Consider the following 57,671-nt stretch of genomic DNA (forward strand, 5'->3'; position numbering starts at 1 on the left):
GGCTCCGTGGAGGCAAAGGGGACCACGAGTTCTCGGGACACAGGTGAGCATGCCCCATCCGGCGGGGTGACGAGAGCGTGAGTCTCGTAGCCGCGCCGTGAACAGGAGCATGTGATGACCAAGCAGAAGTCGTTCAAGACCCGAGTCCGCACTCGGATGGAGAAGACCGGCGAAAGTTACGCCGCCGCGCGTCGCCAGCTGCTCAGCAAGAACGACGAGGCGCCGAGTGAGCCGGCCGCCGAGGTTGCTCCGCCCGAACAGAACGGCGCCGTTCGAGCCCTACAACAGTCCGAGCAGTCGGCGCTGGAGCGCACCGGACGCGGCTGGGACCAGTGGTTCGCGCTCCTCGATGAGTGGAACGCCACTGCACGGGCGCACGCCGAGATCGCTCGGTGGCTCATCGAGGATCACGACGTGCCCGGCTGGTGGGCGCAGAGCATCACCGTCGCGTATGAACAGGCACGAGGCATGCGCGCGCCCGGGCAGCGCAGCAACGGGACCTTTTCCGCGACGGCCAGCAAGACCGTCGGCGTGCCCGTTGAGCGCCTGTTCGACGCCTTCAATGACGCCGTGCTCCGGGAGAAGTGGCTGCCGGGCGCAGCGCTGCACGTCCGTACCGCGACCGCACCGAAGACATTCCGGGCGGATTGGGCCGACGACGGGACCCGGATCGTCGCCGGGTTCACCGCGAAGGGCGACGCCAAGTCCTCCGTCGGCCTCGAACACGAGAAGCTGCCAGACGCCGAGGCGGCGGCCGAGATGAAGGCCTATTGGCGGGACCACTTCGGCGCCCTCAAGCAGCTCCTCGAGGCGTAACGGTTCGGCGTGACCGGGTGGGCACAGCGCCCGCTCAGTCGACGAGGACGGTGCGGGCGCTGTGCACGGTGAAGGTTTCCGCTGCCGTGTAGACGAGGGGTTCGATATCCGTGATCGGCGGGTTCCCGTCGACGTACAGGGTGACCTCCCAGGTCGCGGTCAGATCGACGTGGCCATCGCCTGACCTTGTGTACACGGCGTGTACGGGGTAGTGGCCGGGATTCGTGATCGGATCGGTGCCGTCATATCCATAACCGGGGCCTGTACCGCCAGAGCCGTTGCTCCACGACCACGCATACGACGGCTCGGCTTCGACACTCCCCGGAAGCGGATTCTCGATATCGAAACCGACCGTCCCTGGATCTTCGGTAGAAGCGATCACGGGCAGATTCACTACGGCATTCACCGCCGGGGCGACGTCGATCTCTGGCTCGGTGATCTGCTTATAGTGCTCCTCCAGAATTGAGACGACCTCCGCTTCGACGTTGGCGAGAGGTATCGGTTCTGCGCCTTGCCCCGCGGTCTGGCAGACACGATCCCGGCCCGGCCACGGCTCCCACGGATCGCTTTCGCTCTCCCTCCGATAGACGCGCACGTAGAGGCCGTACTCGCCGTCCTCTTCGCAGATAGCCTCGGCACACATGACATTTCCGGGAAGATCGGACTCGTTTGTCCGACAGCGGACGACGTAGCGCACCATCCACACCACGCCGTCCTCATCGATCGCCTCGCCACCCTGAGGCAGCGGCGTATCCGGGTAGAACGTCCGTGTGTTGCTGTCGTAGATGTATCCGACACCTTGACTATCCACCTCCGGCGTCGGCGGCGAAGGCGGGCACTCGCCACCCCACACGCCACAAGAGTGCGCAGGAACCACCATAACTGTGAAGTAGAGCATCAATACGATTGCACCTGAAAGGGAGATAAACTTCCGGCTCACAAAACCTCTCCCGATACGATGATCCAATCCCCAGCCTCGCTTCGAACCGCCTGGTAGACGCTCTGGACATCTACATATTCGTCAAACTCCTGGACAACCTCGCCTCCGGTCGTACGCAATGCACCTGAGGGCGAATCCATCACAGTCATAAATACCACCGACCCGCCTTCAATCGACGTCAGTTGGACGCTAGAGACTACAACTTCACCCGCGTCGAATACGAGGCCCTCATCATGCTTGCGCTTAGTCAGCTCATAACCATGCAAGCATTCTTGGCAACTGTCGGCGAACATCTCACGGCGTCGCTCCAGTGCGTCCTCTGAAGACCAGCTCTCATTTACGACGTCGATGTACTCTTCGAAGAATTGGGTGATCTCTGCTTCGATTTCCGCCGTTGGGTCGGGCGCCGGACTGGGGCCATCCGTCGCCTCGTCGGTTGCTGTCGCACCGGGGCTGTCGCTCGGTCCAGGGGACGGAGTGGACTCAGACTCGGCTACTGCTTCGCCGGTCGCGCTGGACGCGTCGGTCGGCTGGGCATCAGGCTCGTCATCTGAGCAACCAGCAAGTACGACGACTGCGCACAACAGTACGGCCAAGCATCGGCCAGGCGAGCCGAACCGGCGTGGACCGACTCCCAGCCACGCCCGGACGCGGGTAGACGTGGGCGCCGAACCCTCCGACGCGGACGTGGCATCAAGCCGCGCTCCGCGCCCCACCAAACGGCGCTCAAGATCATTCATGGCGGACAGAATAATCCCACGCACCCCAAGGCGCCAGACGCGCAACCGAATGATGACAAAGACGTTGACAACTTGTCCGATACGTCTGCCGTGCGCCAGTTCCTCCTTGTCACTCGTTCAGGGTGCCAAGGCTGATCCACCTACCCCCTCGCGCCCACATCGGCCGGCAGGCCGCCCACAAGCTTTGCCCACTTGTGAGCCGAGTCACCAATGACGCACGGCACCGTCGAAGCACAACACACACACGACCGAGGTGCACTCGCGTTCTCCCAGCGCACCGAGGTGGAGACGGAGCTCACATGGTCTGTTCATCTGACTCTTGGCGCTCTCTCAGGTTCGGTGTGAAGGATGGCAATCAACGACGAGACGACCCTCGTCATGAGGAGTGAAAATGTACGCGATTCCGACTGCAGCAGAGATCCTGGGCGTGACACCAGCAGCACTGGAGGCGGCCCTCGAGCGCGGCGAGACCATCGCCACGCTATCCAGATCCTGCGATGTCGACGTTGACACGATGACGGAATCCTTGGTCGACGCCGAGGTTCCGGATGTCGAAGCGCTGGCGACGATCGCCGGGTTCACATCCGACGAGATCGCGCAGTTCGCGGCCGAGTTACGCGCCTACCTCGTCGAGTTCGTCAACGAGGGCCAAGACGCCGCCGACAACCTGTTCGACAGCCCGGCACTCGTCGCCGCCTGACCACACGTAGCGCCCTGCGGTGCGAGGCCTCCCTCCCCACGCTCCGCGGGGCGCTCGCATACCTCACTCACTGCAGGAACTGCTGCGCGAACTCCTCCGACGGCGGGATCTCCGTGATCACGTCCACCAGCACACCCGACGGATCGGCCACGATGAAGTGACGCTGGCCGAAGTCCTCACTGCGCAGCGGTAAGACCGGCACCAGTCCGGCACCATCCACCAGCCGCCGATACTCGGCGTCCACATCGTCGACCTCGAAGTTCAGCAGCACCCCTCTGGCGACGTTCCGATAGCCGTCCGGAATGGTCGGATGGCCAGCGTCCAGGATCGCCAGCTCGTACGACGGATCGCCGTCGCGCCGCAGACTGACGTACCAGTCGGCCTCGAAGACCACGGCGAAGCCGAAGTGTTCCACGTAGAAGTGGCGACTCTCTGCCACCTTGTCCGTGCTGATCACGGGATAGAAGCTCGACAGTTTCATTGGTTTCCGCCTCTCAAAAGATACGTACCGTTGGTATGTTTCTTCTTCGAATCATAGATACATACCGTCGGTACGTCAACCGTTATGATCGGTCCATGCCCACGACGCCTCAGCCGACACGTACGACGCGGACCAAGGCACAGCAGCGCGAGGAAACCACCCGTGCCCTCGTCGAACATGCCCGACGCCTCTTCGCCGCCAAGGGATACGCGCACGTCAGCCTCACCGAGATCGTCCAGGCCGCAGGCGTCACCAAGGGCGCGCTCTACCATCATTTCTCCGGCAAGGACGACGTGTTCCGCGCCGTGCTCGAACACGTCCACGGCGAGGTGGCCGAGCGCATCGCCGACGCAGCTCCGGACGCCGACCCCTGGACACAGCTCGTCGCCGGATGCCGAGCTTTCCTCACCGCGAGCACGGAACCGGGGATTCAGCGGATCATGCTGATCGACGCCCCGTCCGTGCTCGGCTGGAGTGACTGGCGTGACCTGGACGCGGCCACCTCCATGCAACAACTCGAGGCCGCGCTGACGCAGCTGGTGGACGACGGCGTCATCGTCGACCAGCCGATCACGCCACTGGCCCACCTGTTGTCCGGGGCGATGAACGAAGCCGCGCTCTGGCTTGCCCGGTCTCCTAACCGCGACCGTGACCTAGAGGACACCATGGCCACGCTCACCCGCCTCCTCCAGTCGCTGCGCGGCTGACCATATCCGGCCAACCTCCCGCCGGAAACGGTCAACGTCTCAACGGTGCGCAGACACGGCAGCATCGCCGACTCTACGATTCCGTCATGCCGACGCACTTGGCGCTCGACGACCACCTTCAGGCACTGGCCGCCAGCGGGACGAGGCTCCGCGACGCCGCCGCCCGCGCTGGAGTGGCCGCCGCCGTGCCGACCTGCCCAGCCTGGGACGTCACCGACCTCGTCGCACATCAAGGCATGGTGCACCGGTGGGCCGCCGCCAATCTCCGCGGTGACGGAGACCATGACGCTGCCGCCTCGGAGTCGGAAGGCAAGGCGGCACCCGACATCTTGGCGTGGTTCACCGCAGGCCTGGACGATCTACTCGCGACGCTACGAGACACCACCGAGGACGCCGAGGCGATGGTGTTCCTGAAGGACGCACCGCCACCTCGCCGATTCTGGGCACGACGACAAGCACACGAGACGACGATCCACAGCATCGATGCCGTCGCAGCCGAGATCGGGCACGCACCGCTCGCGTCCGACGTGCCGCTCGACCCGTCATTCGCAGCCGACGGCATCGACGAGCTCCTCTGCGGTTTCATCCCGCGTCGCAAGAGCAGGCTGCGCTCACCCGAGCCGTTCGCCGTGCTGGTCACCACCATCGACACCGGTCACGCGTGGACCGTGCAGATCAGCGACGAGCCTGTCTTGACCACGGTCGGCGACACAGGAAACGCCCACGCGACGCTCACCGGTACCGCCGCCCAGCTGTACCTCGGCCTGTGGAACCGCGGCGACGAGCTCAAGGCCGACGGCCGAGACGACGTGCTCACCCTATGGCGCGACCAGGTACGCGTCCTCTGGCGCTGATCCGGACCAGCACCGGCTTCGCCTTCGCGGCCCTGCATCGCGCGAGTTCCGTATGGTGCGACGACCCCCGCGTGGTCCGACCTGCGGCGCTCGCGGCGCGAGACGGACGCTACGAGGTGGCGGACGAGCGCCGAGACGAGTGCAGGTAGCCGGTCAGTGCCTTGGCGTCGCGCACCGACTCCTCCAAGAGGTCGCGCATCGCCGCTTCAGCGGTTCCCGGCCGCTGTGCGCGCACGGCCTCCAAGACCGCCCGGTGGCTGGGTGTCGGATCGGGCACGCTCGGCCGGGCATGCACCAGTTCGTCCCGCTCGGCCAGCCCTACCTCGATCACCATCTCCATCCGCTGCAGCAGCTCGTTATGCGTCGCGGTCAGGAGCGCATGGTGAAACGCGAGGTCAGCCTCGATGTGCCCGTCGGCGTCGCCGTTCTGGAACGCCTCGGCCATGGCGTCAAGGGCGGCGTCCAGCCGTTCGAGGTCGTCGACCGTGCGTCGTTCCGCCGCGAACCGGGCAGACGCGGGTTCGACGATCGACCGCACTTCGGCCAGATCGTCGAGGAAGGCCAGGTCGTTCTTGCCCTTGAGCTGCCATCCGATGACGTCGGCGTCGAGCAGGTTCCAGCTACCGCGGTCGCGAACGTAGGTGCCGCGCTTCTGCCGGGCGTCGACCAGGCCCTTCGCGGCGAGGACCTTCAACGCCTCCCGGACCACCGTCCGGCTGACGTCGAACTCCTCCCCGATCGCACCCAGGTCCAGCCCGGAGCCCTCCGCATAGCGGCCGGACAGGATGCGCTGCGCGAGCTCGTGCACCACCTCGCCGTGCAGCCCGCGTCGCTGGTACACAGCCACTCTCGTCCTCCACCTACCCCACGATGCTCAACGGCCGGGGCCACCCTGCCGGCACGATCACCCGGCGCGGCCGGCGACGTCTGCGGATCGAGCTCTCCGACGTTCGCTGTGCAGGCCATTAAACCACGGAAGGTTACCATTAAATCTGATTAATCGCCTTTCACCACTCGGCGAAACTACCGTCCTCGTGGCGCCACACCGGCGAGCGCCACCGGTGTCCGACCTTGTCCGCCTGCCGCACCGCCTCCTCGTCGATCCGGATGCCCAGACCCGGCCCGAGAGGCCGCTCCACGTGACCGTCCACGAACCGGAACACGGACGGATCAAGCAGGTAGTCCAGCAGGTCGTTGCCGACGTTGTAGTGGATGCCCAGACTCTGCTCCTGGATCAGGAAGTTCGGCGTCGCGAAGGCGACCTGCAGGCTCGCCGCCAGCGCGATCGGCCCCAGCGGACAGTGCGGCGCCAGCACCGCGTCGCACGTCTCCGCCAGCGCGGCGATCCGTCGTACTTCAGATATTCCGCCGGCATGGGAGATATCCGGCTGCACCACACTCACGCCGGCCCGCAACGGACCGAGGAACTCGTGCCGGTCGAAGTAGCGCTCACCCACGGCGATCGGCACCGAGCTGGCCGCCACCAACGACGCCAGCCGCTCGTCGAATTCGGGCAGCACCGGCTCCTCGACGAACAACGGATGCAGCGGTTCCATCAGCGGCAACAGCCGTCGCGCGTTGGCTGCGGAGACCCGCCCGTGAAAGTCGACGGCGACGTCCCGCGACGGCCCGAGCGCGTCCCGGGCGGCCTGCAGCCTGGCCAGCGCGTCGTCGATCTCGCCGGCCGTGGCGATGCGGCTCATCACCGCGCTGCCGTTCATCTTCACGGCGGTGAAACCCTGCTCGACCTTTTCCGCCACGGCGTCGCCGATCTCGGCCGGCTCATCCCCACCGACCCAGGTGTACATCCGCACCCGCTCCCGCACCGGACCGCCGAGCAGCGCATGCACCGGCGCACCGTACACCTGCCCGGCGATGTCCCACAGCGCCTGGTCGATTCCGGCGACGGCGCTCGACAGCACCGGTCCGCCGCGGTAGAAGCCGCCTTTGGACATGATCTGCCAGTGCTCCTCGACGCGCAGCGGATCCTGCCCGACAAGGTAATCGGCCAACTCGTGCACGGCGGCGCGCACGGTGTCGGCGCGACCCTCGAGGATCGGCTCACCCCAGCCGACGACGCCCTCGTCCGTGGCGACGCGGCAGAACAGCCATCGGGGCGGCACGGCGAACGTCTCGATGTCGACGATCTTCATCCGGTTCTTCCTCCTCACGGGCGCGCCCGTCGCGGTGTGCCGGCTGTGTGGATCCGACGGTCCGGTCCGTACCGGCGTCGCGGTCCTGCGCGTGATCGTGCGGGCGGTCGAGGTGGCCTTCCTGCTGGTGTGGCAGTACCAGGCTCTCGCACCGCGACGGTTGCCCGCCAACCTAGCATTAAAGTTTTTATATGACTATTTCTTGACACCGACGCCGTGTAACAGCAAGATGTCGGGAACACAGATCCGTAACCCCACGGTTCGGCGGTGCGCAGTTCGCGTCCCGGCTCGCGGGGAGAACGACGGCCCTGGTGCCCGGAGGTCGTGAGTCGTGCACGCGACATCCGCCGAGCACAGACCGACCGGTCGCCATGGCCTCATCGATCCGACGGCGCGCCGACAGCCGGCGCACGAGGGAGGAAAAGATGAGCACGTCCCGCATATCGCGGCGCGGATTCCTCGCCGGTTCGGCGGCACTGGGCGTGACCGGCGTCCTGAGCGGCTGCGTCGGCGGCGGTTCGTCCGACGACGACGGCGGCACCGCGGACACGTCGTCCACCGAGGCACCGTCCGATGCCTCCGGGCCCGTCGTCTTGCAGTCCAGCCTGTCCGATCCCGATCCCAAGGCGGCGTTGGAGAGCGTCCTCAACGGCTACACCGAGGGCGACGTCACGCTCAACACCGTCGCGATCGAGAACTACCGTGCGCAGCTGCCCACGTATCTCTCGTCGTCCGAACCGCCCGACGTCCTCACCTGGTACGCCGGCTCGGTCGCCCGCGACTACGCGTCGAAGGGCCTGCTGCTCGACCTCTCCGAACTGTGGGAGGGCGACGGCGCGTGCGCCGGATTCTCCGACGCGCTGCGCAGCCTCTCCAGCGCTGACGACGGCACGCAGATTTTCGTGCCCACCAACTACTACTGGTGGGGCATCTTCTACCGGAAATCCGCCTTCGACGAATGGGGCGTCGAGCCGGCGGAGACCTGGGACGATTTCCTGGCGCTCTGCGAGGACCTGCAGCAACAGGGGGTCACCCCGCTGTCCATGGGCACCGGCTCGACACCGTGGGTCGCCTCCGGCTGGTTCGATTACCTCAACATGCGCGTCAACGGCCCGGAGTTCCACCGTGCGCTGCTGGCCGGCGAGCACTCCTTCGACAGCGCAGAGGTCCGCGCCGTGCTGGACGAGTACGCCAAGATCGTGCCGTTCATCGATCCGAACGGGCGATCCTACTCATGGCAGGACGCCGTGACGCCGCTGGTACAGAAGGAAGCGGCGATGTACCTCATCGGAGCGTTCATCACGCAGACCGTCCCGGAGGAGGACGTCGACGACATCGACTTCTTCCGGGTGCCGATCATCGACGCGTCGCTCCCGGTGGGTGAGGAGGCCCCGACGGACGGCTACTTCGCCGCCGCCAACTCCACCCGCCCCGAGGGCGCGAAGGCGCTGCTGTCCTACCTGGCGCAACCGGACAGCCAGCAGCAGTTCATCGAGGAGTCGGGCTCGTCCAACCTGCCGACGTCGCCCGACGTCGACACATCCGGATTCTCGCCGCTGGTGCAGAAGGGCATCCAGCATCTGGAGGAGACGGACGAGATCACCCAGTTCTTCAACCGAGACTCCAGCGACGAGCTGCAGACGACGGCGGACACCGCGCTCACCCGGTTCCTCGACAACCCGGACGACGTCGAGCAGATCCTGGCCGACTGGCAGTCCGCCGCCGAGCGAGTCTTCGAGGGGTAAGGCGTGTCCTCCACGGCCACCGTGTCCGGCCAGGCGACGACCGGCCCGCCGCACCGCCGCCGCCCAGCAGCGGCGGTGCGGCGGGTACCACGCATCGTCTGGCTCTTCCTGCTCATTCCCTTGGCGGTCGAGCTGGCCTGGGTGTTCTGGCCGGCGATCAACAGCTTCTCGCTGTCGTTCACCCGGTGGAGCGGCGTCGGCGCGGCTGAGAACGTCGGCCTGGACAACTACCGCAACCTGCTCGACGACCCCATCTTCCGGACCGCGGCGAAGAACACCGTGATCTGGACCATCGGGTTCGGTGGGCTGTCGGTGCTGATCGGGCTGGCGCTGGCAGTGGCGCTGAACCGGCCCCGACGCGGCGTCGGGATCTACCGCAGCGCGATCTACCTGCCGATGGTGTTCTCACTGGTGGTCACCGGGTTGTTCTGGCGTGTGCTGTACCAGCCGGACGGCGCCGTCAACTCGACGCTGGAGGCGATCGGGCTGGACGGGGTCAGCCGGCAGTGGCTGGCCGATCCGGACACAGCGCTGTATGCGGTGCTGGTCGCGGCCGTCTGGCGGCAGGTCGGCTACATCATGGTGCTCTACCTGGCCGGGCTGAAGGGTGTCGACCCGAGTCTGGAGGAGGCCGCGGCCGTGGACGGGGCGACGGCCTGGCAACGCTTCCGGCACGTCGTGTTTCCGCAGCTGCGCGGCGTGAACACGGTGGTCTTCGCGGTCACCGTGATCGACTCGCTGCGCACCTTCGACATCGTCTGGGCGATGACCCGCGGCGGCCCGTACGACAGCAGCCAGCTGCTGAGCACCTACATGTTCCAGCAGGGGTTCACCCTGGTGAACCTCGGCTACGGCTCGGCGATCGCGGTGGTCATCTTCCTGCTGGCGATCGGGTTCATCATCACGTACCTCGTCCGGGCGACCAGGGAGGACTGAGCGAACATGGCCGCATCCACCACAGTCGCCCCGACGACGACGCCGCCACAGGGGCCGTCGTCCCGGCCGCGCCGGCGCGGGTGGGCGTTCCACGCCGTGATGGTGCCGTTCACCCTGCTCTGGATCGCACCGATGGCGTTCGTGCTGACCATCGCGTTCCGCTCGTTCGACGACATCGCCCGACGCGGGCTGGGCGCGCTGCCGACGTCGTTCTCGCTCGACGGGTTCACGACCGCGCTGCAGGATGGCGCGATCGGCCGGGCCTTGGCGAACAGTGCGCTCGTCACCCTGGTCGGTGTCGTCGTCACGCTGTTCCTGGCGTCGCTGGCGGCGTTCGCGCTCAGCCGCTACCGCATACCGTTCCGGCGGACGATCCTGCTGGGCATGCTGGCCGGAAACCTGCTGCCGCCGCAGATCCTGCTGATCCCGGTCGCCAAGATCACCGAGTCGCTCGGCATCTACGACTCACTGTTCGCGCTGATCGTGGTGCAGGTCGGTTTCGGCCTCGGCTTCTACACGTTCGTCCTGTACGGGTTCATGCGCGGAATCCCGAACGAGGTGCTGGAGGCGGCGCGCGTCGACGGCGCCGGGCCGACACGGATCTACGCTCGGATCATCATGCCGCTGTGCCGCCCGGCCCTGGCCGCGCTCGCCGCACTGGCCACCACCTGGATCTTCAACGACCTGATCTGGGCGGTGACCGTCCTGCGCACCGAGGACAAGTTCCCGATCACCGCCGCGCTGCTGAACCTGCAGGGCGGATTCGTCAGCAACTGGAACGTGGTCGCGTCCGGTGCGGTGCTCGCGGCGCTGCCCACGGCGATCGTCTTCTTCGCCTTCCAGAAGCACTTCGTCTCCGGCCTGCTGGTGGGGGCCAACAAGTGACCAACCGACGGACGCAGGTGGGTGCCGACACGTGACTCCTCAATGGACCCTGCCGACGGCTCGGTCCGTATACATCGTGAGCCTGCTGCCGGGCGGGCGCGGGCTGCTGTTCAACCAGTGGGGCCGGACGACGGACCGGCCCGCCCCGCCACCGTCGCTCCCGGATCGGGTGTCGTTCTCGACGCCGCTCGACGTCGCCCCGCTCGAGTACGCGACGTCGGGGACGCGGCACGTCGAGCAGGTGGAGATGGTGATCGAGCGCGACGACGGCCGGCGCGGCGCGTCCTGGACGCTCGACGACGACGGGGGCCACGGTACCCGCGGCGACGCCGTGTCTTTCACCGAATCAGACGGCGTCAGCACCCTGGCCGTCCGGTTCCGCGACGACTCCGGCGACCTTGCTCTGACGCTCGGCATCCGCACCGACACCCGGCACGACGTCGTCGAGAAGTGGGCGCACATCGCCAACCACTCCGCGGACCGGACCGTGACCCTGCCGCGCGTGTTCAGCGGCGCGTGGCCGATCCCCGTCGGCAGCGCCGCCAGGATCGACTACCTGGCCGGGGCGTGGGGCCGCGAGTTCCAGCCCCACCACGTCGACCTGACCGCCGGCACCTTCTCCCTCGGCAGCCGGCAAGGCGTCACCGGGCACACGTTCGCCCCGACGGTCTGCGTGTCCGCGCTCCTGCCCGGCGAGGGACCGTCTTCCCCGTGGGACTCGGCATCATCCGCCACCGTCGCCCTGGCCACCGCAGCCCCGGCCACAGGCTCGCCGGACGCGTTCGGCGTGGCGCTGGCCTGGTGCGGCTCATGGCGACTGGCCGTCCAGGCGCCGTCATACGGCGACCACGTCCGGGTGTCCTGCGGCGTCGACGACGAGGACACCACCGTGACGCTCCTGCCCGGGGAGTCGTTCACCACGCCGTCCACCCTGGGTACGTGGAGTCCCGACGGTCCGGCCGGTGTCACCCGCAACTGGCACGCCTACCAGCGGCTACTCAGCCGGAACCGGGGGCCGGTGCATCGGCCCGTCGTCTACAACTCGTGGTATGCGACCGAGTTCGACGTGCGGCCCGAACACCAGCTCAAGCTCGCCGACGTCGCCGCCGAGATCGGTGCGGAGGTGTTCGTCGTCGACGACGGCTGGTTCACCGGTCGGACATCGGACCGCGCCGGGCTCGGAGACTGGATGCCGGACCCGGAGACGTTCCCGGACGGTCTGGACCCGCTGGTCGACGGCGTCCGTCACCGCGGCATGCGGTTCGGCCTGTGGGTGGAGCCGGAGGCCGTCAACCCGGACAGCGATCTCTACCGTGCTCACCCCGACTGGGTGTATCGGGTCGACGGACGGCAGCTGACGACGGTCCGCAACCAGCTGGTGCTGGACTTCGGCCGTGACGACGTCGTCACCTGGGCCGAGGACACGCTGCGGCGGCTGTTGAGCCGATACCCGGTCACGTACCTGAAGTGGGACATGAACCGCCCGGTCAGCGACGGGGGCCGACCGGGCGACCCGCACGGAGCACAGTGGTCGGTGCAGCACGCGGCCGGCTACCTGCGTGTCATGCGGATGCTGCGCACCGAGTTTCCGCACGTCACCGTCGAGGCGTGTGCCTCCGGCGGTGGCCGGATCGACCACGCGGTGCTGGCCGTCAGCGACGTGGTCTGGACCAGCGACGAGACCGGGCCGCGCGACCGGCTACGGATTCAGGACGGCTTCCTGCGCGCGTACGCACCGCACGTCATGAGCTCCTGGGTCACCGACGAGGCCGGGTTGAGCGACCGCGCCCCGGCATCACTCGGGTACCGGTTCGTCGTCGCGATGGCCGGCGTGCTCGGCGTCGGCAGCGACCTGCTGCGGTGGAGCGCCGACGAGCGGGTCGAGGCCCGGCGGCTGGTGGACCTCTACCGCGAGCTGCGGCCTACCCTGCATGCCGGCGAGGTCGCCGTGCACGGCGCAGTGCACCGGCCCGGGTACGCGGTCGAGTATGGCGACGGCGACCGGACCGTGCTGCTGGTGTACGACGCGGACCGGGACCGCCGCGAGCCCGTGCGGGTACGGCCACGGCTGCTCGACCCGGGCGCGTCGTACCAGGTACGTGTCCTGGACCGGGCCGGATCGGGCGGCGCGGAAACACCCGGAACCGCACTCGGCGAGCCCACCCGCGCCGGAGGCGGCCGCACGGAGAACGCATCGCCCGCGAGCGCACTGACCGACCTCGGACCGCCCGTCACCGGCGCCAGTGCACGTGCGGCCGGGATCGAGGTGCCGTGGGTCGTCGCCCGGGACGCCGATGTCATCGTCCTCGATCGGCTGGGAGCGTCGTCGTGACCGGCGGCCCCCGAATGGACCGGCTTCTTGAGCGTGAGTGTCGGATAGAGGCCTGTCGGCAGGGCTCAAACGCAACTCACGCTCAAGGAGCTAGCTCAGCCCCGGACCCGGACCCGCACCCGCACCCGAAGGAGACCGTCTCTTGACCACACCGACCCCGCTGCCCGCACACCTGCCCGACCGCCTGACCATCTCGCTGTGGGACTTCACCTGGTACACGCGAACCGGGCCGGGCGAGCCGTTCGAGGACCTCGACGCCGCGTTCGCCGCGGCCGTGGCGCGCGGATACAACACCGTGCGCATCTGCGCGATGCCGTTCCTGCTGTTCCGCTCCGGCCTCGACACGTCGGCGACGACGCTCGGCCCGCTCGGCGGAGACTACGCACAACGCACCCGCTGGTACGACGTCAAGGCCACGACCACGATCGACGCCCGGGAGCACCTGCTCGAGTTGTTCCGCGCGGCGAAGCGGCACGACTGCTTCGTCATCGTCTCCAGCTGGGAGTACCAGCAGAGCTCGTCGTTCGCCACCGACCGTGCCTGGTTCGACGCGCTGATGGCCGTCGACCCGGACAAGCGCGCCGAGGTGCTGGCGGACGCGCACGCCGACCTGATCGACCTGCTGACCGGGCATGACCTCGCCGACCGGGTCGCATTCGTCGAGTTGCACAACGAGGTCCAGGGCGGCTACCTCACCGACGGCCTTGTCGGGGACGGGCTCACCGACGACGTCGTCGCCGGCCGGTCCGCCGTCGTCGCGCTGAAGGACCGGCTCACCGCCGGAATCGACGTGTTCAAGCGCCGCCACCCGGGCACGCCGGTGACCGTCAACTACGCCCGGGTACCCGTCGGCGAGCTGCGCGGCGTACCGGACAACATCGACGTCGCCGTCTTCCACCCGTACATCTATGGTGTGCTCGGTGAGATGGTGGAGCGATATCGGCTGCGCGGCGACGGGTCGGACTTCCCGCAGGACGAGGTCCGGGAGGCCTTCCTGCGCCCGGGCGCGCCCGACCTTGCCGACTGGCTGCCGCCGGACGCGGCGGACCACTGGAAGCTGCAGGCGACGATCGTCGGGAAACCCGAGATCTACCTGCACGACTGGTGCGACGTCGACGCCTACGACCGCTGGCTCTACGAGCACTACGGCCCGCACCGGATCTCCATGCGGCGGCAGCTGGTGACCTGGATCGAGGCGGCCGCGGACTTCGCGCTCTCGCGCGGGGTGCCGCTGTTCCTCGGTGAGGGCTGGATCGGCTACACGCCGGCTGGGGGCTGGTTCGAGGAGGGACCCGTCGGCGCCGAGTACTGCCGGCTCGCGGTCGGCACGGCCGCACAGGTCGGGGCGCGCGGAACCGTGGTCTGTTCCAACGCCGCTCCGCACCATACGATGTGGAACGACAAAGAACTCCAAATTTCGTGCAATGACACGTTCCGCACGACGGAGACGGAGCCCGCATGGCGCGAATGATCCGGGCGGTCGGTGTGATCGACGGTCGGCGCGCCTGAGGAGCAGACGTGTGAGGTGGCCGAGGTGGCAAAGGTGGCAGCGATGGCGGAGACGGCGGAGATGGAAGCGGTGCGGTGTCACGGCCCGCGCGACTACCGGCTGGAACGAGTACCGGTGCCGGAGCCGGGCCCAGGTGAGATCCTGCTGCGCAGTGAGGCGGTCGGGATCTGCGGCAGCGACCTGAAGTGTTTCGGCGGTGCTCCGATGTTCTGGGGCGACGAGACGCGCACCGGGTACTGCCAGCCGCCGGTGACGCCGGGGCACGAGTTCGTCGGCCGGGTCGCGGCGCTCGACGACGACGCGCGGGAGCGGCACGGGGTGGACGTCGGCGACCGGGTGGCCGTGGAACAGATCGTGCCGTGCGAAGCCTGCGCGTACTGCAAGGCCGGCCAGTACTGGTTGTGCGCGCCGCACGACATCTTCGGGTTCCGGCAGCGCACACCCGGAGCGATGGGCGAGTACATGGTGGTGCCGGCGGCGGCCCGGGTGCACGCCTTCCCGGCCGACCTTCCGCCCAGCCACGCCGCACTCGCTGAGCCGTTGTCCTGCTCGCTGCACGCGGTCGACCGCGGTGAGGTCGGACCGGACGACGTGGTGGTGGTCGCCGGCGCCGGGCCGATCGGGCTGGGCATGGTGCTCGGCGCCCGTCGTCGGCGGCCGCGCGCGCTGGTGGCGATCGACCTCGATCCGCACCGTCGGACTGTCGCCCAGCAGTGCGGTGCCGACGTGGTGCTGGCGCCGGGCGACGACGTCGAGCCGACCATCCTGGAGCTGACCGACGGGCTCGGATGCGACGTCTACCTCGACGCGACCGGCCACCCGGCCGGGGTGACGCAGGGGCTGCAGCTGCTGCGCAAGCGGGGCCGGTTCATCGAGTACGGCGTCTTCGGGCAGCCGGTCACCACCGACTGGACCGTCATCGGAGACGGCAAGGAGCTCGATATCCGCGGCGCGCACCTGGGGCCGAACCAGTGGCCCACGGCGATCGAGATGCTCAGCGCCGGCGAGGTGCCGGCCGAGGCCATCGTCACGCACGAGTTCCCAATCGACCGGTTCGACGAGGCGTTCGAGACGGCCGGAACTCCGGGCAAGGCGATCAAGGTCAGTGTCCTGCCACCCGGCGGGCAGCGGTGACGCACACGATCGGAGCCGATTGGTGACAGCAGATCGACCCAGAACGCAGCAGCCCACGGCGGTCGAAGGGCGTCTCGCCGGGCGAGTCGCCGTCGTCACCGGAGCCGGATCCGGGATCGGCGCCGCCATCGCGGAGCGGCTGGCCGCCGAGGGTGCGCACGTCATGCTCGTCGACGTCTCCGCCGAGGGGCTGGCGGAGACCGAGAAGCGGATCGCCGCGGCCGCCGGCGGCGCGAGCCCGTTCGCGGGCGACGTCGCGGATCCCGGCACCTGGAGCGCGCTGGCCGAGGCGGTCGAGGGTGGGCACGGCGGGCTGGACATCCTGGTCAACAATGCGGCGACGGTGCGCGTGGCGCCGGCGCATGAACTGGAGCCGGACGAGTGGGACCGGCAGCTCGCGGTCAACCTGCGCCCGCTGTACCTCGCGTTCCGCGCGTTCCACGGCCGGTGGCGTCCAGGTGCGGCCGCCGTCGCCGTCTCGTCGGTGCACGCCGACGCCGGGTTGCCCGGGCACCCCGCGTACGCGGCCTCCAAAGGCGGGCTGCTCTCCCTGACTCGCCAGCTCGCGGTGGAGTACGGCCCGGAGGTGCGGGTGAACGCCGTCGTGCCGGGGCCGATCATGTCCCCCGCGTGGGATCGCGTCGCCGAACCGGATCGGGAGCGCAGCGTTCAGCAGACCGTGCTGGGCCGGTTCGGTGAGCCGTCCGAGGTGGCGTCCGTCGTCGCGTTCCTGGCCTCGGCTGACGCCGCCTACGTGACGGGAACCAGCGTCGTCGTCGACGGCGGCTGGCTGATCAGCAAGGACTCCGCCTGACCTTCGCCGGCTCACCAGGCGGAAGTGAACGACATCGCGGTCGCGGGAGCAGCCTCGATGTCGTTCGCTTCGGCTACGCTGACGGGCGTGTTGAGCATCAGCGTCGAGCAGCGTCGTGCGCGGCTGGTGCGCCGCCACCGCCTCGCCCCGGAGTGCGCTGCGTCGTCCGTCGTCGACGCTGCGGACAGCGTCGTCGTTCTCCATGCGACCGACCCCGCGACCGTCTATCTGTCGGCGCTCGCACGTTGCCCCGACGCGTCGCTCGCCGACATTTCGACGGCGATGTACGACGAGCGGACGCTGGTCAAGATGATCGGCATGCGGCGGACCATGTTCGTCGCGCCGACGCCGCTGGCGCCCGTCGTCCACGCGGCGGCCGGTCTGGAGATCGCCGCCCGGCTCCGGCGGCAGCTGGTGAAACAGTTGCAGACGCTGCCCACCGAGCCCGAGATCGGCGACGACGTCGAGTCGTGGCTGGCCGACGTCGAGACCAGCACCGAGCGCGCCCTTGCGGGCATGGGTGAGGCGTTCGCGAACGAACTGGCCGAGGCCGAGCCCCGGCTACGCACCGCGATCCTGCCCACGACCGAGAAGAAGTGGGACGTCAAGCAGAACATCACCAGCCGGGTGCTGACGCTGATGGGTGCGGACGGTCGTCTCGTGCGGGGGCGGCCCGGCGGCACCTGGCTCTCCCGGATGCACCGCTGGATGTCCACGCGCGAACTCTGGCCGGACGGCATGCCCGAGACGCCGGAGCTGGAGGCCCGCGTGGCGTTGGCGCGGGCGTGGCTGCGGGCGTTCGGGCCGGGCACCGTCGCCGATCTGAAGTGGTGGACCGGGTGGACGCTCGGTTCAACCCGCAAGGTGCTGACGGAGATCGACACCGTCGAGGTGGACCTGGACGGCGATGTGGGCGTCGTCCTCGCCGACGACGTCGAGCCGGAGGAGGCGGTGGAGCCGTCGGCGGCGCTGCTGCCCGCCCTGGACCCGACCCCGATGGGGTGGCAGCAGCGTGATTTCTACCTCGGGCCGCACCGCGAGCCGCTGTTCGACCGTAACGGCAACATCGGCCCGACGGTGTGGTGGGACGGGCGGATCGTCGGCGGATGGGGCATGAAGAACGGCGAGATCGTCTGGCGCATGCTCGAGGACGTGGGCGCCGAGGCCGAGACGGCGGTCGCCAAGGTCGCCGCCGGTCTGCAGGACCGCCTCGAGGCCGCCACCGTCGTCCCCTCGTTCCGCACTCCCCTCGAGACGTCCCTCACCACCTAACCCCGAGCCGGACCCTAAATGATCATGTGAAGTGGGTTTTCTCGTGCTTCAACAGGTCTGCAGACATGGTAGTGCGCGAGAAAACCTACTTCACATGATCATTTAGGCGGGGTGGGAAGGAGGGGTGGGGGCGGTTTAGGCTCGGAGCATGTGTCGCAACATCAAGCCGTTGAACAACCTGGCGCCGCCGGCCACGCCGGACGAGGTCGCCGACGCCGCGCTTCAGTACGTGCGGAAGATCGCCGGAACGCGCAAGCCGTCGCGCGCCAACCAAGAAGCCTTCGACCGCGCCGTCGCTGAGATCACCGCATCCACCCAGAAGCTGCTGGAATCCCTGGTGACGACGGCGCCGCCCAAGGACCGCGAGGAAGAGGCCGCCAAGGCGCGGGCGCGATACCAGGCACGGATCGCCGCCGCCGGCTGACATCGACCTGTGATCATGCTGGTCAGGTGAGTTCGCTCGGGTCGTCGTCTTCGGACTCGACGACGACGGCACGCGGGTAGACGTGTTCGTCCGCGCCGAGCGACGGGCCGAGCAGCGTCGGCGCCCACTCCCCGATCCGCCGGAAGCCGCGCAGCTCCAGCTCGTCGTCGACGGACGCGGGATCGTCCGGCCCCTCCAGCGGCCAAGCATCGATCAGGTCAGTCACGCGCGGGTGGTAGGGCGTGCGCGTCACCAGGACGCAACCGTCACAAATCCACGCGAAATGGCGGGTAGCCTTGCCGGCGCCGGATCGCTCACCGCGGTTTTCGGGGGTCGTCTCGTGTTCGCGCATCAGCCACTCGCTCACGTGTATGCGTGCATTCCTCGCACGGGGTTTCGTTCTGGCGAAACACACGCAAGCACAGTGGCCGATACGGTGGAACAAGCGAACGCGGTAGAGCGCTACCGCGATCGACGCGGCAGACCGCCGACCGTACAGCGCCTCAGAACGACGGTCACCAAGCCAGGATCATCGGACCGTCGTCATCGTTGTCATCGTGGTCTTCCGCTCCGGACTCGTCATCCCATTCTTCCAGCGCTGGATGCGTACCCGGCTTCTGCGCAGCGCCCCACGACGACAGGCCCGCACCAGGCATGTCCAGATCATCCACCACGTCGTCGAGTAACCGCTGCTCATCAGGCTCGTTGAACTCCGACACCCGGGTCCGTCGGTGGCCATATCGCTGCTCCGATACCACGGGGTCGTCGCCTACCGCTTCGCGCTTCACCATCGCCGCTCCTGTTGCACCCACCTAGCTCTACACGAACCTCGGCGGCGATATCTAGAGTATGACGACATCGCGAACACTCAATGTCATACCTGATGTGACGACAATTGCGCTTTCTTGTCTGCCTGACTTCGGATCAACGCAACTTGGCGCCCCGATACACAACGGCGACGCAACGGCAGAACTCTGTCGGAGGTGCCTGCTAACGTCACCACCCTCCCCACCACCGAGAGGAGAGCCGGAATGACCACGACGGTTGGCACGGCCCCAGCGTTCACGCTGCTTGTCGGCACAGTGAAGGGCGCATTCCTCTTCCACACCGATCACGCCCGCACCGAATGGGAGATGTCCGGGCCGCACCTGGGCGGCTGGGAGGTCTATAGCATCCTCGGTGACTCGCGCGGCGGTCGGCGACGCCTGCTCGCCGGGACGAACCATCGGTCCGGCCGGCGGCACGATCCGAGCGGCGTCGGTGACGAGTCCGTGCCCCTCCCAGGCGGAGCAACGATCCAGGTCAGCGACGACCTCGGCGCCACCTGGCAACCGGTAGACGAAGGCCCGGCCTTCGCACCGATGGGCTCGTACCGGTGGGATCAGGGTCGATGGACACCGTCGGACGATTCGGCACGGCGCGAATGGAGACTGAACAGGTTCTGGCAGATCGTCCCAGGACACGTTCCTGAACCGGACACGGTGTTCGCGGGATCCGAGGAGGCCGGGCTGTTCGTCAGCCGGGACGGCGGCGATACCTGGACAGAGGTGTCCGGACTCACCGCCCACCCCACCCGCCCCGAGTGGGGTCCTGGCGCGGGTGGCATGGGGCTGCACACCATCCTCTGCCATCCGACGGACCCGAGCCGGATGTGGGTAGCTGCATCCGCCGTCGGTGTCTTCCACACCGACGACGGCGGGGCGAGCTGGGATCTCCGTACCGCCGGGCTCGGCCGTCAGCCGGTCGAGGCCAAGTCGCACCGGATCGGCGTCTGCCCACACAAGCTGGTGCTTGATCCGGCCGACCCGGACCGGCTCTACATCCAGGACCATGGCGGCGTCTACCGGTCCACCGACGGCGGTGAGAGCTGGCATCGGATCGAGAACGGCCTGGGCACCGACGGCGACGGCCGGTTCGGCTTCCCACTCACGGTCTCGGCGGACGGCGACCTGTATCTCGTCCCATTGACCGACAGCGATCACCGTGTGGTCCGGGACGGACGTGTCGTGGTGTTCCGCTCCACCGATCGGGGCGACAGCTGGCATCCGGTGTCCGGTGATTTCCTCCCGACGGCCGACTACACGAACGTGCTCCGCGACGGGCTCGCGGTGGACTCGCTCGACCCCTACGGCGTCTACCTGGGCACCAGCGCGGGCGAGATCTTCTACAGCCTCGACCGAGGCGAGAGCTGGGCGCAGATACCCGGCCGCTTCCCGCGGATCACCTGCGTCAAGACGTGGGTACGCCGATGACGCCGACGAGTCCCGGGGAGATCGAGGTCAGTGTGCCGGCCATGCTCCGCGACTGCACCGAGGGCCGGACCCGGTTCACCATCGCGGCAACGACGCTCGCCGACGCGATCCAGCAGCTCATGACGACATACCCGTTGCTGCGCTTGCACGTCTACCGGGACGACGGGCAGCTCCGGCCGCACGTGCTGATCTATCTCAACGACCAGAACACGGCCTGGCTGCAAGCCGACGACGTCAAGCTGAAGCCCGGCGACCGGCTGGCCGTGCTGCAGAACGTCTCCGGCGGCTGACGATGACGGCAGACGCTGCTCCGGCGCCGATCACGCTGTTGGTCGGGACCACCAAAGGAGGGTTCGTCGTCACCTCCGACCACGGCCGCACGCGGTGGCGGCGGCGCGGACCGCTCTTCCCGGGTTGGCAGGTCAACGACATGTTCCGCATTCCGGGTACCGGCCGTATGCTCGCGGCGACCTCCCATCTTGCCTATGGCGCGACGGTGCGCGCCAGCGACGACGACGGCGAGACGTGGCGACAGCAGGGGTCGAGCCCACGCTACGCCGCCGACGCGGGCCGCACCGTGCAGGCCGTGTGGCGGTTCGCGTCCGGTGCGCCGTCGAGCGGTGTCGTCTACACCGGAGTCAGCGATGGCGGCCTCTTCGCCAGCCGGGACGCCGGCCGGAGTTGGGCGGAGATCACCGCCCTCTCCGAGCATCCGACCAGGCCACATTGGGCACCGGCGGCGAGCGGGTCCAGCGTGTTGCACAGCATCGTCGTCGACGGGGACCGGATCTGGGTGGCCGTCTCGCACGCCGGTGTCTTCCGCAGCGACGACGGCGGAGAGAGCTGGAGGCCGTGCAACGACGGGCTGCCCGCACCGCCCATGGGCAGCGCGCGGACGGACGTCGGGCATCGCGTGCACAAGCTGGTCGCGCATCCAGGGCCTCCGCACACCCTCTACCTGCAGGGTTTCGAGGGCACGTTCTGCTCTACCGACGGCGCCGAGACGTGGCTCCGGATCGATGACGGCCTGCCGTCCAGCCACGGCTTCCCGATCGCCGTCGACCACACCGGTACCGTCTGGGTCGCACCACTCGCCGGGGCCGATGAACGCTACATGCCGGAGGGACGTCTCGCCGTGTATCGGACGCCCGACGCAGGCGGAACCTGGATGGAGTCGCGCCACGGAATGCCGGACGAGCCGCAATACGTCGGCGTCCTTCGCGACGCGCTCACCACGGATGCGTGTGATCCGGTCGGGGTCTACGTCGGGACCACCTCCGGCGAGGTGTACGCGTCCGCCGACGCCGGCCGGAGCTGGCAGCAGCTACCCGGCAGGATGACCCGGATCACCAGCATCCGGGCGGTCACCACCATCGCCGCGGTCACCAGCAGCCGGGAGGCCACGCAGCCGTAGCGGCCGAGCGGTTCCGCAGCCGCCACACGCCACGCCCGCATGACGTCGACTCGCCGCCTCCACACGCCACGCCACGCCGCTTTGCGCATGACCGCACCGCCTCCTGCTGTGACATTTCCGCAATAGATCCGTTTCACCGCACCATGTACGACTTGTGCAACTTCCGCTAACATCTTCGACACAAAACTGAATTTCGAGCGTGCCCGAGGGGGTAGTTGGGCCGTGGCAGGTGGGCGAGATCAGATTGGGCCGTTGGAACGCCTGATCAGGATTCTCGTGACGTTGGAAGCGGCGGAGCCGAGGGGGCTGACCACCGACGATCTGATCGAGATCGCGGGGTACGGATCTGCACGGGATCCGGAACGCCAGCTGAACCGAGACGTCACGGAACTGAAAAGAATAGGGTGGGACATCCGGAACGAGTCGGGCCACGGCGCGGCCGGCCGGTACCGTTTGCATGCGCGCGACACCCGTCTCCGGGTGGAGATCGAGCCGCAGCATCAGGTGCAGCTGGTACGGGCGGCGCTGGCGGCCGGCGTCGGCGACGAGTTCGTGGACCGACTCGGTGATGACCTCTTCGAATCCGAGCCGCCGGGCGACGAGCCGCTGGTCCGCACGAACGAGCCGCACCGGTTGGGCCACGATGCCCTGGACAAGGCGGCGTACGCGGTCGAGAACGGCTGCCTGATGCGGTTCGTCTACAAGCAGGTGCGCCGGGTGGTCCACCCGTATCTGGTGCATCCGGGGGCCTCCGGCTGGTACCTCGTCGGACACGAGGACGGATCGTCGACGGTGAAACGGTTCGTCACGGGGCGGATGACCGACGTCGTCGTCGACGGCCCGGACACGGCCGTCGTCCCCGAGGACGTCACGTATGACGGGCTGAACCCGATCACCTGGGAGGTGGACCCGCCCACCGCCGTCGTGGTCGAGACCACCGAGGAGTACGTTCCGCAAGCCGAGATGGCGCTCGGCACGCCGGTCGCCAAAGAGACCGACGACGACGGGATGGTCCGCCTGACCATTCCTGTCACGCACCGCGCAGCGTTCCGCGCGCGGCTCTACGAACTGGGCGAACGCGTCCGCATAGTCGAATCGGCAGAGGTCCGCGAAGAGATCATCTCCGAGCTGAGCCGCTTCCTGAAGCGGCAGCCCTTGACGGGCGGCCCGGAGCGGCCACTATCCGTCGACGCCCCACCGTCCGGCCCTCGCCAGCGCGGACGCCGTCCAGCCGGTCGACCGCCAGCCAACCGGGGCGGCCGTGACCACCCGGCCAGCTCCACGCCACCGGATCCGCGAGACCAACGGCGCGGGCCCGGGTCGCAGGTGTCGGTTTCACGGCCGTCCGCGCCCATGACGTCCGGCGCGCCGAACCGTCGCCCGCCCGGTTACGTGCGGCGATTCGACCGGGTCACCAGGGCGCTCAACCTGCTGGCCATGCACGCCAACGGTCTTCCCCTGCGCCAGCTCGCGGCGTCTCTCGATATCGACCCGGACGCGCTGCTGGAAGAACTCCGCGCGTACTACTCCGCCGACATGCCGCTTCGATACTATCCGCCGGTCGTCCGGCCGACCACCATCAGGTTCCACGACGCCGACGGCGCGGAAGTCCTTCCCGACGAGGCCGAATATGTCACGGCGGTGCCACACCCCACGGTCGAGGTGGGCGCGGACTACGTCAGCGTCTCGGATCTGGCGCGGGTCTACCAGGCCGGCCAGAACCTGATGGCGCTCGAACCGGGCAATACGGACCTGGAAGACGCGCTGGATGCGCTCATGGGCACCGCCCTGCGCGGTCTCGGGGCCAAGCGCAGCGAGTGGCAGACGCACCTGGCCGCCCGACTCGGCGACGCGCTGCGCCAGCGGCGCAAGATCCGCATCACCTACGCCCGCGCATGGGAACCGGGCGTGGTCGAGCGGGTGATCATGCCGTTCCGCCTGACGACGACGCGTCGCGGTTGGGAACTCGACGCGGCCATCGACGACGAGCGCACGGGCACGTTCCTGCTCTCGGGTATCCGCGACGTCGAGATCTTGGACGAGGCGTTCGAACGCCCGGCCGACGTGGAGGAGCGCATCGCCGCCAACCGCAAGGAGCAGGCCGTGTACATCGCGGTTCCGCAGGACCGTCGATGGGTGGTGGAGCGGTTCGCCGAGTCGGTCGAGGTGGTCCGCGAGAGCGACGACGAGGTCAGGCTCCGGGCCTACCTGCTGGGTCCGGTGGAGAAGCGGCTGGCGCTCCTGATGGTGGTGGCCGGGCCGCGCGCGTTCGTCTACGAGCCCACCGGTCTGCGTGACGCCGGCACCGACCTGGCGCGACGCCTGCTCCGACATCATCGCGGCCCCTGACCGCGCATCCCGCGGTGCGTGCGTTCGGGGCCACACACTGCGGGACGCAGCGCTCAGCACGGGCGGCCCCGTCGTCACGCAGGGACGGCACCGACCTCAAGCGGGGACGATTCCGGTGACGATGTGGCCGACGAGCGGGGCGTGCAGCGCGCCGTCGCCGGTGACGAACCGCGCGAGCACCTCGCGGGAACGTTCCGTGATGCGCCGGTACGTCGCGTCGTCGATGCGGTCGATCAGCGGGGACCCCTCTACCTCGGTGATCACCAGCCCGTCGATCGTGTCGAAGTGCGCGGTGCCCGTATGGGTCCGCGCCGTCACCGACGTCAGACCGGCCGACTCGAACAGGTCCTGCAGCTCGCGCAGATCACCGCATGACCAGTATGTCTGCACCAGCGACGCTCCCTCGGCGCCGGCCTCATCGGCGATGACGGACACCACCCCGTGATACGCCGGCTGGTCGGATATGGCGGCCGGCACCACGATCCCGACCGTTCCTCCGGGTGCGGTCACCCGGGCCATCTCGGCGAGCGCGCGCCCCCGGTCGGGGAAGAACATCAGCGACATCTGGCACAGGGTGACGTCGAACGTACGCTCCGGGAACGGCAGGTGGGCGACGTCGCCCTGCTGCCACGCCAGGTCCGGGCGGACGCGACGAGCCACGGTGAGCATGGATTCGTTGAGGTCGAGCCCCACAACCGTGCCGTCACCACCGAGCCGATCGGCGACGGCACGGGTGACGACGCCGGTCCCGCACGCGACATCGAGCACCGCGTGCCCCGGCCGGACACCCGCGGCGTCCGTCAGCAGCGGCGCCCACTCGGCGAACAGGCCGGGAACGAACCGCGCCTCGTATACCTCCGCCGTCTCCAGCGGAATCTGGAAAGTCTCGGTGCTGGTCATCAGCGTTCACCTCACTGTGCTGCGCGTCGGTCGGCATGACCGCATCAGGATCGGCCGGCCGCCGGCGCCGGCACATCGGTGCGTGTACCTATTCGGATACGTAACCTCGCCAGCCGGATGCCCCGGTGGCATGCTGGTTTCACGATGACGACCGCTGCCGATCTGCTGGCGGCCGGCAAGGCCGCACTGGTGCGGGGCGACTGGGCACTGGCCCGGCCGCTGCTGGCGGACGCCGTCGAGCGGCACGAGACCGCCGACGGGCTCTACCAGCTGGCCCGGGCGGTGGAGTGGGCGGGCGACTACCAGGACGCGATCGCCCTGTACGAGCGGGCGTTCGTCGCCTACCGGGAACTGGGCGAGAGCCGGATCCCGGCGCTGATCGCCGGCCGCGAACTCAGCTTCCTGCATGCCGCCGTGTACGGGAACGACGCGGTCGCGGCGGGATGGCTGGCGCGTGCCCGGAGTCTGGTCTACGAGGCGGGCGAGTGCGTCGAGTCCGGCTGGGTCGAGCTGGCGGAGGCGCTGGTCACGGAGGACGGCGAGTCGAAGCTCGCACACGCCCAGGCGGCGCTCGACATCGCCGGCCGACTCAACGACGCCGACCTGCGCTTCTGCGCGCTCAGCAACGTCGGCGTCGCGTTGGTGCTGCAAGGCCGGATCGACGACGGGATGCGAGCGCTCGACGAGGCGGCCACGGCCGCCGCCGGCCGCGAGGTCACCGACTACATCACCGCCGGCGAGATCTACTGCCACATGTTGCTCTGCTGCGAGCTGACGCTGGACGTCCGGCGCGCTCAGCAGTGGAGCGCCGTCGCGACCGGGCACGGGACGCGGGAGAACTCGCCATGGGTGTCGGCGATCTGCCGCACACACTACGGTGCGGTGCTGACGGCGGCCGGGCAGTGGGACGAGGCGGAGCGTGAGCTGCGGGCCTCGATCGACCTGTACGACGCGAGCTACCGGGCGTTGCGCTCCGGTGCGATCGTGCGGCTGGCGGACCTGCGGGTACGACAGGGCAGGTACGACGAGGCGGGCCGGCTGCTCGCCGGGTTCGAGTTCGACGCGTTCGCCGTCCGGCCGCTGGCGAGGCTGCACCTGGTGCGTGGTGAGCATGCGATGGCCCGGCGGCTGCTGCGGCGCGTCGTCGGCACGACGGGCGACGCCGCATCCGGCGACGACGCGACACACCCGCTGGAGCTCGCGCTGCTGGCCGAGGTGGAGGCGGCCGCCGGTAACCTCGACGAGGCGCGGGCGGTGTGTAAGCGGCTGAGCAGCGTCGTCGCCGTGGCCCAGGTTCCGCGGATCAGGGCGTTCGCCGAGTACGCCGCGGGCGTGGTCTGCGCGGCCGCCGAGGATCCGGACGCGCTGGCTCATTTCGAGGCGGCGTTGCCGCTGTTCGCCGAGGCGGAGCTGCCACTTGAGGAGGCGCGCACGCGGTTGGCGATCTCGCAGGCGATCGCGGCGACGGAGCCGGAGGTCGCGGCGGCGGAGGCGCGGGCTGCGTTGGAGGTGTTCGAGCGCATGGCGGCGTTCGCCGACGCCGACGCCGCGGCGAACCACCTGCGCGGGCTCGGGGTGCATGGTGGACGCCCGGCCCGCCGCACCGCGGGACCGTTGACCAGGCGCGAGTCCGAGGTGCTGGCGCACGTCGCGGAAGGCCTGACCAACGAGCAGATCGCCGCACGGCTCTACATCAGCAAGCGGACCGTGGAGCACCACGTCGGCAGCGTCTTCGCCAAGCTCGGCGTCGCCACCCGCGCCGAGGCCGCCGCCTACGCACTGCGGGAGGAGCCGAAGCCGGCCACCGCCGTGAGGAACGGCGCCTGACCCGGCCGGCGTCACGCCCGGAGCACGGCATCACCCCGAGAGCGCGGCGTCGCCCAGGAGCAGGGCGTCGCCCGGGCATGGCGCCACCCGGGAGGGCGTCACCCTTGCAGCGCGGTGTACTCGCCCTGCGCGCCGTGTGCCAGCGGAAGCACGCCGCCGGTCGGCACACCCGGCTCGGTTCCGGGGACACGATTGAGGATGGCCGCCATGCCGACGGTCAGATGCCGACATTCCAGGGCCCCCAAGTCGGCCGCGCCGTCCGGCCCCATGATGAGCGTGATCGGTATGTCGTCCACGTCATCGGACCAGCCGTATCGGCGCGCCTTCCCGACGTACTCCGCCGGTACCTCGGCCGACGGGTCGAGATAGAACAGCAGCGTTCCGTCCGGCGGCATCACCGTTTGACCCGGTTCGGCGTACTGCAGCTCGTTCGGGAACCTCTCCCCTGGGTACATGGCAAGCCCGCGCTGGATGCCTTCATGCCCGAGTACCACCGCGACGAAGCGCGCCTCCGTGCCGTCCACCCGGATGGTGAGTTGGTGGTGGACCGTATCGGACCATGCTGTCCACGGCTCGGCGTCCCGGAAGGAATTGGCCAGCCCCATGAGCATGCGCCAGTCGTCTGGGGTGGGGAACTGTTCGGGCTGACGCCGGCCACACATGTGTCCGACCAGCGAGTCGAACACATCCTCGGCCTCCGGCTGGGGCGTCACGCCATCGACATCGGGCAGCCGCCGGTCCGGGAGCTGACGTTCGAGCTCGGCCTGCACGTCACCACGGTGTTCGACATCCGTGATCACCCGCGCCGGCGGCGCCGCGTCCAGCGGCGGAACCGGCTCGGCCAGTGCCGTCGCGAACGCGTCCCGGCATGCCTTGCGACGGGATGGCCCGACGGTGGTCGCCAATGCGAAACCCGTCGCAGCGTCGAGCACCAGGCACAGTACGACGGTCGACGCGTCGGCGAGCCGGACCGATCGGGAGACGTCCCGTGCCAGTACGATCCACGTCCGTTCTGATTCACGCATCGCGGGGCAGTCTTCCAGGAACCGGCCCGGCCACGTCAAGCGGGCTGTGCCCGGTGCCCCACCGCAGACTGTGGTGTGCTGCGCTCACGCAGGCCCGGCCTGACTCCCATCACCGGCGAGCCCTAGGTGCGGGCCGCCGTCGTCGGCCCGTCCACGGGATCGTTGACCAGCTGATGGGCACGCTGATGCGAGACGCCGAGGATCGTCCCGATATCGCGGAGCGAGATCTCCATCGCCGCCAGACCACGTGCCGCCGATTTCGCCTCCGTCGCGGCCTCCGCCTTGGCCCGCGCCGCCGTCCGGCGCAACTCCCGCGCCAGATCGAGGTGCTGCCGCGCCTGGGCCGGAATGACGGGATGCACCACCAGGTCGAGCCTCTCAGCCGACGTCTCCAGCAGCTCAGCCAGAGCCCGGCGGTGTTCGGCGATCGCATGGTCCAGCCGCTTGGCCGTGGTGGTGACCTCGGGCCGCTGCTCACTACGGACGGACCAGAGTGTGTCGTCCTTCGTCGCGACACTGGTATACGCGCGCTGCACGGGGGCAGGCGTCCTCGTCGAGACCGTCGTCGAAACCGTCGACGTCATGGCAGCGCCTCCTTCCCGGCGAGCCTGGCACGACCGTGACCACTCGCGCAGGCCCTGATCCTCGCGTTGATGATCTTTCCCCAGCGTATACACGCGGCGGCCACGTCGATACTGATTTCATGGGCCGCGCTGTTCGCCCATGGGTGATTCCGGTCGTAGTGTCCGCCTCCGTGCACGCCAGGTCGCAACCGACGGCTACCGTGGTCACATGACGCCGAAGCGCGGCCACCTCCGGCTCGTCGAGAATCCGATCGATGACGACGTGGCCCCAACGTCGCGACGCAGCCCCCGTCGCCCGGACACAGTCACCTATCAGGTGCGGGTCGAGCTGCAAGACACGGCTCCCCCGCTGTTGCGTCGCCTCGAGCTCGCCTCGGACCTGTTCCTCAACGACGTGCACGATGTCATCCAAGCGGCGGTGGGCTGGACGGACAGCCACCTGCACCAGTTCGGCTCCGGACCGGAGTACCACAGCCCTCACACCGAGTACTACCTGTGCCCGTTCGAACGGGAAGAAGCGCAGGATGAGGGCGGCGTGCCCGAGGAGGATGTGCGTCTGGACGAGGTGCTGGCCGAGCCCGGCGACACGCTCTTCTACTGCTACGACTTCGGCGACGACTGGGTGCATGTGATCGAGCTGGAGAAGGTGCTGCCGAGGGAAGGGCCGCAACCGGTCGCCTCCTGCCTGGGCGGCGAGCGCCCAGGGCCTGCGGAGGACTGCGGCGGCGTGCCCGGGTACGAGGCGTTCGCCGCCGCGAACGATCCGAAGCATCCGAATCATCGCGACGCCATGGCCGACCTCCGCAGCATGTACGGCGACGATGTCGACCCGGCGTCGCACGCACCCGTGCCGTTCGACGTCCATGAAGTGAACCGTGTCCTGGACTCCCTCGGTATCGCCGACCTGCCGGCGGTCGGTGAGTTGCCGGACGCGTTGCTGCAGCTCTACAACTCGGTCGGGTATGTGCCGGCGCGCCGGCGGTTGCGACGGCTGATCGGCGACGCACGGCTCGACGCTCCCGTGATCATCGACGTCGAGACGGCCGAGGCGATGGTCCGTCCGTATGGCTGGCTCCTGGAGCGCGTCGGCGACGACGGCATCAAGCTCACCGCCGCCGGCTACCTCCCGCCCGCACATGTCGAGGCCGCGATGGCCGAGCTCGGCATGGAAGACGAGTGGGTCGGCAAGTTCAACCGAGAGGACCAAACGCTGCCGGTGCTGCTCCTGCGGGAGACCGCGCAGAAGCTGGGCCTGCTGCGCAAGTATCGGGGCAGGCTGCTGCTCACGGCACGTGCGCGCAAGCTACGCAGCGATCCGGTGGCGCTGTGGTGGCACCTGGCCGCCAACCTGCCGGTGAAGTCTCGGGATCCGTTCACGAACCAGGCCGGCCTGCTCTACCTCGTGGCCGTCGCCGCAGGCGCGGGCGCCACGGGCGCGGGTGGCGCGGGTGCGGGTGGCGGCACGGGCGGCACGGGCGCAACCGCCGCCGCGGGCAGCGTGGGCGCAATCGACGCCGCGGGTAGCGCGAGCGCGGGCCGAGGCGTCGCCGGTACGGGTACAACCGGCGGTATCGAGCGCGGTGGCGGGGAGCTTCTCCAGCGGGAGACTCTCGTCGCGGAGCTCCTCCGCGAAGCCGGTTGGCGCCACGGCGACGGCTCACCGATCGACCACAGGTCCGTCATCCAGAGCACATCAGACACCGAGTACGTCTTGCGCCGGCTGGGTGCGCTGGACAAATCCGACATGTTCGCGCTGCGTGCCGCCCAGCCCACGCCGCAGGGCATAACCTTTGCCCGCGCCGCGCTCCGCAACGGCCATTAGTTCCCCACACCGCCAAACCTCGCCCCATCCCCGCGCCACGATCTCGCTGCCATCCCGGGACCTCACCCCGCCCCACCCCGCGCCACGATCCCGGCCCCATCCCGGCGCCTCACCCCGCCCCACGACCCCACTCCATCCCCGCGCCACGCCCGCTACCTGCATGGTGCGGTGAATGCACGTCGGCAAGCGCATTCCCAGCCATCTCAACGATCACTCAACGCACCATGCACAGCAACTCACCGCACCATGCAAGGCAGCCTGGCCTACGAGGTGCCGAGCACTTCCAGCGTCGGCTCCCCGAGTGCGCCGAGGAGGCGGTCCGAGTTCAGCCACGGACTGAGCTGGACGCCTCGTCCCCTGCACACTCAGCGGTGATCTACGCCGTTCCCCTCGGGTATGCGTGCAACGGCGACGAGGGCGCGCGCTCCACTGCATGGTGCGCTGAATGCACGTCGGCAAGCGCATTCCCAGCCATCTCAACGATCACCCAACGCACCATGCACGGCAACTCACCGCACCATGCTCGACGTCGGCCACGCCCGCGCGCGTCGAGACGCCGCCGGCAGTGTCCTACGGCTCCATGCCGGCGCGACGCAGCTCGTCGAGAAAGCTGGGCCGGCGACGGTTTCGTTCGGCGACGTCGGCCAGGTAGTCGGCGAACTCGTCGGGCGCGCCCTTCGCCTCAGCCGCCACGCGCATCTTCTCCAAGACACGTACCGCGGCACGGTAATTGCGACGATCCGCCGCGGTGAGCGTGGACTCGATGATCCGCCGGTAGTGAGGCAGGGTCGAGGCCGGGTCGCTCTTGACGCGACGTTCACACAGACTGAGCCACGTGTCGTCCCCGATGACGTCCGCGTGCTGCTCGGCGGCGCGCCACGCCGCTTCGTCGTCGCCGTCCTTGTGCAGCACGTACACCCACTCCCACGGCCTCGACCCGGCGAGCAGCGCGCCGGCGGCTTCCTGCTCCTTCTCCCAGACACCAGCCTTGCGTGCCTCGTCGCGCAGCGCCGCGTAGGTCGACGATGACGGTGCCGCCTGGAAATGGTCGCGTCGCGCCTGGACCACCTCGTCGTACGACTTGCGCCGACGAGCGTCGTCGACGACCCGGTCGACCAACCGTCGAACGTACTGCGACGCTGGGTCGGCCTTCATACCGCGCCGCGCGTACTCGACGGCCAGCTCGCGCAGTCCGGCGGCCTCGAGGGCCTCGACAAGGTCGATGTACTGCCGCGCATAGCTCAGGTCGCTGCCGTACTGGGCAATGATCTGATCAGCGTCACCGCTCAGTACCGCCAGCCGACGACGAGCGTGACGAACGGCGAAGTCGTCCGGATCCTTTGCGGCCGCCTCGTCGAGGAGGCGCCGGTATTCCTGCACGCCTACCTCACCGAGCACGGTCCCGTACCGGTCGATGTCGATCTCGAAGAAGTCCTGCTTGCCGCCGAACCGGAACGTGAATAGCCACTTGACCAGCTTCTTCACGTCGTTGGTCGGCAGCGACAAGCGTGCGGCGACCTTCGCGTGCAGGTCGAGCAACCGCTGGATCTGGTCGCCCTGCATGCCCGACGAGTCGTCGCTTCGCACAATCGTGCGCACAGCTTGGTCTATGGCCCTCTGCAGGATGGTCAGGAAGTCCAGGGACGCGCTCTGTTCGGCTTGCTGCTCGAGGAGCCGCACAACCGGCTCGGCCTCGCGGGCGTACTCGTTGGCCGCCCGGTATTCGTAGAAGCTACACGTCGGCGTGAACGTGTCCTCCACCTCGTCGGCCAAGCTTCCGAGATCGTCAGTGGCGGCGATGTGCCGACGCGCCACGAACTCCGCCATCCCGTCGACCTGGACAACCGCGTCGGCCAGCAATCCACGCAACTCGTCCGCTGACAGTCCTTCCAGCCAGGCACGCGCATCGCCACCGCCCGCCGCATCCGAACGCCTCACAGCCATGTGCATAGGCTCGCATTCCGCACCGGGCAGTTCTCACCGGGGCAGCCGCCACGCATGGCGCACCCGCCGGTTGCGACCCATACACCGTTGCGTCGCCCTGCAAGGACGTCACCGATCCGCCGACCGTGATCACCGACCGGCGCGGCGGGACGAATCGGGCGAGCGTCGTGGTTATGGTCTTCGATGTGAACGCAGCGTCCGCAATCGACACACAATGCACTATCGATGACGACTTCCTGGCACGCTGTGCAGAACTGAAGCGAGAGCTGGTTCAGTACGCCAAGCACAACCGCTTCGTCCGCGCGTTTCGAGCGATGACGCGCGAATACGACGAGCCGCAAAGCCTTGAGGACGAGTTCACCGCCGTCAACCTGATAGATCGCTTCGCTCTGCAGTACACACTGCACGACGGCAGCACGGTAGTCGAGCGGTTCGTGGAGCAGTTCAGCGACAAGCTCACCGACGACGAGTGCTCCATGCTGCTGGGCTGGCAGGACGTCGTGGAGGGCGTATTCGAGGTGGAGAAGCATGACGACGGCGGTATCGTCGCGGTCAACCTGGTCGACGACCTCGAATATCGCATCTACTCGAACATGGGCCGCGACGTCTTCGATATGCCGTCCGAGGAGTGGTTTCTGATCGGGCGCGTGGTCCCGATCCGCGACGCGTGGATGCTCAGCGGAATCCTCCACACCCGGCCGGCCGACGACCGCGACATCATGTATCACGCAGCGGCCAAGCTAGCGATGGACTGCCCGTACGCGGTTTTCCGGAACCCGGAGAAGCGTGCCCGCGCTTGGCAGATCCAACGTGACGAGCGTCAGCTGTTCATAGAGTTCTTCGGCTCCGACCTCGTCGTCGTCCCCGCTTCCGAGCTCCATGACCGAATGCAGGAGTTCATGCACTATCGAACGTACGAAGGCCGCGGCGCCGACGGCAAAACGACCGCCGAGCGCGTCGCCGGTCGGCGAGGCGGCGTCCCGACGCCCGTCGAGTGGCCGGTTCCCGACCCCGACGACGCCGAAACGATCGCCGCAATCTATGACCAGGACGAGGGCCCCATGTTCCTCTTGAACTTCGGCCACGTCGAAGCCGTGTTCGCCGAACCCGAGCTCGCGGCAGCTCCAGAGCACCGCGACATGGTTCTCGGTTACTTGACCGATGACACGGTATCGCCGCTGGCATTCCGGCGGCTCGCTGGGCGCGACGTCGAGGCCGCGAATCGTGTCTTCCGCACCGTTCTCGATCGTCCTGACTTCGACTGGTTCCGGGACGGCGAGGCTCTCATGGAGGCATACAAGCCGGACTACTTCGGCGCGGATCCCGCACCATCCGTCACCGTCCTCAGCGACCGGCTAGCAGAGGCCATACTCGCGGCGCGCTCATCTGATTGAGGAGGACATGATAAAACGACTGATCGGTCGATGGCGGATCGTGAAGATGGAGCTGTGGGATCAAGAAGACATCGACCTAGTGGAGCCCGGCTTCATTGAGTTCACCGACGACGGCATGGGTCAGTTCGGATTCATCGCCGTCCGCGGTTGGATGGACTGCCGCCCCAGAGAGCACGGCGACGCCGGTGGCGTCGAGTTCACCTGGCAGGGACACGACGAGGGAGACGAGGTCAGCGGTCGCGGCTGGGCGCGCCTCACCGAGGACGGCTCCGTGGACGGACGCATCTACTTCCACCTCGGCGACGACTCAAGCTTTCGTGCCGTCCTCGCCCCGGGCACCAGTGACGCGGTCGTCAGCGCCAGGCGGCGATGAGATCCTCCGGCGATAAGGTCGCGTCGAGATCCGCCCCGGGCTCGAACCCCAACCGGGATACGCCTACCCGGGCCGTACTCTCGGACCAGCCAGGCAGGTGTTGAGCCAATTCACCTAGCTGAACGACGTCCCGGGCCGTGAAGGGCTTGGTCGCTCGCCACTTGATGGAACCGACAAAGCTGAGCCGACTGCTGCCGCTCCGCTTCTCCGTCCCGATCAGGTCGACCTGCGGATGGTTGTCGCGCCCCCAATACGAACCGACGTAACGCGCTGCGCCGAATCGCTCATCGGGCAAGATGCGCTCGATGGACGCACGCACCAGAGGTTCGACTGCTTCGCCGGAGTATTTCTGCCATCCTGCTTCGACGTCCGCAGCCACGAGATCGCCGCGGCCACGGGCGATGTCATCGACTCGTTCGGCCAGGAAGGACAACCAGAAGCGCAGGTAGGGGTCGGCCACGCGGTACCGGGTACGCCGTCTGACGACGCGGAGCGCCTGCGGATCCTCGGCGGCTATCACCCGTTTCTCCTTCAGGAGGTTGAGGGAGTTCACGAGTGACCGCTCGCTGAGGCCGGTTCTGTTTCGGATATGACCGAATGTCCGCTCTCCGTGGCCTATGGCGCCGAGCACGGAACGCGAGGAAGACGACGGAGGGAACTCCGCGTCGAGCATGCGCTGGCCCGTATACACAAGTGGATGCGCCTCGTCTGCGACCGCTTCGTTCAGGAATGTTGACGTGGTCGAATGCTCCGCCCGAGCTGCGAGCACCTTTGGAAACCCACCGGTCATCAGGTAGGTATCGAAAGCCTCGCGGGCACCGAGGTCCAGCAGCTCCGCCGCCTCGCAGACATTGAGCGGCTCGACCCGCAGTTCGGTGTCTACGCGGCTATACAGCGGCCTGCCATAGCTGGTCAACGCATCCATCATCGCCAGGTCGGAGCCGACGACAATCAGCAGCAGACCGGCCCGTTGGAGCTGATGGTCCCAGGCAGCCTGCAACGTCGCCTCGAAGCTCGGATCGTTTCTGAGGATGCACGGGAGTTCGTCGATCACGATCACCCCCGGCGAGCCGTCATGGCGCCCAGGTGCCGCGATGTACTCCAGCACAGCCAGCGCTGAATCCCATGACGACCAGCTCACGCCAGTTCGCGCGATGCCGGCGATGGGCTCAAGGCTCGAGCGGGCGACGGCGTCCCGAAACGATTCGAGCTCCTGGTGGATGGGCTTGTCGAGAGCCTGGTAGTACACGTGCGGGCGGTCGCGGCGCCTCAGCCACTCGGTCAGCAGGCGCGACTTTCCCACCTGCCTCCGCCCTCGAACGACGACGAACCTCGCCTGGCCCTTCTCGACGCGTGCCAGCTCAGCGTCGAGACGCGAGAACTCGGCGGACCGCCCGACAAACCTCATGAGCAGCTCCTTTGTAACTGTACCTAAATACAGTGTACTTCGGTACAGTTACGCTGCTGCCTGAGTTCAACAGGTCGTCCGTCAGCGCCCCGTCGCACCGTCGATCAGTTCGCGGAGGATGTCGGCGTGCCCGGCGTGGCGGCCCGTCTCCTCGATCATGTGCGTGAGAGCCCAGCGGACGCTCGGCGCGGGACGCCCCGACCGTGGCCGGGGAACGGGTGCGCCGAGGTCAATGCAACCGTCGAGCACCGTGTTCGCGCGCTCGACCGTCTCCCGGTAGCGGGCGACGACGTCGGCGACCCTGTCGTCCGGTGTGGCCTGAAACGTGGCTGGCCAGTCGGTGACGTTCTCCCCGAGGAACGTCGCACGCTCCACGAACGTCAGGTGATTCAGCAGGCCGAGCAGGTTGGTACCGGAGGGAACCCCCGCCGTCCGGACCTGCGGCTCTGGGGCGTCCTCGACCTTCGCGGCCATCGACACCCGCAGGTAGTCGAGGAAGCCACGCAGAACCTCGGCCTCGCTGTTTCCCGTCCGGGGTGGCGGGGTGTCTCGGCGGCGATTGCGGCGGGATGTTGCCGGCATGGAACTCTGACCTTTCAACGAAGGAACGGCACGGTGGGCAGGCTCACGCGGCGCGGCGGATGAGCAGGACGTGATCGGTGACCTCGGCGATGCGCCCGCCGGGCCCGGTGGCGATCCGCCGGGGCGCGTCCGCCCGCTCGATCACCCACGACGCCGGGTCCAGGTCGATGCCGGCCGCGACCTCCTGCGGGGTCGGGTACCGGGCGTCGGGATCCTGGTTCCACGACCACGGCGCGGTGGAGCCGTGGTCGACCACCAGCAGCCGACCGCCCGGGCGGAGCGCGTGTGCGGCAGCGCGTAGGACGGTCGACCGGTCCAGGTCATAGGGGGTGTGAAGGTAATGGGCGGTGATCAGGTCGAACCGGCCGGGCGGGAACGACTCGCGCAAGTCGTGCTGAGCGGCGGCGACGCGGTCGTCGAGTCCGAGCGCGCGAGCGTGTTCGGTGAGCCGCTCGATCGCGACGGCCGAGATGTCGACGGCGGTGACGTGCCATCCCTGGCGGACCAACCACAGTGCATCACCGCCGTTCCCGCATCCGAGGTCCAAGACGTCGCCGGTCGACAGGTCGGCGACGGTCTCGACGAGACGGACGTTCGGCCGCGGGTCCATGGGCGTTGGGCGTGCCGCGTAGACACCGTCCCAGAACGTGACCGCATCGGTAGTGCTCATGAGGCTCCTTCGATCGAGATGGGGCCATTCTCACCAGGCGTCCGCGGACTCGGCACAGAATCTTGCTGCTTCGGCAAATACGCGGCTGACGGGTGGGTGTGGCGGCCGACGTTCGGCGGCGTCATACGTGTCCGGTTGTGTCCGAGGCTTCCGGTATCAAGATGAGCACGCGCGTCGCGTCGTCGGACGGGTTCGCGCGGAAGCCTAGGGATGAGCCGCAGTTGACGGTGCGGGGCAGCGGTCGCGCGACCGGGCGGAATGAGGATCTGAGGGGTTACGGATGGTGAAGCGCCAGCGGCGACGCGCCTGTACTGTCGCCGTCGCCGTTCTTGCCGTGTCGGCGGCGGGGTGTTCGCTCGTCGAGCCAGACGAGTCCGACGTCTCCACAACCGAGCGGGCCACGACGGCCGAGCGCGAACGGTCGTCGTCGACGGACGAGCAGACCGCGCCGAGCGAATCGGGCGACGCACAGGCTGAGCCCGAAACCGAGACTGCACCGGACGATACGGACACCAAACCGGACGGCGACTACGCCGTCGTGGTGTACGTGGTCGACGGCGACACCTTCGACGTCGAGCTGGCCGACGGGACGGTCGAACGTATCCGGCCTCCGCAGGTCGACACCCCAGAGCGCGGTGAATGCGGGTTCGACGAGGCGACGCGCGTCACCGAGGAACTGGTGCTCGGGGAGCCCGTGGAGCTGTTCCGCACAAGCGACGGTCCCGATCGTGACCCCTATGACCGGCTGCTCCGCGCCGTCGAGGTGGACGGAGACGACGTCGGGGCGATCCTGGTGCGCTCGGGTGCCGCCCGCTGGGTACCCCGGTATGCGGATGAGGATCCGCGGCTGGCGGCCATGTACCAGGCGGCCGAAGCGCAGGCGCGCAACGAGCTCATCGGGTTCTGGTCCGGCTGCGGCTGGGCGTGACGGTCGGCGCCTGACGGCGCATGCGCCGCAGCACACGGCATTGTGTCCGACGTCTGCGAGATAAAGGTTTCGGCACGCCGACGACGCCCGTCGGCAGCACCACGGGGAGCGCGCCGGACGGGTGCGCCCTCGTCACCCGTTGTGGCCGTGCCGTAGGTCGCCACACCGTGACCGAAGGAGGACCCGTGCCGCTGCTGATCCCCGAGAGTCCGCGGTTCGACACCAAGAGCGAGCGTCTTGTCTGGGAGCTGCTGCGCGACCAGCTGGGCGCCGACGACGTGCTGGCGGCCGGTCTGCGGATCACCGACGAGGCCAAGGACCATGAAGCGGATCTCGTGGTGATCATGCCCGGCTCGGGCGTGGTGGTCGTCGAGGTCAAAGGCGGCGTCGTCTCGCACGACGGCGACTCCTGGTGGGTGGAGGGAAGCGGCGGCCGTCGTCGTCAGATCCACCCGGTCGAGCAAGCGCTGAAGACCAAGTACGCGTTGCGCCGCTACGTTGAGGCCGACCCGCGCTGGGCCGAGCGAGGCGGCGACCGGCTGCGGTGGGCGCACGCCGTCGTCTTCCCGTACACGGAGATCGACGGCGACTTCTCTCGTCCCGAGTGTCCACGGTGGATGGTGTCCGGCCGGGACGACCTCGGTGACCTGGCGCGTCGGCTGTGGGACATCCCGGTGCAGCAGGAGACACGGCATCGCGTGGCCGACGTCGTCGACGCTGGGACGATCGCGGAGATCCTGCGCGGGAGGAACATGCCGCAGCGCGACGTGGTGTCGCTGGCGCTGGAGCGCGAGGAGATCACCGAGCAGCTCACCCAGGACCAGGCGACGATCCTCGGCGCGATCAAGCTGCTCAACAGGGTGGAGATCCGCGGCGGTGCCGGGAGCGGGAAGACGTGGCTGGCGATGGAGCAGGCGCGACGGCTCGCGCGCGACGGGCAGCGCGTGGTGCTGACGTGTTACTCGCGTGGGCTGGCCGAGTTCATGCGCCGCACCGTCGCCACGTGGCCGCCCGCGCAGCAACCGGCGTACGTCGGGGAGTTCCACACGCTGGGCATGCGGTGGGGTGCGGCGCCGGGGACGGACGACGACTCCGACTACTGGGAGCGTCGCCTGCCTGCGCAGATGGTCGAACTGGGCGCGGGTCTGCCGGAAGAGGAGCGGTTCGACGCCGTCGTCGTCGATGAGGCACAGGACTTCGCCGAATCGTGGTGGCCCGCGCTGCTCGCCGCCCTGCGCGACGACGAGACCGGCGGCGTCTATGCGTTCACCGACGACGGGCAGCGCGTGTTCCAGCGGTTCGGTCGGCCGCCCATTCCGTTGGTGCCGCTGGTGATGGACCACAACATCCGCAATACGCGGCAGATCGGGACCGTGTTCACCCCGCTTACGCCGATGCCGATGCGACTGCTGGGCGCCGACGGTCCGGCGGTGCGGTTCATCTCGTGCGCGGCGTCCGACGCCGTCGAACGGGCCGACGACGAGGTCGACGCGCTGATCGACGACGGCTGGCGCCCCGAAGACATCGCGCTGCTGACCACGGGCAGCCGGCACCCGGAACAGGTCGCGCGGCAGGCCGCCGGGCAGGACGAGTACTGGCGGACGTTCTGGGACGCGGATCAGGTGTTCTACGGCCATGTGCTCGGATTCAAAGGTATGGAGCGACGGTGCGTGGTGCTCGCGCTCAACGAGGACGAGCCGCGCGACCGCTCCCGCGAACGCCTCTACGTCGGGTTGTCCCGAGCGCGCGACCTACTCGTCGTCATCGGCGATCCCGACCACATCCGCCACGTCGGCGGCGATGAGGTCTTTCGGCGCTTGTGCACAGAGTGATGACGCGGCAGAAAGAGCCGGTCAGCGTTCCGCCCGAGCCTTGAACGCAGCCAATAGCTTCGCCTCGCCGTCGGTCATCTTCGGTTCAGCGAGTTCGAACGCAAGCCCGAGTGCGCGCAGCACCAGGAATATCTGCTCGATGCTGGCTGCCCGATGACCGGTTTCGAACCTGGCCAACCATGCCCGAGACACCCCGGCGCTCGCAGCGAGCGCTACTTGGGACATCCCGCGCCGCTTACGTTCGGCACGCACAGCGGCGCCCAGCTGCCGCGCATCCGTGAGGCTCGCCATCGGCGTCTCCTGTCTACGTACGCAGACATTTCGAATTGTCTACGTACATAGACGTTAACAAATGTCCACGCTCATGGACAGCGCCGCCCTGCCCTCGGATTTTGTACACGCGCAGCCGTACCGGAAGCGTTTCACCATCGAGCTCGCGGCCTTTCCATCGACGAACTAGCAGAGCTTCTATCGACGAACTAGCAGAACGAGTCTCGGCTTCCTTGTCGCCAAGCTTCTTGGAGAGCTGGTCAAGTTGGGCAGCGTCCCGCGCATCGAAGGGCTTGCTTGCCTTCGATGCGCGGGACCGTCGAACGCTGGTGGGAACTGGCAGAAGGCGGTCGCGACGCGAGATTTACGACGCGCGATTCCATGCGATCCGAGCCGCTGTTTCGCTCAGGCTGAAGTGGCCTCCCATACGAACCCGTCCGGGTCGGTGAACGGCCCGGCGTTGCTGCCGACAACAATCCGGTGCGACCCGCTGCCGTCTGGGGAGACGCCCGCGACCTTGGCGAGTCCACGGCGTTTGTAGAGCGCCAGCGTGACAGCGCCCGAGTCGAACTGGACGTACTTGCGGCCGTAGCTCTTCGCCACCTTGAAGCCGCGGTCAACGTAGAACCGCTTGCTCGCGGCGACGTCCGCGACGCCCAGCTGGACCACGACGTCGTCGATCTGCCCGGTGGCCGGCCCGGTGTCCTTTTTCGACGAAGACGCGAGGGTCACGATCGTCCCGTCCGGGGCCTGGACGACGCCGCCGTAGCCCCAAAGCGACTTGGCCGCCGGCTTCACCGTCGTCGCTCCGGCGTCGACAGCGGCACTGACCAGGGCGTTGACATCGGCGGGCTGGGACATGACGAGCGATAGCGTGAACCCACGGAAACCGGATGTCGGCGCTTCGGACGCTCGTACCCGCACGTGCTTGCCCAATCCGAGCACCTCGGTGTAGAAGCGCTCGGCGGCGGTGGGGTCGGATACCTCGAGGGTGATGTGGTCGATGGTGGTCATGGCTGTTTCCTTCGCTTGTTGGTTGCTGGTGCCGTGGTTCTGCATTCCCGGTCCGCTCATCGCTGGAGGAATCCAAGGACGTTGCCGTTGGGGTCCTCGACGACGGCGGCCAGTTGCCCCGCGCCGACGTCTTTGACTTCCTGGCGGGTTCGCCAGCCCGCATCGGTGGCGTGACGCAGCGTTGTGGTGACGTCGCCGACGTGGCAGTAGCCGACCGGACCCGTCATGCCGTGGTTGTGGCCGTTGGGGTCGAGGCCGATCTCCTGGTCACCGATCCGGAAGCCGACGTAGTACGGCTCGTCGGCATAGGGCTCGACGCCCAGCGCGGCTGCGTAGAGCGCCTTGGCGGCGGCCAGGTCCCGGACCGGGATGATGATCGTCTTGATGCCGTGGCTCATGGCTGACTCCTCATTGACGTGGGCTTACTGATGAACAGCATCGCGCTGCCAGGGTCAGTCCCACATCCGTGTTGAGCACGGAGAGCACCACGGATCCCGTCCCGTAGCCGTCTCCGTAGGCCTCGCCGTCGCCCCTGCGATGCAGCCGCGGGAGAGAATGGGTCACGTGTCGAAGCAGGCGGCAACGGCGGGGATCTCGGATCGAGAGTCCGAGATTCTGACATTGATCGGAGAGCATCGCAGCAACGCCGAGATCGGCGCCCAGCTGTTCATATCAGTGCGCACGGTCGAGAGCCACGTGTCGTCGCTGCTGCGCAAGCTCGGGGCGCCGGATCGTCGTGCGCTCGCTGGTCTCGCCGGCGAGTTGGTCCGTGCCGAGCGGACCGACCAGACGCTCGCCGGGCTTCCGTCGCCCTTGACTCCGTTCATCGGCCGCGCCAACGAACGCAGCGCGTTGCGCGACGCCGTCAGCGCCCACCGCGAGGTTACCGCCGTCGGTCCCGGTGGTGTCGGCAAGACCCGGCTGGCGCTGGCCGTCGCCGCGGACCTTGCGGGCGACTTCCCCGACGGTGTGTGGTTCGTCGACCTTGTGCCGGTCACCGATCCCGCAATGGTCGATTCCGCCGTTGCGGCCGCGCTCGGCTTGGGCGAGCAACATGGCCGCGGCATCGACGACTCGGTGTTGGCCGCACTGGCGGATCGGCGCGTCCTGCTGGTGCTGGACAACTGTGAACACCTGGCCGACGGGGTGGCGCCGTTCCTCGAGCGCCTGCTGGAGCGCTGTCCGGAGGTGAGCGTGCTGGCCACCAGCCGCGCCCGGCTCATGGTGCCCTTTGAGCGGGTCTATTCGGTTCCGCCGTTGTCCCTCGACGAACCCGGCGACGACGCACGCAACACGGGCGGCGCGGCTGGTTCGCCGGATGCGGTCGCCCTGTTCGTCGACCGGGCCGCGGCCGTCGGGTGGACCGTCGACGACGAAGACCTGGACCAGGTCGCCGACGTGTGCCGGAAGCTGGACGGGGTGGCGCTGGCGATCGAACTCGCTGCTGCCCGCCTGCCCGTGCTCGGGCTTGACGGGCTGGTCTCCGGGCTGTCCGACCACCTCCGGCTGCTGGTCGGCGGGTATCGGGCGGATGATCGGCACCGCTCGGTGCGGGCCATGCTGGATTGGAGTCAGGCGCTGCTCGCCGGCCCTGATTTGACGCTGCTGCGGCGGGTCTCGGTGTTCGTCTCACCGTTCACCGCCTCGGCCGCTGCTACGGTGGCCGGGTTCAGCCCGCTGGAGCCGGGCCATATCGCCGACGGGCTGGCCAGGCTCGCGGAGCAGAGCCTGCTCAGCGTTGCCGCGTCCGCCGGTGGCACCCGGTACCGGGCGCTGGAGACCATCCGCCAGTACGGGACCGAGCAGCTCGCCGGGGCCGGTGAGCTGAACGCCACCCGGGCTCGGCATCTGCGCTGGTGCCTGAGCGCCGCAAGCGAGCTGGCCGAGGACACGTCACCCACCACGGGTGTGTGGCGGGCCAGGTTCGACGCGGTGGCCGACGACCTCCGGGCAGCGCTGAGCTGGGCCGCCGCACAGCCCGGCCAACGCGACGACACGCACCACCTCGCGCTGTCGCTGGCGCACTTGGCCTTCACCCGTAATCTGGTCGGCGAGTCTCAGCAGCGCTACGAGCAGGCGGCGGCACTCACCGACGACGCCGTCCGCGCGGCTGCCGCACTGCGGTGGGCTGCGAACGTCGCCGCATGCAGGATGCGGGGCGACGACGCCTACCGCCTCTGGCAGGCCGCCGCCGACGTCGCCCACCGCGCCGGAGATACGGCTGCCGCCGCCCGGGACCTGGCTACAACGGCCACCACCTACTTCCGCAAGGCCGGGACCTTCGCTCAGCCGCCCCCGCGCGACGAGGCGATCGCGCTAGTCACCCGGGCGGGCGAGCTGGCCGGCGATGACCTCCCGGCGCAAGCCGCAGTGGCGCTTGCCGAATGCACTGCTCAGGGGTACGCGTTCTTCGCTGACCAGACGGAGGCCCAGACCGGTGCGCCCGCGATGACCGCGCTTGCGGAGCGGGCAGTGGAGTTGGCCCACCGGCTGGGCGACCCGGTCGCCGAAGGAGCGGCGTTGCACGCCATGACCGGGGCGCAGCGCCGCGCGGGCGACACATTCGCTGCCGCCGCTACCGCGCGTCGCCGCGTCGAACTGCTGCAGTCCGTGCCCGTCACCCCGGACTCCGCGGACGAGCTGATCGACGCGTTGACGATCGCCACCGCCACCAGCATCGGCGTCGGCGACCTCCCGTCGGCACGACGATGGAGTCGGCAGCTGCGCGATCTGCCGCTGTTGGCCGAGGTCGGGCACATCGCCACGTCGCAGCTCATCATGGCCGACGCGCTCGCCGGGTACGGCAACGACGTCATTGCTTCCAGCGGCCAGTTTCTCGACGGCTGGACGCAGGCCGGCCGGCCGCGGGGCCACACCTTCGGCCCGGTAGCCGCGGCGGTCGCGATGATCCACGGACTGTGCGGCGACGAAGCCGCGCGCGCCGAGTGGCTGGCCGTCGTCGACCAGCTCGGCGTCAGTGATGCGGACCGATCCGGCTACGCGCCCACCTTCGACGCCATCACCCTGCTCCACCATGGACAGGCCACACTCGCCCTGGAACGCCTCGATACGCGATCCGGTGAGGCGAACTTGTGGCGCTTGGGGATACTGCTCCACTGGCACGTCGCCCTGCGCGCCGAAGCGGCCGTACTGGCCGGGCACCCCGACGCCGGCGATCATCTCGCCGCCGCCCGCCCGATAGTTGGAGAGAACCCCGTTGCCAACGCGATCCTCGACCGAGCCGCTGCACTGCTCAACGACGACAGGGAACGCCTCCTCGCCACCGCGATCGCATTCGAGGCCGCCGGCTGCCCCTACCAACAGGCCCGGACGCTCATCCTGGCCGGGCCCGACACCGCGCCGGCCGGCAACGATGCGCTCATCAACCTCGGATTCACCCGAGTAGACGCCGCTGGCTGATCTGTGGGATGACGGGGACCCGGCTCTGCCACGTACCAGGCCTGTCCCCTGGTCCGCCCGTCAGCGAGGCTGACGCAAGCTCTGTACGCGGCGCCGCCCATCCTCAAGTCGGTGGAGACCCCAACAAGGTGGAACACGGCGGCAACGTATTCAAGGTTATGCATCAACCTTGAATATGGGAGGTGACTGATGGGTGCTACGACGAGTCGGCGGTCCCCGATGTCGGCCACAATTGGCCGAGGAATTCGAGGCATGATGCCACCCATCCTCTCCTGTCTAGGTACGTGGACAATCGAGACTGTCTACGTTCGCAGACAGATAGGATCCTGACCAGTAGCTTTAGGCACTCGATGTTGAACCAGCAGGACTTCCACCATCGAACTAGCAGCGTTTCCATCGACGAACTAGCAGAAATGATTCTCAACTGGGCTCAGATGGATCCGGGAACCGATCCGACCAAGACTTTGCGGGAATCACCGGATCCGCTGCGACTACCGTCGTTCCCCGCGAATCACGTCGACAAGGTGCCAAACGTTCGTGCTCGGGTTGCTGTGGGAAGGCGAGCCGTCGCCCGCATGCTTGGCGTCGAGCTTCTTTGCTCGATCGACTGCTTCGGGGTACCGCTCGTCGAGCGCATCGATGGCATCAGTCGTTAGATCCTTGCCACAGCCCATGTGAGCCTTTGCGCGCCGCTGGGCATCGTGCCGATCGATATAGGCAGTCTGGTCCTCGTAGTGCAGGACAAACCACAGCTCGATACAGGGATTCGAAACAGCCACGTTGATGCCATTGTCCTTGGCGAGCCGGACCGCCTCGTCGAAATTAGGATGCTCATCCCGGTCGAACACACACCAGATCTCATCATGAGCACGCCCGCGACCACGCCTTGCATCCCGTGCCTCAGCCTTCTTCGCCGCAGCCGCGCGCTTGACCATGGCGAGAGGCGAACCACCACCCCGGAACTCATCGATCGTCACGTTGACCCAACCGCGAAACCGACGGTGCCAATGCACCAGATACTGCTCCTCGGTTTTCAGGCCCTCGACGAAGACGAGAAGCTCCACCAGCTGCTTCCCTCTGGGTGGTCTCCGGCGCGGCGGACCACCTCTACGTCTTGGTGTCACCGCGCGTCTCCTGCAGATATCAGCCGTGCAGCAGCGGCGAACTCCTCCACTGAGAGGATCGGTCGGGCGCCGTAACGTCCATCCAGATAGCGACGACCAACCGACTCCTCCTTGCGGGGTTTCAAATCCGACAACGGATACAGCCGAGTGCTGCCGTCATCGTCTTTCTCGGTGAACCAGATCTGGTCCCGACCGATCAAGCGGTCGCTGACGGCGTCTCCGAGCAGGGTCGCGTCATGCGAGTTGAAGACCAGCTGTGCTTGGTGTGGGTTGGTGTCGCTCCGCTGGAAGAGCCGCACAAGCTCCGCGACGAGCGACGGGTGCAGGCTCGCATCGAGCTCATCGGCAAGCAGGACCGACCCTTCGGCGAGTGCCTGGACCACAGGGCCCGCTAGCCCAAACCACACGAGGGTCCCAAGCGACTCATCACTCGGATGCAGCGAGACATCGCCTTGGGTCCCGCGATGCCGGAGCTCGACACCCATCTGCTCGATGTCCGGCATTTCCTCAAGGGTCTCTGGATCGCCTTCCTGTCCATTGAGGATCCGCACGGCGCGCTGAATCCGCTCTTTGAGTTCAGGCGGAATCTCATAGGTCCTCGCGCCGGTAATCCCCAGATCAGCCGCCTGCAGCAGGGCTAGCACCTGCTTGCGGTACGACTCGTCGTCAAGCATGCGGGTGGTCAAGGCCTGCCGAGCGTGGCGGCTCTCCGCCTCGGCGATCCGGAGATTGGTGGCGAACCACTCGTACAGTGGCAGAAGCACTGGATGGTTGGCCGAGGCCGCGGTGGAGAGGAACAGCGCATTCGGCCGCAGGAGCTTCAGCACAACCCGTCCGTGCGCGCGCTCGGTCGGCCCGAGTTCGACGTCGTCGCCGGTGCGTCGAAAGACCACGGCTGCGCGGCCCTTCGGGTACCGATATGCCCACTCATCGAGCACCCGCTCGTCGTCGATCGAGAAGCCGTACTCATACCGCACGTCTCGAAGCACGATGTCGATCTCGAACCGCGACGGTTCCACCCGAGATCCTGGGTCCAACATGAATGGCCGGCGGTGGACGCCGCCAGTCGGGCTGGCAGAACGGAAGGAGTGCAAGACATGCCAGCGCATGTCATCCATGGCCTTCAGCACGTTCGACTTGCCCGAGCCGTTGGCTCCGAACACCCCTGCAGCAGGAAGAACATTCACGGGCTGCCCACCCTCGCGCCAGCGGACGGGCCACACGGCCCCAGGCTCCGCCAGCCCGGTGGCGAGCATCGAGAGCTCGAACTCGTCCCGGAACGACCGCACGTTCTCCCCGCGGAAGGCGAGGAGCACTGACCGCTCAGCGGCGGGCGACTGTCGTGTCATACAGCGATGCTCGCAGAAAATCTGCGCGATCGGTAGCTCTTTCTAGCCACAGGCGATGCCATAGACCAGGATCGAAACGCTGCGCCCTTCTTCGCTGCAGGGCTTGTGTCCGACGTGATTGGTAAGAATGCCTCGCCGTGATCATCAGAGGGGATGGGGAGGCATGAGCGACGCAGGGGGCCTGAACGACGACGCACGAGTGGCCGACGAAGGACACGAACCGCCAGCCGACACTACGGCGGATCTGACGAGGACCGTCATGCAGGCGGCCGAAGACGACCCGAATCTCAGCGACGACGCCCGGCTTCTGCTTCTCACCGCAATGACCGGTGATGACGAGCTGAAGACCGAACTCACAGGCCACACGACGAACACGGACGGCGAACCTGCGCCACGCCAGACCGGAACACCGGCGGGTGCGTTTCTCAAATCGATCACGGTAGCGGGATTCCGGGGCGTCGGCCCGGAGGCCCGCCTCGACCTGACCCCGGCTCCCGGTCTGGTCATCGTCGCCGGGAGGAACGGCTCCGGAAAGTCGACCTTCAGCGAGGCGGTCGAGGTGTCGATGACCCGCACGTCGTACCGCTGGGACAACAAGCCGAAGGCGTGGAAGGCCGGCTGGCGCAACCTACACGCATCGGACCCGTGCCGGGTCGAGGTCGAACTGGCCGAGGAAGGCGTCGGCACGACGACGGTTGCGGCGGAGTGGGCGCCGGATACAGAGTTGGACGGCGGCTCGCACTGGGTCCAACGGAACGGCCAGAAGCGCGACACATCCAAGGATCCGCTCGGCTGGTCGGTTCCCATGGAGACGTACCGCCCGCTGCTCTCCTACGACGAGCTCGGCGGGATCCTCGAAGCCGAGCCCAGCAAGCTGTACGACAAACTCTCCGCGGTGCTCGGGCTCGGACAGATCGCCGACGCACAGGAGTGGTTGGACGAGCAGGTCAAGGAGACCGGCGCACCTCGGCGTGAAGCGAACAAGCTGGTCAAGCAGGTGCTGGAGGAGCTGGCGTCGTCCCCGGACAGCCGGGCGGCCGAGGCGCACACGCTGCTCAAGGCCCGAAAGCGCGACCTGGACGCGATCGAGCAGCTCGCCACGGGTGTGAGCAGCAAGCCGCCCGAGGATCTGACGGCGCTTCGAAAGCTCGCTGCCCTGACCGTGCCGTCGCTCGACGACGTTCAGGCCGCCGTCGAAGAGTGTGACAAGGCGCAGCACTCGCTGGCTCAGGCGTCCGGAATGGCCACGGACTCGCTGGTGCGCCGCTCAAGGATGCTCGAGCACGCGCTGGAGCATGTCGTGATGACCGGTGCCGGCTCCTGCCCGGTGTGCGGCGTCGGAACACTCGACGACGAGTGGGCGGCGCGAGCGCAGAAAGAGCTGAGCGAGCTCAAGGAACAGACCGCCGCACTGCGGGAGGCCGAACGCGCGCACAGCACTGCGTTGAGCAAGCTGCGCGGCCTCCTTGGACCCGTGCCGAGCACACTCCAGGCCGAGATCGATGCGGATTTGCCCAGTAGGTCAGCCACAGCAGACGCGTGGCGCGCTGTGCAGGCCGTCGACGTCAGCACGTCCACTGGCCCGCAGGAGCACGTCGACGCCTTCACGACACTCGAGTCGAACGTCACCGAGCTTCGTCGGGAGGCGGATGCGGAACGGCAGCGGCGCGAGGACCTGTGGTCACCGCTGGCCCGCCGGCTGATCGAGGTCGTGAGTGCCCTTCGATCCGCCGACGAGGCGGACCAGCGCGGCGCGGTCGCCAAGGCTGCGGCGACGTGGCTCAAGGAGCACGGCAACGAGCTGCGCAACGAACGGCTGCGTCCGATCTCCGAGCACGCTCAGCAGATCTGGGGCGAGCTGCGGCAAGAGAGCAACGTCGACCTCGGGCCCATCCAGGTGAGCGGCAGCAAGACGCGCCGGCAGGTCCAGCTCTCAGCCGAGGTGGATGGCGAGGAGGCCGGGGCGCTGACCGTCATGAGTCAAGGTGAGCTGCACGCATTGGCGCTAGCGCTCTTCCTACCGAGAGCGACGTTGCCTGCCAGCCCGTTCCAGTTCGTCGTCGTTGACGATCCGGTGCAGGCGATGGACCCGGCCAAGGTCGACGGGCTGGCACGCGTGCTGGAGCGAATCAGCCGCACTCATCAGGTGGTCGTGTTCACGCACGACGACCGGCTTCCGGCCGCGACGCGGTACCTCGGTATCGATGCGCGAATCCTGCGCGTGGATCGAACAGCCGGATCGCGGGTCGAGGTGACCGACGACGAAGATCCGACCAGGCGCTACCTCTCCGATGCCAAGGCTGTCGCATTGGACCCGAACGCCAACGACGAGGTCCGGCGACGTGTCATTCCGGTGCTGTGCCGGCTCGCCGTGGAGAACGCGTGCCGGGATCTGTTCATGGCTCGAAGATTCGGGCGTGGTGATCGACGAGCCGACGTCGAACGGGCATGGGAGGACACGCGTACGTCGCGCCAGGCGCTTGCACTCGCCCTGCGCGATGACGCCCGAGCCGACGTGAACGGGTGGCTCCGACGTGACAGGCGGCTGGACGCCGCCATGCGGGTCATCGGACGCGGTGCACACGACGGTCTGCTCGGTGACGCGGCCGGCGCCGTCGACGATGTCCGCCTGCTGGTGGCCAGGCTCCGGGCGAATGCGCCATGAGCGCGGCGACAAGCGCCGTCCGGCTGCTCGACCTCGCGGATCAGATCCTGGCCGGAGACCTGACGACACCACGCGCACGCGCCGCCCGGTCGGCCGCCGTCCTCGGCCGCTCTGCGGTGGAGCAGATCGTTCGCGAGGTGTGCGACCGCCATGGTCTGGATGTCGGGCGGACCTCAATGCGAGTTCAGCTGGCCTGCCTGCGAGCCGTGGCCCCTGGGACTGCCAGGGACGCGGCGGTTGCATGGTCGGGCCTGAGTCGTGCGTGCCACCAGCACGCCTACGAGATCGCGCCGCATGACAACGAGATTCGCCACCTGCTCACCCGCGCACGCAGAGCGTCTGATCACCAAATTGGCTGAACTGTTCGACGTACGCCCTATGGTGCGCCTACCGAGATCGTTCACCGAAGAAGCCGCGCACGGTAGGGCTCATGAAACGGACACACGCTACGATGAGCGGCCAGATGCCGCTTTGGGGGATCAAATGGCATCTCTGTCCTGGGGGAACGGCTACGCCGACGGCTCGGCGGTCGGCGCAGCTGGTGGCACGCGTAGGGGTGGATTGAGATGAACTATTCGTTGGTGGAACGCGCCCGGAATCTGTTCGAATTCCTCAAGCAGACACAGCGACTCAAGGTATCGACGCCGAACTCGACAGACACATACCAGCGAGATGGCGCAGTACTGTGGCTTGGCGCTTTGCCCAGCCATCAGGTCATCTCCTCTGGGCACAAGGCCGAAGAACTCAAGCCCGACGATCCGATCCTGACGATCGATCGGGTGCCACGAATGGCGCCTCCTCAGATCGATCCTGAGCTTGAACGGTGGCTGGACTCCGAGTTAGACGATCCCGAGCACCCGCCGGGCTTGCGTCGTTCAGTCCTCGACAGTACCGAGTTGCGAAGCAGTGACACGTCCGGCGTTCCCACGGGCGAGCAGCCGGTACACGAGGTGCATCTCGCCGACCGTCCCGAGATCCACAGCCGGTACGAAACGTGGCTGGCTTCGTGGCGGATCTGGGCCGAGGAAGAACTGCGAGTGCGGCCGGTACGAGCGGCATACAACGAGCTGTTCGACGCCTATATCACGTCAACCGGCAGCCCCGAGGAATTCGAGCTCGTGCTGGGCGTGGGATGCCTGACCTGGACGCCGGACGATCATTCCGCCGTGAAGCGACACCTGCTGACGTGTCCCGCACGCATCGAATTCGACGACGACTCCGGTCGGCTATCGGTACTTCGCGGCGAGGCCCGTGAGTCGATGAAGGTCGAACTCGACATGCTCGACCCGGGACTCATACGAACGCATGAGACCGTGAACGAGGTCCGCGCGGCGGCGCGTGAAATCGACGCGCACCCGCTAGAACGAGGTGAAGTATCCATCCTCATCCGGCGACTGGTGCACTCGCTCGACCCTGACGGTGAATACCACGACGACGACGCGCCCGGGAGAACAGGCAATACGGCGAACGCGTCATTCGCGCCCGCGGTGATCCTGCGAAAGCGGTCGCAGCGGGGCATGGTCGAGATCTTCGACAGCATCATCGCTCAGCTCAACGAGGCTGAGGACGTGCCGGCAGGTATCGTGCCGCTGGTCGACGCCGACTACGTCCCGCCGACCGAGCCGAGCACGGAACCTGGGGCCAAGGTCCTCGTCGACAACGAGACGTTCCTCCCCATGCCGGTCAATGAAAAGCAACTACAGATCATCGAGCGGGTCGATCACCGTTCCCAAGTCTTGGTCCAGGGGCCGCCCGGCACCGGCAAGACACACACGGCGGCGGCTTTGATCTGACACCTACTGGCGCAGGGAAAGCGTGTACTGGTCACGGCTCAGACCGACCGCGCGCTCTATGAAGTGCGGGACAAACTACCTGAAGACATCAAGCCCTTGTCGGTCAGCGTGGTGGGCGAATCGCGCGAGGACATGGCCGACCTCAAGGTCGCGGTGCAGTACATCGCCAACGCCGCGCATGAATACGACGCGCGCGACAACGAGCGTGCTATTCGAACGTGCCTCGAGTACATCGACAAACTTCGACGCCAGCGAGCAGAGGTCCACGCCGAACTCGTCGCCGTCCGCGAACGCGAAGTTCGTCAACATGAGCGAGGCCCCTACCGGGGCACGCTGGCTGCCATCGCGCAGGAAGTCATCTCTCGTTCAGATTCGTACAAGTGGATCCGGCGCCACGTGACGGTCGCTCCGGAGAGTGAGCCACCACTCACCTCGGGCCAGGTCTGCGAATGGCACGGCTATCTTCTCGACGAGCAGCTCACCGCGGATGAGCCCGAATCCGCCATGCGATTGATCGAGCTGGGTCAGATCCCCGATCCCGACGGATTCGCGAACCTCGTCGAGCAGGAGAGGCAGGCCGTCGAAGACGGTAAACGGCATGAGGAACTCCGCTCCCACGAAGCCTTCGAGGCCGTCCTTCAGCTGGGCGAAACCCAGCGACTCGAGCTTCAGCGTCGGCTACACCGCTTGGCGGATGAAGCCGACAGCCTCGCCGGCCGCCGCGAGCATTGGATGGACGACGCTCTCAGCGACGTGCGGTCTGGTCGAGCCGCCTCCTGGCGAGCCCGCGGCGAGAAGATCCGCGAGCTGATCGAGCAAGGTAAGGGTCCAGTCGAACGGCTCGGGGCGCTCACCAAGGTGGAGCTTCCGACCGCTGACATGGGATCTCTCGTCACCCTCGCCAAAGGTCTGCGCGACCATCTTGAGAACGGCGGCAAGATCAAAGTCATGCCGGACGGCAGACCGAAGATCGGCGCACTCACGCCGAAACCAGTGAAGTTCTCCGCACCGCTGTTCGAAACGGTCCGGGTCAACGGCGTACCACCCGTCACGGTTGACCCCCTCGACGCTGTTCTCACCTGGGCCGAGGCGTTCACTATCCTGTCTGCACTCGACAGCGCATGGCCGAACACCGTCGAGATACCTGACGAGGACACCCTGCATGAGCGGCTGCAGTGGCACGATACCGAGCTTCAACAGCTGCGCCGCATCCTCGGACTCGCCGAGCAGTTGCAGGCGGAGGAGCAACACCTTGCCGAACTCTCGCTGCCGGCCCCTGATTGGAACAATCTGAACGCGGTCCGCACATATGCGCGCCTCGTTGACGCGGCCACGGCTCAAGACCGGTGGGTCGCCGCCAAGGAGCCTCTGCTCCAGCTCGAAGAGCGCATATCGGAGGCGGCGCGTTGGGATGACGCCGCACCATGCGTCAGCCGGCTGCGTGACGCAGTAGCGAACAGAGATCACAACGAGTACGCGTCCGCTCACGCCCGCATCGGGCGGCTTCGGCTGGTGCGGGCCACTGTACAGCGGCGTGACGAGCTCGCGGCCGTGCTCGACGGAGGAGCGCCAGGGCTTCGGAAAGCCATCGCCGAGAACCCCGGCGACGCCGGCTGGTCACATCGGCTGACCAACTTCACCGAGGCGTGGTCCTGGGCGTCCACCGCGGCGTGGATCGTCGCTCAGGAGGCTAAGGACGTCAACGCGCTACAGGCACAGTTGAACGAGATCGAGCAGGAAATTCACCGGCAGGTCGAGCAGCTGGCCGCCCGGCGGGCGTGGGACCACGCGGCGTCTCCGGAACGGCTCGGCGGTACTGCTCGCGCCGACCTCACTCAGTACGCCGACTTGGTGAGACGCGGAGGCAAGCTCACGGGCAAGTTCGCTGCGCAGCGGAAGTCGGAGATCCGGCGCTCCATGGATCGGTGCCGCCCGTCGGTGCCGGCATGGATCATGCCGATCCACCGGATCGCTGACCAGCTCCGGATACAACCGGACATGTTCGATGTGGTGATCGTCGACGAAGCATCGCAAGCTGGCTTAGAAGCGACGTTCTTGCAGTATCTCGCGCCTAAGATCGTCGTCATTGGCGATGACAAGCAGGTCTCGCCCGCCGGCGTGGGCATCGATCAGCAGCAATACCGCGACCTGGCTGCCCAGTACCTGACTCACGATAGGTACCGCGACTCGTGGCAGGATCCGCTTCGGAGCCTCTTCGACGAAGCCAAGATGCGGTACGGCGGAATGATCACCTTGACCGAGCACCGTCGCTGTGTGCCGGAGATCATCGGATTTTCGAACCGGGTCGCCTATGAGCCGGACAACATCCGCCTGATTCCCGTCCGGCAGTACGGCGCCGACCGTCTCCAACCGATCGTGCCGAGGTATCTCCCTGACGGCTACGTCCGCGGTACGACCCATAAGGTCAATCCGGTCGAGATGGACGCCATCGTCGAGCAGGTCGAGAGGTGCTTGGCCGACTCGGCCTACGACAACAAGACGTTCGGAGTGATCTCTCTTCTCGGCACGGCACAGGCCAAAGCCATACAGACGAAACTGATGGAGCGGATCCCCAGCCACGAGTGGGGCGCCCGAGACCTGCGGGTCGGCGATGCGGCTGCGTTTCAGGGCTCGGAGCGTGACGTCATTTTCCTGTCCATGGTCGAGGCCGCGGAACCCGGCCGACGGGTCGTACCGCTCACGCGTGACATCTATGTGCAGCGTTTCAATGTCGCCGCTTCGCGGGCCAAAGACCAACTGTGGGTATTCCACTCCCTTGACAAAGATACGCTGACCAATCCGGAGGACATGCGCTTCCAGCTGCTGGACTATTGCTACAAGGTCGTACAGCGTGTAGATCTCGATAATGAGACGGGCAGCTCCGAGCTCGTGCCGGAGGATCGGGTAGTCCCGCCCTTCGACTCGCTATTCGAACAGCGTGTGTACAACCGGGTAGTGGACCAGGGCTACACAGTGATTCCACAATACGAAGCCTCCGGTTACCGGATCGACATGGTGGTGGTCGGTGGCAGTACCCGGCTCGCGATCGAATGCGACGGAGATCACTGGCACGGTCCCGAAGCATACGAGAGTGACCTCGCCCGCCAACGGGATCTGGAACGTTGCGGCTGGCAGTTCTTCCGCGTACGGGAGTCGGCCTTCTACGTCGACCCGGCCGCCGCCCTGCACGACCTCTGGGAGCTCCTCCGCAGCCTCGATATCCGCTCTGCCGCGGAGCGGACGGCCACGGCGCAGAATGTGGGACAAGCTTCCGAGGCTGAGAGTTCGTCGGCGCCCCAGGCGGAAGTCGATGTTGCGGAGACTTCGGAGCCACCAGTAGAGGCGGAGGCAACCGAGGCGCACGAGGCCACCACGTCCGCCCAGGAACCGTCGGCTCCTCCTTTACCGCCAGGCGTCATAGCCGTAGGGCCGCGGTCGCTCGCGAGACTCGAGCAAGAGATGCAGCTGGTGGAGCAGTGGCTTAGCCGCGCCAAGGAGGCGAATGCCGCAGCTGACTCCTCCGGGCGGACAGCAATGATCCGGGACCGAAGGCAACGCGAAGAACGTATGGCGGCACGGCTTGCTTATCTGAGGGATGTGCTGGCCAAGGCACATGTAGCCGCCAGCTCACAACTTCCGGATGAGTCATGGCCGGGGTCGATTGTTCGATATCGCGACATCGAGTCCGGCGAGACGTTCGAGGCAGTCGTCAGTGACGTCGACCTTGGCGACGCCGAACACGAGTGGGTACGGCCGAACTCACCGTTGGGCAAGCTCCTCGTGCGCGTGCAGCCAGGGCAACGACTCTCCCATAGCAAACCCAACGGCGACCCGGCCGTCATCGAGATCCTGGCTGTCTTCGACTAACGCGAGCACGGCGACGAAGCCACCCAGCAGATCACTTTTGGACGACGCGCTCCGCTCGCGCGCTATGCCCTGTGACGAACGCGCATGTCCAATATGCGAGTCGCCACACCGCGGACCTGCCCGAGGATGTCGTCGGGACCACCGGAAAGGTCCAGGGTCGTCACCACGAGACGACGACCCAGGTGCACGACGTCGTGCACCGCGTCGTCGGCCTCACCGGCCGCATAGATGAGAAGCCCTGCCGGGAGGTCTGCGGCGACGACGTAACTCAACAGCTGATACAGATCGGCATGGCTGACCCTGGCTTCGCCAACGCGTCTGTACTTGAGATCTCCGACGAACTGGCATCGCCCGCCTTCCCACCACGAGATGTCCGGCTGCAGCGTCACCGTGCGCGCCGAGTCCAACCGCAGCCGACGATCACCCTGCGGAAAGGCGCGTTTGCTCTGTTCAAGGGCCTCCCGAAGGGCCACGACGACAAAGTCCTCGAACACCCGGTTCATGTCCATCAGGAACCCATTGGCTCGGATGGCGCCGTGATGATGCTCCAAGGTCGTAGCCCGGAGGATCAGCTTGGCCAGCTCTACGGCCGGCCGATAGTGCTCGTTGAGGCGGTTCCAGGTGATCTCGGGCAGACGTCTCCCGTCATAGCGCATCAGGCTCACCTGACCCAGCGCCCCGTCGAGAGAATGCAGTGCGCTTCGTGCCCACGATGACCGGAGACGGATTTGGCTCAGGTTGCGGACTGCGGCCTTGATCAGGCGGTTGACCTCGATGTCTTCGGTGAAGTCGTCGTAGGAGACTTCGATCGGCGGCGCGACGCCGTACCGACGGTTGATCTGGTCGTCGATACGGATACGTCCGCGTACGGTCTGCAGGGCGTCTTCCTCCGTCCGGTATCCCTGCAGCAGACCGGGCCTGAACGCTCGTCTTACGTGATGGACGAACCCCGGGAGCACGGCCTCGAGGAGGAGGTCAGACCTTTCGTAGTCGAAACCGGACGACTGCCAGCGCTTCGGATCCAGCACGTACGAGATCAGGAACAGCACGTTCTGGATAGGTAGCTTCGGCCGGATTTGGACAGCCAGCGAGCCGATCTCCACGGCTCCGATAGTCGAGCCAGGTGTGATGTCGTAGCGGTCGGTGCTGCCCACGGTGGGCGTCACGTCGGCCTTGATCAGGTCCCGCACAGCATCACGTTCCGCCACCGACAGCGGGACTTCCTTTAGCGTCCGATACTCAGTCAGCTGAATCTGGCGCACCGGAGTCCTCGACTTCCAGTCCCGGATCAGCCGATGCGCCGGCTCGCATCCGCCCGAATGTGAACTCCTCCCATCGCTCAGGCTCGCTGAAGAAGTGCTCCTGTACGTACGGCTCGATGGAATGGCGCCAGATCAATTCGACCCACTCGTCGTCGAGATCGTCGCGGAGGAAGTGGCTCGGCCCGATGGCGAGGTCACGATCCCCCATTCTCTGGTTGGCGTCGTCGACCATATCGGCGACCCATTCGAGGTGCGGCTTGCGGTCGCGGAGCCAGCGCCGGAGCAGGCCGTCGATCGGCGGTTCGTCGGGGAGAAACGGGATGAAGTGAAAGCGTCGCCTGAGGGCGGCGTCGAGCAGGGCGATGGTCCGGTCAGCCGTGTTCATTGTGCCGATGATCCACAGATTCTCCGGGAGAGAGAAGGGCTCGTCGGAGTACTGCAGAGATATCCCGCGTTTGCGGTACTCGAGGAGGAAGTAGAGCTCGCCGAACACCTTAGCGACGTTGCCGCGATTGATCTCATCGATGATAAGAATGAAGGTCTCTCCCGGTGATTCAACAGCGGCCTCGGCGATCCGCTTCAGCGGCCCGTTCTTGAGCCTGAACCCGGGATTGCCCCCCGCCAGCTGCGTCGGCCGGTAGCCCTCGACGAAATCCTCGTATGCATACGACGGATGAAACTGAACCAGGTCGACCCGGCTCTCGCTGCCCGCAATAACCTGCGCCAGCTCTTGGGCCACATAGGTCTTTCCGGTGCCCGGCGGGCCGTAGAAGATGACCTGCCGCTTGTCCTCCAGCAGCTTTCGAATGCGCTCCAGGTGGCCGGCATCGATGAGCAGCCGGTCGGCGAGCTTGTCCAACTTGGGACCATCTACGGCCACGCCGTCCTGCTGTATCGCGCTCTCCTCCTCTGCGTCATCGTCGTCCAATTCGCCGCCGCGATACCGGGCGAGGGCCCGACGCTCGTTCTCCGGCAGGGGAACGCGATCGATGGACCATTTGACGACCAGCCACATCACCGACTGGGCGTCTAGCCGGTCACGGAACTCCAGTCCGCGCGCAGAAGCCTCACTGGCGAGAGTGTCAAGGAAACCGAGCGCATGCTCGTAGAGCCCTACTTCGTCCGCCTCAGCCGGTGGTCGGTCATGGTCGGTGAGTTCC

Annotated in this window: 49 protein-coding genes (1 of these 49 only partly in view); 28 read left to right on the forward strand and 21 right to left on the reverse strand. The window is 67.5% G+C overall.

From position 1 onward, the window contains the following. Nucleotides 1-114: 114 nt before the first annotated feature. The gene (locus G1H10_RS26575) at nt 115-816 is read left to right on the forward strand and encodes a DUF4287 domain-containing protein (protein WP_163743670.1); all 702 of its coding nucleotides are present in this window, start codon (nt 115-117) and stop codon (nt 814-816) included. Between the two features lie 34 nt (nt 817-850). Here G1H10_RS26575 and G1H10_RS26580 read toward each other — a convergent pair whose 3' ends face one another. Beyond that, nucleotides 851-1,756: a hypothetical protein gene (locus G1H10_RS26580; protein ID WP_163743672.1), complete on the reverse strand. Its 906-nt coding sequence runs from the start codon at nt 1,754-1,756 to the stop codon at nt 851-853. Further along, nucleotides 1,753-2,352 carry a hypothetical protein gene (locus G1H10_RS26585; RefSeq protein ID WP_163743674.1) on the reverse strand — a complete coding sequence of 200 codons (600 nt, stop codon included), beginning with the start codon at nt 2,350-2,352 and terminating at the stop codon, nt 1,753-1,755. The genes G1H10_RS26580 and G1H10_RS26585 overlap by 4 nt, the downstream gene beginning before the upstream one ends. 535 nt (nt 2,353-2,887) lie before the next feature. On the opposite strand from G1H10_RS26585, the gene G1H10_RS26590 reads away from it, so the two are divergent. Continuing rightward, nucleotides 2,888-3,196, forward strand: coding sequence for a hypothetical protein (locus G1H10_RS26590; RefSeq protein ID WP_163743676.1), 309 nt, complete (start codon nt 2,888-2,890; stop codon nt 3,194-3,196). A gap of 67 nt (nt 3,197-3,263) precedes the next feature. Here the strand turns inward: G1H10_RS26590 and G1H10_RS26595 are convergent, their stop codons facing one another. After that, on the reverse strand, nt 3,264-3,677 hold the full coding sequence (locus tag G1H10_RS26595; protein ID WP_163743678.1) for a VOC family protein: 414 nt from the start codon (nt 3,675-3,677) through the stop codon (nt 3,264-3,266). Between the two features lie 95 nt (nt 3,678-3,772). Between G1H10_RS26595 and G1H10_RS26600 the strand changes: the two genes are divergently transcribed. Both G1H10_RS26600 and G1H10_RS26605 read left to right on the forward strand, forming a co-directional pair. Beyond that, nucleotides 3,773-4,384 (forward strand): TetR/AcrR family transcriptional regulator, encoded by a 612-nt coding sequence (locus tag G1H10_RS26600; protein ID WP_163743680.1) that lies wholly within the window; start codon nt 3,773-3,775, stop codon nt 4,382-4,384. Nucleotides 4,385-4,470: 86 nt separating this feature from the next. Beyond that, complete coding sequence (locus G1H10_RS26605; RefSeq protein ID WP_163743682.1) at nt 4,471-5,238, forward strand: maleylpyruvate isomerase family mycothiol-dependent enzyme; 768 nt, start codon at nt 4,471-4,473, stop codon at nt 5,236-5,238. 109 nt (nt 5,239-5,347) lie between these two features. Here G1H10_RS26605 and G1H10_RS26610 read toward each other — a convergent pair whose 3' ends face one another. Beyond that, nucleotides 5,348-6,085, reverse strand: coding sequence for a FadR/GntR family transcriptional regulator (locus tag G1H10_RS26610; RefSeq protein ID WP_163743684.1), 738 nt, complete (start codon nt 6,083-6,085; stop codon nt 5,348-5,350). A gap of 160 nt (nt 6,086-6,245) precedes the next feature. Then, complete coding sequence (gene dgoD, locus G1H10_RS26615; RefSeq protein ID WP_163743686.1) at nt 6,246-7,391, reverse strand: galactonate dehydratase; 1,146 nt, start codon at nt 7,389-7,391, stop codon at nt 6,246-6,248. 425 nt (nt 7,392-7,816) lie between these two features. Between dgoD and G1H10_RS26620 the strand changes: the two genes are divergently transcribed. From G1H10_RS26620 to G1H10_RS26660, 9 genes are all read left to right on the forward strand, one after another. Then, on the forward strand, nt 7,817-9,136 hold the full coding sequence (locus G1H10_RS26620; RefSeq protein WP_163743687.1) for an ABC transporter substrate-binding protein: 1,320 nt from the start codon (nt 7,817-7,819) through the stop codon (nt 9,134-9,136). 3 nt (nt 9,137-9,139) lie between these two features. Continuing rightward, nucleotides 9,140-10,072 carry a carbohydrate ABC transporter permease gene (locus G1H10_RS26625; protein ID WP_163743689.1) on the forward strand — a complete coding sequence of 311 codons (933 nt, stop codon included), beginning with the start codon at nt 9,140-9,142 and terminating at the stop codon, nt 10,070-10,072. 6 nt (nt 10,073-10,078) lie between these two features. Continuing rightward, nucleotides 10,079-10,957 (forward strand): carbohydrate ABC transporter permease, encoded by an 879-nt coding sequence (locus tag G1H10_RS26630; RefSeq protein ID WP_163743691.1) that lies wholly within the window; start codon nt 10,079-10,081, stop codon nt 10,955-10,957. 76 nt (nt 10,958-11,033) lie between these two features. Continuing rightward, complete coding sequence (locus G1H10_RS26635; RefSeq protein ID WP_163743693.1) at nt 11,034-13,289, forward strand: alpha-galactosidase; 2,256 nt, start codon at nt 11,034-11,036, stop codon at nt 13,287-13,289. 142 nt (nt 13,290-13,431) lie between these two features. Beyond that, nucleotides 13,432-14,760 (forward strand): cellulase-like family protein, encoded by a 1,329-nt coding sequence (locus tag G1H10_RS26640; protein WP_216853690.1) that lies wholly within the window; start codon nt 13,432-13,434, stop codon nt 14,758-14,760. Nucleotides 14,761-14,841: 81 nt separating this feature from the next. Next, complete coding sequence (locus G1H10_RS26645; RefSeq protein ID WP_163743771.1) at nt 14,842-15,933, forward strand: alcohol dehydrogenase catalytic domain-containing protein; 1,092 nt, start codon at nt 14,842-14,844, stop codon at nt 15,931-15,933. Between the two features lie 22 nt (nt 15,934-15,955). Continuing rightward, a complete protein-coding gene (locus G1H10_RS26650; protein WP_163743695.1) occupies nt 15,956-16,747 on the forward strand; it encodes an SDR family NAD(P)-dependent oxidoreductase in 792 nt (263 codons plus the stop codon). An 87-nt stretch (nt 16,748-16,834) separates the two neighbouring features. Further along, nucleotides 16,835-18,019 carry a winged helix DNA-binding domain-containing protein gene (locus G1H10_RS26655; protein WP_216853691.1) on the forward strand — a complete coding sequence of 395 codons (1,185 nt, stop codon included), beginning with the start codon at nt 16,835-16,837 and terminating at the stop codon, nt 18,017-18,019. Nucleotides 18,020-18,167: 148 nt separating this feature from the next. After that, nucleotides 18,168-18,443 (forward strand): DUF2277 domain-containing protein, encoded by a 276-nt coding sequence (locus G1H10_RS26660; protein ID WP_163743698.1) that lies wholly within the window; start codon nt 18,168-18,170, stop codon nt 18,441-18,443. Between the two features lie 22 nt (nt 18,444-18,465). Here G1H10_RS26660 and G1H10_RS26665 read toward each other — a convergent pair whose 3' ends face one another. Together G1H10_RS26665 and G1H10_RS26670 are read right to left on the reverse strand one after the other, a co-directional pair. Further along, nucleotides 18,466-18,669 (reverse strand): hypothetical protein, encoded by a 204-nt coding sequence (locus G1H10_RS26665; RefSeq protein WP_163743700.1) that lies wholly within the window; start codon nt 18,667-18,669, stop codon nt 18,466-18,468. A gap of 289 nt (nt 18,670-18,958) precedes the next feature. Next, nucleotides 18,959-19,234, reverse strand: coding sequence for a hypothetical protein (locus tag G1H10_RS26670; protein ID WP_163743702.1), 276 nt, complete (start codon nt 19,232-19,234; stop codon nt 18,959-18,961). Nucleotides 19,235-19,474: 240 nt separating this feature from the next. Between G1H10_RS26670 and G1H10_RS26675 the strand changes: the two genes are divergently transcribed. From G1H10_RS26675 to G1H10_RS26690, 4 genes are all read left to right on the forward strand, one after another. Beyond that, on the forward strand, nt 19,475-20,695 hold the full coding sequence (locus tag G1H10_RS26675; RefSeq protein WP_163743704.1) for a WD40/YVTN/BNR-like repeat-containing protein: 1,221 nt from the start codon (nt 19,475-19,477) through the stop codon (nt 20,693-20,695). Beyond that, the gene (locus tag G1H10_RS26680) at nt 20,692-20,985 is read left to right on the forward strand and encodes a MoaD/ThiS family protein (protein WP_163743706.1); all 294 of its coding nucleotides are present in this window, start codon (nt 20,692-20,694) and stop codon (nt 20,983-20,985) included. The genes G1H10_RS26675 and G1H10_RS26680 overlap by 4 nt, the downstream gene beginning before the upstream one ends. 2 nt (nt 20,986-20,987) lie before the next feature. After that, a complete protein-coding gene (locus G1H10_RS26685; protein WP_163743708.1) occupies nt 20,988-22,109 on the forward strand; it encodes a WD40/YVTN/BNR-like repeat-containing protein in 1,122 nt (373 codons plus the stop codon). A 276-nt stretch (nt 22,110-22,385) separates the two neighbouring features. Next, the gene (locus tag G1H10_RS26690) at nt 22,386-24,458 is read left to right on the forward strand and encodes a WYL domain-containing protein (RefSeq protein WP_163743710.1); all 2,073 of its coding nucleotides are present in this window, start codon (nt 22,386-22,388) and stop codon (nt 24,456-24,458) included. Nucleotides 24,459-24,554: 96 nt separating this feature from the next. Here G1H10_RS26690 and G1H10_RS26695 read toward each other — a convergent pair whose 3' ends face one another. Further along, nucleotides 24,555-25,358, reverse strand: a complete 804-nt coding sequence (locus tag G1H10_RS26695; RefSeq protein WP_163743711.1) for a methyltransferase domain-containing protein — start codon at nt 25,356-25,358, stop codon at nt 24,555-24,557. A gap of 144 nt (nt 25,359-25,502) precedes the next feature. On the opposite strand from G1H10_RS26695, the gene G1H10_RS26700 reads away from it, so the two are divergent. Beyond that, a complete protein-coding gene (locus tag G1H10_RS26700) occupies nt 25,503-27,185 on the forward strand; it encodes a LuxR family transcriptional regulator (protein ID WP_163743713.1) in 1,683 nt (560 codons plus the stop codon). A 98-nt stretch (nt 27,186-27,283) separates the two neighbouring features. On the opposite strand, the gene G1H10_RS26705 is transcribed toward G1H10_RS26700, so the two are convergent. Together G1H10_RS26705 and G1H10_RS26710 are read right to left on the reverse strand one after the other, a co-directional pair. Further along, nucleotides 27,284-28,210 carry a hypothetical protein gene (locus G1H10_RS26705; protein ID WP_163743716.1) on the reverse strand — a complete coding sequence of 309 codons (927 nt, stop codon included), beginning with the start codon at nt 28,208-28,210 and terminating at the stop codon, nt 27,284-27,286. A gap of 122 nt (nt 28,211-28,332) precedes the next feature. Next, entirely contained in the window at nt 28,333-28,794 is a 462-nt protein-coding gene (locus tag G1H10_RS26710) for a hypothetical protein (protein WP_163743718.1), read from the reverse strand. Nucleotides 28,795-29,002: 208 nt separating this feature from the next. Here G1H10_RS26710 and G1H10_RS26715 point away from each other — a divergent pair, with 208 nt between their 5' ends. Continuing rightward, nucleotides 29,003-30,616 carry a plasmid pRiA4b ORF-3 family protein gene (locus tag G1H10_RS26715; RefSeq protein WP_163743719.1) on the forward strand — a complete coding sequence of 538 codons (1,614 nt, stop codon included), beginning with the start codon at nt 29,003-29,005 and terminating at the stop codon, nt 30,614-30,616. Nucleotides 30,617-31,186: 570 nt separating this feature from the next. Here G1H10_RS26715 and G1H10_RS26720 read toward each other — a convergent pair. After that, nucleotides 31,187-32,560, reverse strand: coding sequence for a hypothetical protein (locus G1H10_RS26720; RefSeq protein ID WP_163743722.1), 1,374 nt, complete (start codon nt 32,558-32,560; stop codon nt 31,187-31,189). A gap of 185 nt (nt 32,561-32,745) precedes the next feature. On the opposite strand from G1H10_RS26720, the gene G1H10_RS26725 reads away from it, so the two are divergent. Together G1H10_RS26725 and G1H10_RS26730 are read left to right on the forward strand one after the other, a co-directional pair. After that, nucleotides 32,746-33,954: a hypothetical protein gene (locus G1H10_RS26725; RefSeq protein ID WP_163743724.1), complete on the forward strand. Its 1,209-nt coding sequence runs from the start codon at nt 32,746-32,748 to the stop codon at nt 33,952-33,954. 10 nt (nt 33,955-33,964) lie between these two features. Next, a complete protein-coding gene (locus G1H10_RS26730; protein WP_163743773.1) occupies nt 33,965-34,327 on the forward strand; it encodes a hypothetical protein in 363 nt (120 codons plus the stop codon). Here the strand turns inward: G1H10_RS26730 and G1H10_RS26735 are convergent. The 3 genes from G1H10_RS26735 to G1H10_RS26745 all read right to left on the reverse strand — a co-directional run bounded on the left by G1H10_RS26735 (nt 34,308) and on the right by G1H10_RS26745 (nt 36,987). Beyond that, nucleotides 34,308-35,735, reverse strand: a complete 1,428-nt coding sequence (locus tag G1H10_RS26735; RefSeq protein WP_163743726.1) for an ATP-binding protein — start codon at nt 35,733-35,735, stop codon at nt 34,308-34,310. The genes G1H10_RS26730 and G1H10_RS26735 overlap by 20 nt on opposite strands. 81 nt (nt 35,736-35,816) lie before the next feature. Then, complete coding sequence (locus tag G1H10_RS26740; RefSeq protein ID WP_163743728.1) at nt 35,817-36,317, reverse strand: DinB family protein; 501 nt, start codon at nt 36,315-36,317, stop codon at nt 35,817-35,819. Nucleotides 36,318-36,360: 43 nt separating this feature from the next. Beyond that, nucleotides 36,361-36,987, reverse strand: a complete 627-nt coding sequence (locus G1H10_RS26745; RefSeq protein ID WP_163743730.1) for a class I SAM-dependent methyltransferase — start codon at nt 36,985-36,987, stop codon at nt 36,361-36,363. 280 nt (nt 36,988-37,267) lie between these two features. Between G1H10_RS26745 and G1H10_RS26750 the strand changes: the two genes are divergently transcribed. Next, nucleotides 37,268-37,915 (forward strand): thermonuclease family protein, encoded by a 648-nt coding sequence (locus G1H10_RS26750; RefSeq protein WP_163743732.1) that lies wholly within the window; start codon nt 37,268-37,270, stop codon nt 37,913-37,915. A gap of 185 nt (nt 37,916-38,100) precedes the next feature. Then, on the forward strand, nt 38,101-39,747 hold the full coding sequence (locus G1H10_RS26755) for an NERD domain-containing protein (protein WP_216853693.1): 1,647 nt from the start codon (nt 38,101-38,103) through the stop codon (nt 39,745-39,747). Between the two features lie 21 nt (nt 39,748-39,768). Here the strand turns inward: G1H10_RS26755 and G1H10_RS26760 are convergent, their stop codons facing one another. The 3 genes from G1H10_RS26760 to G1H10_RS26770 all read right to left on the reverse strand — a co-directional run bounded on the left by G1H10_RS26760 (nt 39,769) and on the right by G1H10_RS26770 (nt 41,429). Continuing rightward, nucleotides 39,769-40,038, reverse strand: a complete 270-nt coding sequence (locus G1H10_RS26760) for a helix-turn-helix transcriptional regulator (RefSeq protein ID WP_163743736.1) — start codon at nt 40,036-40,038, stop codon at nt 39,769-39,771. A gap of 384 nt (nt 40,039-40,422) precedes the next feature. Next, complete coding sequence (locus tag G1H10_RS26765; RefSeq protein WP_163743738.1) at nt 40,423-41,031, reverse strand: VOC family protein; 609 nt, start codon at nt 41,029-41,031, stop codon at nt 40,423-40,425. A 56-nt stretch (nt 41,032-41,087) separates the two neighbouring features. After that, complete coding sequence (locus G1H10_RS26770; RefSeq protein WP_163743739.1) at nt 41,088-41,429, reverse strand: VOC family protein; 342 nt, start codon at nt 41,427-41,429, stop codon at nt 41,088-41,090. Nucleotides 41,430-41,595: 166 nt separating this feature from the next. Here G1H10_RS26770 and G1H10_RS26775 point away from each other — a divergent pair, with 166 nt between their 5' ends. Then, entirely contained in the window at nt 41,596-44,451 is a 2,856-nt protein-coding gene (locus tag G1H10_RS26775) for a LuxR C-terminal-related transcriptional regulator (protein ID WP_216853694.1), read from the forward strand. A 491-nt stretch (nt 44,452-44,942) separates the two neighbouring features. On the opposite strand, the gene G1H10_RS26780 is transcribed toward G1H10_RS26775, so the two are convergent. Beyond that, on the reverse strand, nt 44,943-45,515 hold the full coding sequence (locus G1H10_RS26780; protein WP_163743743.1) for an RloB family protein: 573 nt from the start codon (nt 45,513-45,515) through the stop codon (nt 44,943-44,945). A 56-nt stretch (nt 45,516-45,571) separates the two neighbouring features. Then, on the reverse strand, nt 45,572-46,924 hold the full coding sequence (locus tag G1H10_RS26785; protein ID WP_163743745.1) for an AAA family ATPase: 1,353 nt from the start codon (nt 46,922-46,924) through the stop codon (nt 45,572-45,574). A gap of 163 nt (nt 46,925-47,087) precedes the next feature. On the opposite strand from G1H10_RS26785, the gene G1H10_RS26790 reads away from it, so the two are divergent. The 4 genes from G1H10_RS26790 to G1H10_RS34785 all read left to right on the forward strand — a co-directional run bounded on the left by G1H10_RS26790 (nt 47,088) and on the right by G1H10_RS34785 (nt 55,249). After that, nucleotides 47,088-49,589: an AAA family ATPase gene (locus G1H10_RS26790; RefSeq protein WP_163743747.1), complete on the forward strand. Its 2,502-nt coding sequence runs from the start codon at nt 47,088-47,090 to the stop codon at nt 49,587-49,589. Beyond that, the gene (locus G1H10_RS26795; RefSeq protein ID WP_163743748.1) at nt 49,586-49,948 is read left to right on the forward strand and encodes a hypothetical protein; all 363 of its coding nucleotides are present in this window, start codon (nt 49,586-49,588) and stop codon (nt 49,946-49,948) included. Before G1H10_RS26790 ends, G1H10_RS26795 begins: the two co-directional genes overlap by 4 nt. 207 nt (nt 49,949-50,155) lie before the next feature. After that, the gene (locus tag G1H10_RS26800) at nt 50,156-51,382 is read left to right on the forward strand and encodes a DEAD/DEAH box helicase family protein (RefSeq protein WP_163743750.1); all 1,227 of its coding nucleotides are present in this window, start codon (nt 50,156-50,158) and stop codon (nt 51,380-51,382) included. Between the two features lie 108 nt (nt 51,383-51,490). After that, entirely contained in the window at nt 51,491-55,249 is a 3,759-nt protein-coding gene (locus G1H10_RS34785) for a PDDEXK-like endonuclease domain-containing protein (RefSeq protein WP_216853695.1), read from the forward strand. Between the two features lie 62 nt (nt 55,250-55,311). Here the strand turns inward: G1H10_RS34785 and G1H10_RS26815 are convergent, their stop codons facing one another. Then, the gene (locus G1H10_RS26815; protein ID WP_163743755.1) at nt 55,312-56,457 is read right to left on the reverse strand and encodes an McrC family protein; all 1,146 of its coding nucleotides are present in this window, start codon (nt 56,455-56,457) and stop codon (nt 55,312-55,314) included. A 31-nt stretch (nt 56,458-56,488) separates the two neighbouring features. Then, a protein-coding gene (locus G1H10_RS26820) for an McrB family protein (protein WP_163743757.1) crosses the window boundary here: on the reverse strand, nt 56,489-57,671 show its final stretch. Its footprint extends 1,223 nt past the window's final position; 1,183 of the gene's 2,406 nt are visible here — the last part of the coding sequence; its start codon lies off the right edge, out of view — the gene reads right to left on this strand; the stop codon is at nt 56,489-56,491.

Source organism: Phytoactinopolyspora halotolerans (genome assembly GCF_010550675.1).
Lineage (GTDB): Bacteria > Actinomycetota > Actinomycetes > Jiangellales > Jiangellaceae > Phytoactinopolyspora > Phytoactinopolyspora halotolerans.

Coding starts and splice junctions, on each gene's coding strand:
- G1H10_RS26575 (WP_163743670.1), top strand. CDS start 115: ATGACCAAGCAGAAGTCGTTCAAGACCCGAGTCCGCACTCGGATGGAG.
- G1H10_RS26590 (WP_163743676.1), top strand. CDS start 2,888: ATGTACGCGATTCCGACTGCAGCAGAGATCCTGGGCGTGACACCAGCA.
- G1H10_RS26595 (WP_163743678.1), bottom strand. CDS start 3,677: ATGAAACTGTCGAGCTTCTATCCCGTGATCAGCACGGACAAGGTGGCA.
- G1H10_RS26600 (WP_163743680.1), top strand. CDS start 3,773: ATGCCCACGACGCCTCAGCCGACACGTACGACGCGGACCAAGGCACAG.
- G1H10_RS26605 (WP_163743682.1), top strand. CDS start 4,471: ATGCCGACGCACTTGGCGCTCGACGACCACCTTCAGGCACTGGCCGCC.
- dgoD (WP_163743686.1), bottom strand. CDS start 7,391: ATGAAGATCGTCGACATCGAGACGTTCGCCGTGCCGCCCCGATGGCTG.
- G1H10_RS26620 (WP_163743687.1), top strand. CDS start 7,817: ATGAGCACGTCCCGCATATCGCGGCGCGGATTCCTCGCCGGTTCGGCG.
- G1H10_RS26630 (WP_163743691.1), top strand. CDS start 10,079: ATGGCCGCATCCACCACAGTCGCCCCGACGACGACGCCGCCACAGGGG.
- G1H10_RS26645 (WP_163743771.1), top strand. CDS start 14,842: ATGGCGGAGACGGCGGAGATGGAAGCGGTGCGGTGTCACGGCCCGCGC.
- G1H10_RS26660 (WP_163743698.1), top strand. CDS start 18,168: ATGTGTCGCAACATCAAGCCGTTGAACAACCTGGCGCCGCCGGCCACG.
- G1H10_RS26670 (WP_163743702.1), bottom strand. CDS start 19,234: ATGGTGAAGCGCGAAGCGGTAGGCGACGACCCCGTGGTATCGGAGCAG.
- G1H10_RS26675 (WP_163743704.1), top strand. CDS start 19,475: ATGACCACGACGGTTGGCACGGCCCCAGCGTTCACGCTGCTTGTCGGC.
- G1H10_RS26680 (WP_163743706.1), top strand. CDS start 20,692: ATGACGCCGACGAGTCCCGGGGAGATCGAGGTCAGTGTGCCGGCCATG.
- G1H10_RS26685 (WP_163743708.1), top strand. CDS start 20,988: ATGACGGCAGACGCTGCTCCGGCGCCGATCACGCTGTTGGTCGGGACC.
- G1H10_RS26695 (WP_163743711.1), bottom strand. CDS start 25,358: ATGACCAGCACCGAGACTTTCCAGATTCCGCTGGAGACGGCGGAGGTA.
- G1H10_RS26700 (WP_163743713.1), top strand. CDS start 25,503: ATGACGACCGCTGCCGATCTGCTGGCGGCCGGCAAGGCCGCACTGGTG.
- G1H10_RS26705 (WP_163743716.1), bottom strand. CDS start 28,210: ATGCGTGAATCAGAACGGACGTGGATCGTACTGGCACGGGACGTCTCC.
- G1H10_RS26710 (WP_163743718.1), bottom strand. CDS start 28,794: ATGACGTCGACGGTTTCGACGACGGTCTCGACGAGGACGCCTGCCCCC.
- G1H10_RS26715 (WP_163743719.1), top strand. CDS start 29,003: ATGACGCCGAAGCGCGGCCACCTCCGGCTCGTCGAGAATCCGATCGAT.
- G1H10_RS26720 (WP_163743722.1), bottom strand. CDS start 32,560: ATGGCTGTGAGGCGTTCGGATGCGGCGGGCGGTGGCGATGCGCGTGCC.
- G1H10_RS26735 (WP_163743726.1), bottom strand. CDS start 35,735: ATGAGGTTTGTCGGGCGGTCCGCCGAGTTCTCGCGTCTCGACGCTGAG.
- G1H10_RS26740 (WP_163743728.1), bottom strand. CDS start 36,317: ATGCCGGCAACATCCCGCCGCAATCGCCGCCGAGACACCCCGCCACCC.
- G1H10_RS26745 (WP_163743730.1), bottom strand. CDS start 36,987: ATGAGCACTACCGATGCGGTCACGTTCTGGGACGGTGTCTACGCGGCA.
- G1H10_RS26750 (WP_163743732.1), top strand. CDS start 37,268: ATGGTGAAGCGCCAGCGGCGACGCGCCTGTACTGTCGCCGTCGCCGTT.
- G1H10_RS26760 (WP_163743736.1), bottom strand. CDS start 40,038: ATGGCGAGCCTCACGGATGCGCGGCAGCTGGGCGCCGCTGTGCGTGCC.
- G1H10_RS26765 (WP_163743738.1), bottom strand. CDS start 41,031: ATGACCACCATCGACCACATCACCCTCGAGGTATCCGACCCCACCGCC.
- G1H10_RS26770 (WP_163743739.1), bottom strand. CDS start 41,429: ATGAGCCACGGCATCAAGACGATCATCATCCCGGTCCGGGACCTGGCC.
- G1H10_RS26785 (WP_163743745.1), bottom strand. CDS start 46,924: ATGACACGACAGTCGCCCGCCGCTGAGCGGTCAGTGCTCCTCGCCTTC.
- G1H10_RS26790 (WP_163743747.1), top strand. CDS start 47,088: ATGAGCGACGCAGGGGGCCTGAACGACGACGCACGAGTGGCCGACGAA.
- G1H10_RS26795 (WP_163743748.1), top strand. CDS start 49,586: ATGAGCGCGGCGACAAGCGCCGTCCGGCTGCTCGACCTCGCGGATCAG.
- G1H10_RS26800 (WP_163743750.1), top strand. CDS start 50,156: ATGAACTATTCGTTGGTGGAACGCGCCCGGAATCTGTTCGAATTCCTC.